General features: G+C 39.0%; 46 protein-coding genes (1 of these 46 only partly in view). 36 read left to right on the plus strand and 10 right to left on the minus strand.

All coding sequences use genetic code 11. The features are described from left to right. Nucleotide 1 precedes the first annotated feature (1 nt). The 26 genes from M2R48_RS05945 (at nt 2) to M2R48_RS06070 (ending at nt 35097) form a co-directional block, all read left to right on the plus strand. A complete protein-coding gene (locus M2R48_RS05945) occupies nt 2–655 on the plus strand; it encodes a 3-oxoacid CoA-transferase subunit B (protein WP_096733532.1) in 654 nt (217 codons plus the stop codon). A 134-nt stretch (nt 656–789) separates the two neighbouring features. Beyond that, entirely contained in the window at nt 790–1998 is a 1209-nt protein-coding gene (pcaF, locus tag M2R48_RS05950; protein ID WP_262085406.1) for a 3-oxoadipyl-CoA thiolase, read from the plus strand. An 8-nt stretch (nt 1999–2006) separates the two neighbouring features. Then, nucleotides 2007–3365, plus strand: coding sequence for a 3-carboxy-cis,cis-muconate cycloisomerase (gene pcaB / locus M2R48_RS05955; protein WP_262085407.1), 1359 nt, complete (start codon nt 2007–2009; stop codon nt 3363–3365). Between the two features lie 8 nt (nt 3366–3373). After that, nucleotides 3374–4153 carry a 3-oxoadipate enol-lactonase gene (pcaD, locus tag M2R48_RS05960; protein ID WP_262087454.1) on the plus strand — a complete coding sequence of 260 codons (780 nt, stop codon included), beginning with the start codon at nt 3374–3376 and terminating at the stop codon, nt 4151–4153. A 42-nt stretch (nt 4154–4195) separates the two neighbouring features. After that, nucleotides 4196–5548, plus strand: coding sequence for an MFS transporter (locus M2R48_RS05965; RefSeq protein WP_004819915.1), 1353 nt, complete (start codon nt 4196–4198; stop codon nt 5546–5548). Between the two features lie 44 nt (nt 5549–5592). Beyond that, nucleotides 5593–6006 (plus strand): 4-carboxymuconolactone decarboxylase, encoded by a 414-nt coding sequence (gene pcaC, locus M2R48_RS05970; RefSeq protein ID WP_004722141.1) that lies wholly within the window; start codon nt 5593–5595, stop codon nt 6004–6006. Between the two features lie 10 nt (nt 6007–6016). Then, a complete protein-coding gene (gene pcaH, locus M2R48_RS05975; protein WP_004722139.1) occupies nt 6017–6742 on the plus strand; it encodes a protocatechuate 3,4-dioxygenase subunit beta in 726 nt (241 codons plus the stop codon). 12 nt (nt 6743–6754) lie between these two features. Then, the gene (gene pcaG / locus M2R48_RS05980; protein ID WP_262085408.1) at nt 6755–7384 is read left to right on the plus strand and encodes a protocatechuate 3,4-dioxygenase subunit alpha; all 630 of its coding nucleotides are present in this window, start codon (nt 6755–6757) and stop codon (nt 7382–7384) included. A 264-nt stretch (nt 7385–7648) separates the two neighbouring features. After that, on the plus strand, nt 7649–8428 hold the full coding sequence (gene aroD, locus M2R48_RS05985; protein ID WP_410004176.1) for a type I 3-dehydroquinate dehydratase: 780 nt from the start codon (nt 7649–7651) through the stop codon (nt 8426–8428). 20 nt (nt 8429–8448) lie between these two features. Beyond that, complete coding sequence (locus tag M2R48_RS05990; RefSeq protein ID WP_410004156.1) at nt 8449–9909, plus strand: right-handed parallel beta-helix repeat-containing protein; 1461 nt, start codon at nt 8449–8451, stop codon at nt 9907–9909. Between the two features lie 17 nt (nt 9910–9926). Next, nucleotides 9927–11252 (plus strand): carbohydrate porin, encoded by a 1326-nt coding sequence (locus tag M2R48_RS05995; RefSeq protein ID WP_262085410.1) that lies wholly within the window; start codon nt 9927–9929, stop codon nt 11250–11252. Nucleotides 11253–11268: 16 nt separating this feature from the next. Next, nucleotides 11269–13692 (plus strand): glucose/quinate/shikimate family membrane-bound PQQ-dependent dehydrogenase, encoded by a 2424-nt coding sequence (locus M2R48_RS06000; RefSeq protein ID WP_262085411.1) that lies wholly within the window; start codon nt 11269–11271, stop codon nt 13690–13692. Nucleotides 13693–14502: 810 nt separating this feature from the next. Beyond that, nucleotides 14503–15081 (plus strand): fimbrial protein, encoded by a 579-nt coding sequence (locus M2R48_RS06005; RefSeq protein WP_262085412.1) that lies wholly within the window; start codon nt 14503–14505, stop codon nt 15079–15081. An 889-nt stretch (nt 15082–15970) separates the two neighbouring features. Then, a complete protein-coding gene (locus M2R48_RS06010; RefSeq protein ID WP_262085413.1) occupies nt 15971–17107 on the plus strand; it encodes a fimbrial protein in 1137 nt (378 codons plus the stop codon). 1366 nt (nt 17108–18473) lie between these two features. After that, a complete protein-coding gene (locus tag M2R48_RS06015) occupies nt 18474–19082 on the plus strand; it encodes a fimbrial protein (RefSeq protein WP_262085414.1) in 609 nt (202 codons plus the stop codon). A 33-nt stretch (nt 19083–19115) separates the two neighbouring features. Next, nucleotides 19116–19826, plus strand: a complete 711-nt coding sequence (locus tag M2R48_RS06020; protein WP_262085415.1) for a molecular chaperone — start codon at nt 19116–19118, stop codon at nt 19824–19826. Nucleotides 19827–19946: 120 nt separating this feature from the next. Next, nucleotides 19947–23141, plus strand: coding sequence for a fimbria/pilus outer membrane usher protein (locus tag M2R48_RS06025; RefSeq protein ID WP_262085416.1), 3195 nt, complete (start codon nt 19947–19949; stop codon nt 23139–23141). Between the two features lie 3 nt (nt 23142–23144). Further along, nucleotides 23145–24296: a fimbrial protein gene (locus tag M2R48_RS06030; RefSeq protein ID WP_262085417.1), complete on the plus strand. Its 1152-nt coding sequence runs from the start codon at nt 23145–23147 to the stop codon at nt 24294–24296. Nucleotides 24297–24395: 99 nt separating this feature from the next. Next, nucleotides 24396–25541: a fimbrial protein gene (locus tag M2R48_RS06035; protein ID WP_262085418.1), complete on the plus strand. Its 1146-nt coding sequence runs from the start codon at nt 24396–24398 to the stop codon at nt 25539–25541. 56 nt (nt 25542–25597) lie between these two features. Beyond that, nucleotides 25598–26764, plus strand: coding sequence for a fimbrial protein (locus M2R48_RS06040; RefSeq protein ID WP_262085419.1), 1167 nt, complete (start codon nt 25598–25600; stop codon nt 26762–26764). Between the two features lie 800 nt (nt 26765–27564). Continuing rightward, nucleotides 27565–27825, plus strand: a complete 261-nt coding sequence (locus M2R48_RS06045; RefSeq protein WP_262085420.1) for a helix-turn-helix transcriptional regulator — start codon at nt 27565–27567, stop codon at nt 27823–27825. Further along, nucleotides 27822–29054 (plus strand): type II toxin-antitoxin system HipA family toxin, encoded by a 1233-nt coding sequence (locus tag M2R48_RS06050; RefSeq protein ID WP_262085421.1) that lies wholly within the window; start codon nt 27822–27824, stop codon nt 29052–29054. The genes M2R48_RS06045 and M2R48_RS06050 overlap by 4 nt, the downstream gene beginning before the upstream one ends. 784 nt (nt 29055–29838) lie before the next feature. Continuing rightward, on the plus strand, nt 29839–30444 hold the full coding sequence (locus M2R48_RS06055) for a fimbrial protein (protein ID WP_262085422.1): 606 nt from the start codon (nt 29839–29841) through the stop codon (nt 30442–30444). A 33-nt stretch (nt 30445–30477) separates the two neighbouring features. Next, nucleotides 30478–31185: a molecular chaperone gene (locus tag M2R48_RS06060; protein WP_262085423.1), complete on the plus strand. Its 708-nt coding sequence runs from the start codon at nt 30478–30480 to the stop codon at nt 31183–31185. Between the two features lie 162 nt (nt 31186–31347). Next, nucleotides 31348–33942 carry a fimbria/pilus outer membrane usher protein gene (locus M2R48_RS06065; RefSeq protein WP_262085424.1) on the plus strand — a complete coding sequence of 865 codons (2595 nt, stop codon included), beginning with the start codon at nt 31348–31350 and terminating at the stop codon, nt 33940–33942. A 3-nt stretch (nt 33943–33945) separates the two neighbouring features. Next, nucleotides 33946–35097, plus strand: coding sequence for a fimbrial protein (locus M2R48_RS06070; RefSeq protein ID WP_262085425.1), 1152 nt, complete (start codon nt 33946–33948; stop codon nt 35095–35097). A gap of 380 nt (nt 35098–35477) precedes the next feature. On the opposite strand, the gene M2R48_RS06075 is transcribed toward M2R48_RS06070, so the two are convergent. The 7 genes from M2R48_RS06075 to M2R48_RS06105 all read right to left on the minus strand — a co-directional run bounded on the left by M2R48_RS06075 (nt 35478) and on the right by M2R48_RS06105 (nt 43176). Next, nucleotides 35478–35621, minus strand: coding sequence for a hypothetical protein (locus M2R48_RS06075; RefSeq protein ID WP_262085426.1), 144 nt, complete (start codon nt 35619–35621; stop codon nt 35478–35480). A 453-nt stretch (nt 35622–36074) separates the two neighbouring features. Beyond that, nucleotides 36075–36539: a Cu(I)-responsive transcriptional regulator gene (gene cueR, locus M2R48_RS06080; RefSeq protein WP_262085427.1), complete on the minus strand. Its 465-nt coding sequence runs from the start codon at nt 36537–36539 to the stop codon at nt 36075–36077. A 21-nt stretch (nt 36540–36560) separates the two neighbouring features. Beyond that, nucleotides 36561–39044 (minus strand): heavy metal translocating P-type ATPase, encoded by a 2484-nt coding sequence (locus M2R48_RS06085; protein WP_262085428.1) that lies wholly within the window; start codon nt 39042–39044, stop codon nt 36561–36563. A gap of 406 nt (nt 39045–39450) precedes the next feature. Then, complete coding sequence (locus M2R48_RS06090; RefSeq protein ID WP_262085429.1) at nt 39451–40329, minus strand: copper resistance D family protein; 879 nt, start codon at nt 40327–40329, stop codon at nt 39451–39453. A 143-nt stretch (nt 40330–40472) separates the two neighbouring features. Continuing rightward, a complete protein-coding gene (locus M2R48_RS06095) occupies nt 40473–40844 on the minus strand; it encodes a copper resistance protein CopC (protein ID WP_262085430.1) in 372 nt (123 codons plus the stop codon). A gap of 267 nt (nt 40845–41111) precedes the next feature. Further along, nucleotides 41112–42503 carry a heavy metal sensor histidine kinase gene (locus tag M2R48_RS06100; protein ID WP_262085431.1) on the minus strand — a complete coding sequence of 464 codons (1392 nt, stop codon included), beginning with the start codon at nt 42501–42503 and terminating at the stop codon, nt 41112–41114. Then, nucleotides 42493–43176: a heavy metal response regulator transcription factor gene (locus M2R48_RS06105; protein WP_004722117.1), complete on the minus strand. Its 684-nt coding sequence runs from the start codon at nt 43174–43176 to the stop codon at nt 42493–42495. The genes M2R48_RS06100 and M2R48_RS06105 overlap by 11 nt, the downstream gene beginning before the upstream one ends. Before the next feature lie 193 nt (nt 43177–43369). On the opposite strand from M2R48_RS06105, the gene M2R48_RS06110 reads away from it, so the two are divergent. Together M2R48_RS06110 and hfq are read left to right on the plus strand one after the other, a co-directional pair. Continuing rightward, nucleotides 43370–43654 (plus strand): hypothetical protein, encoded by a 285-nt coding sequence (locus M2R48_RS06110; protein WP_262085432.1) that lies wholly within the window; start codon nt 43370–43372, stop codon nt 43652–43654. A gap of 159 nt (nt 43655–43813) precedes the next feature. Further along, nucleotides 43814–44191, plus strand: coding sequence for an RNA chaperone Hfq (gene hfq / locus M2R48_RS06115; RefSeq protein WP_262085433.1), 378 nt, complete (start codon nt 43814–43816; stop codon nt 44189–44191). A gap of 693 nt (nt 44192–44884) precedes the next feature. On the opposite strand, the gene M2R48_RS06120 is transcribed toward hfq, so the two are convergent. Then, nucleotides 44885–45685, minus strand: a complete 801-nt coding sequence (locus M2R48_RS06120; RefSeq protein ID WP_056516247.1) for an undecaprenyl-diphosphate phosphatase — start codon at nt 45683–45685, stop codon at nt 44885–44887. Between the two features lie 306 nt (nt 45686–45991). Here M2R48_RS06120 and kdpA point away from each other — a divergent pair, with 306 nt between their 5' ends. The 5 genes from kdpA (at nt 45992) to M2R48_RS06145 (ending at nt 53977) form a co-directional block, all read left to right on the plus strand. Beyond that, nucleotides 45992–47716, plus strand: a complete 1725-nt coding sequence (kdpA, locus tag M2R48_RS06125) for a potassium-transporting ATPase subunit KdpA (protein WP_262085434.1) — start codon at nt 45992–45994, stop codon at nt 47714–47716. A 10-nt stretch (nt 47717–47726) separates the two neighbouring features. Beyond that, nucleotides 47727–49757 (plus strand): potassium-transporting ATPase subunit KdpB, encoded by a 2031-nt coding sequence (gene kdpB / locus M2R48_RS06130; RefSeq protein ID WP_262085436.1) that lies wholly within the window; start codon nt 47727–47729, stop codon nt 49755–49757. 20 nt (nt 49758–49777) lie between these two features. Beyond that, the gene (kdpC, locus tag M2R48_RS06135) at nt 49778–50383 is read left to right on the plus strand and encodes a potassium-transporting ATPase subunit KdpC (RefSeq protein WP_262085437.1); all 606 of its coding nucleotides are present in this window, start codon (nt 49778–49780) and stop codon (nt 50381–50383) included. Nucleotides 50384–50602: 219 nt separating this feature from the next. Then, entirely contained in the window at nt 50603–53242 is a 2640-nt protein-coding gene (locus tag M2R48_RS06140; protein WP_262085439.1) for a sensor histidine kinase, read from the plus strand. A gap of 27 nt (nt 53243–53269) precedes the next feature. After that, nucleotides 53270–53977: a response regulator gene (locus tag M2R48_RS06145; protein ID WP_034618127.1), complete on the plus strand. Its 708-nt coding sequence runs from the start codon at nt 53270–53272 to the stop codon at nt 53975–53977. Nucleotides 53978–54890: 913 nt separating this feature from the next. On the opposite strand, the gene M2R48_RS06150 is transcribed toward M2R48_RS06145, so the two are convergent. After that, nucleotides 54891–55061 (minus strand): hypothetical protein, encoded by a 171-nt coding sequence (locus M2R48_RS06150; protein ID WP_262085440.1) that lies wholly within the window; start codon nt 55059–55061, stop codon nt 54891–54893. Nucleotides 55062–55566: 505 nt separating this feature from the next. Between M2R48_RS06150 and M2R48_RS06155 the strand changes: the two genes are divergently transcribed. Together M2R48_RS06155 and M2R48_RS06160 are read left to right on the plus strand one after the other, a co-directional pair. Next, entirely contained in the window at nt 55567–55788 is a 222-nt protein-coding gene (locus M2R48_RS06155) for a hypothetical protein (RefSeq protein ID WP_004722098.1), read from the plus strand. Between the two features lie 365 nt (nt 55789–56153). Continuing rightward, nucleotides 56154–56306 (plus strand): hypothetical protein, encoded by a 153-nt coding sequence (locus M2R48_RS06160; RefSeq protein WP_004819938.1) that lies wholly within the window; start codon nt 56154–56156, stop codon nt 56304–56306. A 144-nt stretch (nt 56307–56450) separates the two neighbouring features. On the opposite strand, the gene M2R48_RS06165 is transcribed toward M2R48_RS06160, so the two are convergent. Next, nucleotides 56451–57428 (minus strand): alpha/beta hydrolase, encoded by a 978-nt coding sequence (locus M2R48_RS06165; RefSeq protein ID WP_262085441.1) that lies wholly within the window; start codon nt 57426–57428, stop codon nt 56451–56453. A gap of 97 nt (nt 57429–57525) precedes the next feature. Between M2R48_RS06165 and M2R48_RS06170 the strand changes: the two genes are divergently transcribed. Further along, a protein-coding gene (locus tag M2R48_RS06170; RefSeq protein ID WP_262085443.1) for a LysR family transcriptional regulator crosses the window boundary here: on the plus strand, nt 57526–57671 show its beginning. It continues 763 nt past the right edge of the window; only the first 146 of its 909 coding nucleotides appear in the window; its start codon is at nt 57526–57528; its stop codon lies off the right edge, out of view.

Below are 57671 nucleotides of genomic sequence, written 5' to 3' on the forward strand. Positions count from 1 at the left end.
AATGAGCTACCAAAAACTAAGCCGTGACCAAATTGCTGAACGTGTTGCCCAAGATATTCCAGATGGGGCTTATGTCAATTTAGGCATTGGTTTACCGACCAAGATTTCAAAATATCTGCCAACAGATAAAGATGTATTTCTACATTCTGAAAATGGTTTATTGGCTTTTGGTCCTCCACCCGCCAAAGGTGAAGAAGATCCTGAGCTGATTAATGCTGGCAAAGAATATGTCACCATGCTAACGGGTGGCTCGTTTTTCCATCATGGTGATTCTTTTGCCATGATGCGAGGTGGACATTTGGATATTGCTGTATTGGGTGCATTCCAAGTGGCAGCCAATGGCGATCTTGCCAATTGGCATACAGGTGCACCAGATGCGATTCCTGCGGTGGGTGGTGCAATGGATTTGGCTGTAGGGGCCAAGAAAGTCTTTATCACCACAGATCATGTGACCAAGCAAGGTGAACCTAAGATTGTTGAAGAACTGACTTATCCAGTAACAGGTAAGCATTGTGTTGATCGTATTTATACCGACTTATGCGTGATTGATGTGACTGCAGAAGGCTTAAAAGTGCTTGAAAAAGTTGCAGGTCTGAGCTTTGAAGAGTTACAGGCTTTGACGGGTGCTCAATTGATTGATGCGACACAGGGATAATAAATCCCTCCCTACCTCCCTTTAAGAAAGGGAGGGGTTCTTCATCTTTCATTAAGATAAGAGAGAAAGTATCTCTTTAAAAAGGTGAGAAGCACTGCTTCGCAAGGGGGGATTCAATATAAAAGGAAAGACACATGAAAAACGCTTACATCATAGATGCCATCCGTACCCCATTTGGTCGTTATGCCGGTGGTCTTGCGCCAGTCCGTGCAGATGACCTCGGTGCAATTCCAATTCAAGCATTGATACAACGTAATCCAACGGTAGATTGGCAGCAAGTCGATGATGTGATTTATGGCTGTGCCAATCAGGCTGGTGAAGACAATCGTAATGTTGGGCGTATGTCAGCTTTATTGGCGGGTGTGCCCTATCAAGTGCCAGCAACCACTGTGAACCGTCTATGTGGTTCATCACTGGATGCGATTGCCATGGCAGCTCGTGCCATTAAAGCCAATGAAGCAGATTTAATTATTGCTGGCGGTGTAGAAAGCATGAGCCGTGCGCCCTATGTGATGGGTAAGTCGGATAGTGCTTTTGGACGTAGTCAAAAGATTGAAGACACCACCATGGGCTGGCGCTTTATCAATCCAAAGCTCAAAGAATTGTATGGTGTGGACAGCATGCCACAAACTGCTGAAAACGTGGCAGAACAATTCGATATTAACCGTGCGGATCAAGATCAGTTTGCGCTGAATAGCCAACAACGTACTGCGGCAGCACAAGCTCAAGGCTTTTTCCAAAATGAGATTGTGCCTGTCACTATTCCACAGCGTAAAGGCGATGCTGTGCTTGTGGATACCGATGAACATCCACGTGCATCAACCACTTTATCTGCACTGACAAAACTTAAAGGTGTGGTCAAAGCTGAGGGTACGGTCACGGCGGGAAATGCGTCTGGGATTAATGATGGTGCAGCAGCCTTATTAATTGCTTCAGACGAAGCCGTAGAAAAATACCAATTAAAACCACGTGGCAAAATTATTGCAGCAACCACGGTGGGTGTTGAACCACGAATTATGGGCTTTGCACCAGCGCCTGCGATTAAGAAACTGCTTAAACAAGCTGATCTTAGTTTAGCGCAAATGGATGTGATTGAGCTGAATGAAGCTTTTGCAGCCCAAGCTTTGGCCGTAACCCGTGATTTAGGTTTGGCAGATGATGATGCACGTGTCAATCCTAATGGTGGTGCGATTGCCTTAGGTCATCCTTTGGGTGCATCAGGTGCCAGACTGGTGACCACAGCCTTAAATCAACTTGAACAAATCAAGGGTGAATATGCTCTATGTTCAATGTGTATTGGGGTGGGACAAGGTATCGCATTAATTATTCAACGTGTTGAGTGAGGTATCTGATGAGCCAGTTATACGCCAGCTTATTTTATCAGCCTGATGTCACAGCAATCTTTAGCGATCATGCCTTATTGGGTTATATGATCCAAGCCGAAGTGGCTTTGGCAAAAGCACAGGCGCAAGTGGGTGTGATTCCACCATCTGCAGCCAGCATTATTGAACAAGTTGGACAACAGGCCTTAGCAAAAATTGATTTTGAAGCATTGGCAACTGCCACAGCACTTGCGGGAAATATTGCGATTCCTTTCGTAAAGCAATTTACTGCGATAGTAAAACAACAGGATGAAGACACAGCGCGTTATGTGCATTGGGGCGCAACCAGCCAAGATATTATTGATACAGCCACGATTCTACAATGCCGTGATGCATTAGGGCTGATCGAAAAACAATTACAACAGGCTTATCAAGTTTCATTAGACCAAGCACAACAGTATCGTGCTCAAGTCATGATTGGTCGCACTTGGTTGCAACAAGCCTTACCAATTACTTTAGGGCATAAATTTGCACGTTGGGCTGCGGCATTTAAGCGTGATCTCGATCGTCTAGGCGAGATGAAAAGCCGCGTGCTTACTGCTCAACTTGGTGGGGCCGTGGGTTCATTAGCATCATTACAAGACCAAGGTTCAGCTGTGGTTAAAGCCTATGCTGCGGCATTGAATTTAACCTCTCCTGAGTGTACATGGCACGGTGAGCGTGACCGTATCGTTGAAATCGCTAGCGTACTTGCCCTGATCGTCGGCAATGTTGGCAAGATGGCAAAAGATTGGTCTTTGCTGATGCAAACTGAAATTGCTGAAGTCTTTGAACCCACTGCAAAAGGTCGTGGTGGCTCATCCACCATGCCACACAAACGTAATCCAGTTGCAGCCGCTTGCGTACTTGCAGCAGCCAACCGTGTGCCTGCATTAATGGCAAGTGTCTACCAAAACATGTTGCAAGAACATGAGCGTGCTTTAGGCACTTGGCATGCAGAATGGTTAGTGATTCCTGAAATTTTCCAGTTGTGCGCAGGCGCTTTAGAACGCACGACAGATGTGCTTGAACATATGCAAGTCGATCCAGAAGCCATGCAACGCAACCTTGAGTGTACTCAGGGCTTGATCATGGCAGAAGCGGCAATGATGGCATTGGCAGCTAAAATTGGACGTTTAAATGCACATCATTTGGTTGAGCAAGCTTGTCAGCAAGCCATCGCACAGCAGCAGCATTTAAAAACAGTATTGTCAGCAATGGCTGAAGTGAATGTCCATCTAAGTACACAGGCACTAGATGAGATTTTTAAACCAGCCGCTTACTTGGGCAATATTCAGGCACAAATTGATGCCGTACTACAAGCAGCACAAGGAGTGTCTAAATCATGAAAGCCAGTATGAAAATCAACAATCGTCAAGGTCATCAACTTGCTGTACAAGTTCAAGGCGTAAAAGATGCACCCGTGATTATGTTTTCTAACTCACTCGGAACAGATCATGGTATGTGGCAAGCACAAGTAGATACTTTGGCGCAACATTATCAAATCATTACTTATGATACCCGTGGGCATGGTGTAAGTGATGTGATTGCCAACAGCACGCTACAAAACTTTGCCGACGATGTGATTGATATCTTAGATACATTACATATTGAAAAAGCACATTTTTGTGGAATTTCAATGGGTGGCATCACTGCACTCACATTGGCAATTGAATACCCAGAACGCTTTTATAGCATCACCGTGGCGAACTCGGCCGCCAAAATTGGTACAGCTGAAGCATGGAATACCCGTGCCGATAGCGTAGAGCAAGATGGGTTGGCTGAAATTGTTAAAACTACACATACACGCTGGTTTAGTGGGCATTTTGATTATGCACATGATGTGCTTGCTCAAAAAACCATACAAAGTTTAGCGGTGACACCTGCACAAGGCTATGCCAATGCCTGTCGAGCTTTGGCAGATGCTGATGTTCGAGATCAGCTCAATCAAATTCAAATCCCAACTTTAATAATCGCAGGTCAATATGACCCTGTAACGACGGTTCAAGATGCAGAATTTATGCATCAATCCATTCCAACCAGTCAACTTGAAATCTTGGCAGCGTCTCATTTGTCCAATATTGAACAACCACAAGTGTTCAATCAGGCATTGTCTAAGTTTATTCAGAACATATAACCGTCTAGGGTTAGAAAGGAATTCGCCTACAAGGAGGCAACTATGGCACAGGAATTTGCTGCCCCAAAAAACAGTATGGATGCTCAGGCACTCATTAATGATGCACCGATCAGCAAGTATCAATGGATGATTGCAATCATTTGTTTTCTGATTGTATTTGTTGATGGAATCGATACGGCTGCAATGGGCTTTATTGCACCAGCTTTGGCACAGGATTGGGGGATTGATCGCTCTCAACTTGGACCTGTGATGAGTGCAGCACTGGGTGGAATGATCATTGGTGCATTGGTTTCAGGACCTACTGCGGATCGTTTTGGACGCAAGATTGTATTAACTATTTCAATGTTGATCTTTGGTGGCTTTACCTTGGCATCAGCTTATGCGCCAAACTTAGACAGTTTGGTTGTACTGCGCTTTTTAACCGGTATTGGCCTAGGCGCAGCAATGCCAAATGCCACCACATTGTTTTCAGAATACTGCCCGAATCGTGTTCGTTCACTGCTCGTGACTTGTATGTTTTGTGGCTATAACTTGGGTATGGCAACAGGCGGTTTTGTCAGTAGTTGGCTGATTCCTACCTTTGGATGGCACAGCTTATTTTTGCTCGGCGGTATTTCACCGTTGATCCTGATGCTATTGGTGATTGTACTGTTACCTGAGTCATATCGCTTCTTGATTGTTAAAGGTCGAGATGCTGCAAAAGTTCGCAAAATTCTAAGCCATATTGCACCTGAAAAAGTACAGCTTGCTGACAGCTTTTATATCCCAGAAGAACAGTCTGCTGTGGCACAAAAGAAAAATGTATTTGGCATGTTGTTTTCGCAAAAATTTGCCAAAGGCACAGTGTTGTTATGGTCAACCTACTTTATGGGCTTGGTGGTGATTTATCTACTGACCAGCTGGTTACCAACATTGATGCGTGAAACTGGCGCAACCATGGAACGCGCAGCATTTATTGGTGGTCTATTCCAGTTTGGTGGAGTGTTGAGTGCGTTATTTATTGGTTGGGCAATGGATCGTTTTAACCCGAACCGCATTATCTCAGCATTTTATTTTATCGCAGGCTTATTTGCTGTTGCTGTAGGTCAAAGCCTTAGCAACCCAACATTATTGGCCATTTTGGTGCTATGTGCTGGTGTCGCAATTAATGGTGCGCAATCTGCAATGCCAGCATTAAGTGCCCGTTTTTACCCAACTCAATGTCGTGCAACAGGTGTGGCATGGATGACAGGGATCGGTCGTTTTGGTGCAGTGTTTGGTGCTTGGATTGGTGCTGTTTTACTCGGCAATGATTGGTCTTTTACCGCAATTTTAAGCTTATTGATGATTCCTGCAACCGCTGCGGCTGTGGCAATTTTTGTTAAATCCTTAGTGGCGCATACCGATGCAAGCTAACTTTCTCAAGATCAGAAATAAGATCATAAAGAGGGACAATTTCCATGAATGATGAACAACGTTACCAACAAGGACTACAGGTCCGCACCGAAGTATTGGGTGAAAAACATGTCGGTCGTTCTTTAGAAAACTTGAATGACTTTAACCAAGATTTTCAAAACTTTATTAGTCGTTTTGCTTGGGGTGAGGTGTGGTCACGTGAAGGTTTACCACGGCATACCCGCAGTTTAGTCACCATTGCCATCTTATTGGCATTGGGACGAGAAGATGAACTCAGAATGCATCTACGTGCTTGCTTTAACAATGGTGTTACCAAGGACGAACTCAAAGAACTGATTTTACACAGCTCATTGTATGCAGGACTACCAGCCGCAAATGCAGCAATGCACATGGCTGAAGATGTTTTTAAAGAACTCGGAATAGAAGTGCAACCTGTCGCTGCACAACAACAGGATTAAGGAGATAGGCATGTTAAGTCATACATTGGGTGCATATCCACAACGGAATACAGAAGATCACCCGCCAGCATATACACCAGGCTATAAAACCAGTGTATTACGCTCGCCCAAAAATGCATTGATCTCAATTAATGAAACATTAACTGAAGTAACCTCACCGCATTTTTCACCTGAAATTTTTGGTGCAAAAGACAATGATTTGATTTTGAACTATGCCAAAGAAGGGCTCCCAGTCGGTGAGCGAATTATTGTGCATGGTTATGTACGTGACCAGTTTGGTCGCCCTGTAAAAAACGCCTTATTGGAAGTTTGGCAAGCCAACGCATCAGGTCGTTATCGCCATCCAAATGACAAATTTATTGGCGCAATGGATCCTAACTTTGGTGGCTGTGGTCGTACCTTAACTGATGAAAATGGTTTTTATATTTTCCGTACCATTAAACCGGGGCCATATCCTTGGCGTAACCGAATCAATGAATGGCGTCCAGCACATATCCATTTTTCACTGATTGCAGATGGTTGGGCACAACGTTTGATTTCACAGTTCTATTTTGAGGGCGATACCCTGATAGATACTTGCCCGATTTTAAAAACCATTCCATCTGAAGATCAGCGTCGTGCCTTGATCGCATTAGAAGATAAAAACAATTTCATTGAATCAGATAGTCGTTGTTACCGCTTTGATATTCATCTGCGTGGTCGTCGTGCGACTTATTTTGAAAATGATTTGACTTAAGGAACTCAGACAATGAATGCATGGAATTTTCAGGAAATTAAGGAAACCCCATCACAAACAGGTGGTCCTTATGTACATATCGGTTTATTGCCACAACAAGCCAATATTGAAGTATTTGAACATAGCTTCGATAACCAGTTGGTGAAGGAACACACCCAAGGCCAACGCATCCGTATTGAAGGTCAAGTGTTTGATGGACTGGGTTTACCATTAAGAGATGTATTGTTGGAAATCTGGCAAGCCGATGCCAATGGAGTTTATCCAAGTCAGGCCGATACCCAAGGCAAAACTGCTGATGCTCATTTTCAGGGCTGGGGGCGTACAGGCGCAAATTTTGAAACAGGTTTTTGGAGTTTTGACACCATTAAACCGGGGACTGTAGCAGGGCGTAAAGGCTCAACTCAAGCACCGCATATTGCAGTCGCACTATTTGCTCGTGGAATCAACATTGGTTTGCATACCCGTATTTATTTTGACGATGAAGTCGAAGCAAATACCAATGATCCTGTACTCAACAGTATTGAGTGGGCAGTCCGCCGCCAAACCCTGATTGCAAAACGCAGTGAAGTCGATGGTGAAATCGTATATCGCTTTGATATTCGCATTCAAGGTGAAGAGGAAACGGTATTTTTTGATATTTAACAATCCTCAAGATCTCTCTTTTTGAAAGAGAGGTCTTGCTTTGAAATCATCTAAGTCTTGAGATTCGCGATACTTCGCTCTTTTTAAAAGGTAAGGAACGATTGAAGTTCCGCAAGAGAGGGATTTGGAGGAATTAAGATCGATGAAAAGCACTTAAATGAAATCGCGATATACAAACGGATAATTTATTAAGGAAGATGAAAAATGAAACTACAAAAATTTGCAGCATTGATGCTTGCACTTAGCCCCATATTGCCCCTTCAAATGATACAGGCACAATCTGTTTCACAAAGTCCAGTTGAGCTCACAGAACTGGCAAAACTCCCAGTAAAAACCATTGTCCCGATTACAGCAAAAACCAAAGAACAAGCTTTAGCACAGGCAAAAATCATTGCCAATAATCCAGATGCAGATTTAGCCGAGTTCCGCATAGATCTGCTCAACTTTGCCAGTGACACTAAGCAAGTGATCGCTTTAGGACATGAGCTTAAACAGATTTTAGGGTCTAAACCCGTGATCGCCACCATTCGTACCCATAATGAAGGCGGGCAACTGACCATCAGCGATGCGGATTATGGCAAAACTTATCAAGCCTATTTACGCCAACCCTTTATGGACATGCTGGATGTGGAAATGTTCCGAGATCCGCAAGTGGTGAAAAACACCGTTAAATTGGCACATGAACAAAAAGTATTGATTGTGATGTCCAATCATGATTTTAAAAAGACCCCTGATGAAGCAGAAATCGTTCAACGCTTGCTTAAACAAGATCAGCTTGGCGCAGATATTCTTAAAATCGCAGTGATGCCACAAAGCAAACAAGATGTATTTACTTTGATGAATGCCACTTTAAAAGTCAGCCAGCAATCTAAAAAACCATTGCTCACCATGTCGATGGGGAAACTTGGGACGATTTCTCGAATTGCCACAGCCAATATGGGCGGCAGCTTTAGTTTCGGCATGATCGGTGAGGCTTCTGCGCCCGGTCAAATTGATGTGACCCAACTCAAACAGTTATTAAAAACCGTTCAACCAACACCATAAATTAAAAGGATTTTTTAGACATGAAAATGATTTCATTACGTTTAACGACATTGGCACTTGGCTTAGCGGTTTCTGGTTTGGCAATGGCGGAAAGCTATGTGGTAGACCGTTATCAAGATGATCATGAAAAAGGTTCACTACGCTGGGCGATTGAGCAAGCCAATAGCAAGCCGAGTGAAGCCAGTGAGATTTTGATTCAAGCAGTTGGGCAAGCGCCTTATGCCATTAAGGTCAACAGCCCACTGCCAGAAATTAAAGCACCAGTAAAAATCATCGGTACACAGTGGGCAAAAACAGGTGAGTTTATCGCGATTGATGGCTCAAATTATATCAAAGGTACAGGGGTTGAAGCTTGTCCGGGTGCGGTTGAAGGGCAATTCGGAACCAATGTTCGTACCACAACTTTGCCGGGAATTGTATTACGTGACATCAATGGGGTCAGCATTCAAGGGTTAGAGATTCGTCGTTTTTGTATTGGGATCTTGATGAACCGTGCCAGCAATAACCTGATCCAAAATAACCGTATTATGCACAACTATGGTGGTGCAGGGGTGATGTTGACAGGGGATGATGGCAAAGGTAATCCAACTGCGACAACGACCAATAACAACAAAGTGCTGAATAACTATTTCCAAGACAATGGTGATGGACTTGAGTTAACCCGTGGTGCTGCATTTAACTTGGTTGCCAATAACCACTTTATCTCAACCGCTGCAAATCCAGAACCATCGCAAGGCATTGAAATTTTATGGGGCAATGACAATGCAGTGATTGGTAACAAGTTTGAAAACTATTCAGATGGTTTACAGATCAACTGGGGCAAACGTAATTATATTGCCTATAACGAACTGACCAATAACTCCAACGGTTTTAACCTGACTGGTGATGGTAATATTTTTGACAGCAATAAAGTCCATGGTAACCGCATCGGTGTTGCGATTCGTTCAGAAAAGGATGCCAATGCGCGTATCACATTAACCAAAAATCAAATTTGGAATAATGGCAAAGACATTAAACGCTGTGAAGCGGGTGGAAGCTGTGTGCCAAATCAACGATTAGGCGCAATCATTTTTGATATCCCAGGATTAGAACATGCGCACTTTGTCGGTTCACGTGGTCATGGTGTAAAAATTGATCCAGCAAACTTACAAAAGACCTGCCAGCAACCCAATGAACAAGGCTGTAATCCACAACCAAATCAAAATATTCAAGCACCTAAATTGACCTTAGCAAAAGGTCAAATTGCGGTAGAAGTAAAAGGACAACCAAATCAACGTTATCAAGTTGAATTTTTTGGAAACTCACAAGCAAGCTCAAATGAAGCAGAGTTTTATTTAGGCTCAAGCACTGTTGCAACCAATGCCCAAGGCACAGCAAGCGTGACTTGGAAACCGACAATGAAAGTTGCATCGATCACGGCAAATATCACAGATCGTCTAGGTGCAACATCTGAACTTAGCTCAGCGGTAAAACTTAAATAAAAGTAAGGATGCTTAATATGAGTTCAAATGGATTATCGATCAAACTGAGTTGTTTAGCCGTTGCGCTGTGTATGGCTCAGAGTAGTTTTGCTGAGCAAGCTTGGTCACAAGATCGTCAATGGTTATTGGGCGATTGGAATGGACAACGCCAACAACTGGAAAAAGACGGCTATAAATTTACGGCCTCTATTATGAGCCAAGCTGCAACCAATTTAGATGGTGGCTATCACGACAACAACAGCTTTGAAAATGCAGCGCAATTGGCATTGGGTGCTAACTTTGATTTAAATAAAATCGCGGGCTGGAAAGACACTACAGCCAATATCTTAATCACCAAGCGTGATGGTAATGCTTTAACTTTAGAAAGCATTAAAGACCCACGTTCTGGTGCTTTGGGCAATTCACAAGAAATTTATGGACGAGGCAAAATCTGGCGCCTGACCCAAGCATGGGTCAAAAAAGGCTTTGCTGACAATACAGTTCAATTCAAGATTGGCCGTATGGGCATGTCGGATGACTTTAATGGTTCACAATGTGAGTTCCAAAACTTATTACTTTGTGGTGGGCAACTAGGCAAATCCATTGGTTCAATTTGGTACAACTTACCCGTAGGTTTATGGGGAACCAATGTGAAGTACCAATTTGCACCTGAGTGGACACTCGGTGTCGGTGTTTATGAAGTCAATCCTGACAACATTAAAACTGGCAAAAACGATGGTTTTAACTTGGATATGCGAAATGTTAAAGGTGCCACTATTCCAGTAGAACTGGCATGGCGCCCAAAACTAGCAGTATTTGATGGTTTAGCAGGCGAGTATAAAGTCGGCGCGCTGTACTCGACAGCAGAAGCCAATGATATTGCGATCGCAGGCAAAGTGCATGATAGCAAACATAGTTTTTGGCTCAATGCACAACAACAATTGAGTCAAAAAGACCAAGATCCTAAACGTGGTTTGTTCATAAGCTTTAATGCTGTGGTCAATGATAAAGCCACCACAGCAGTGCAAAGTACCCAACAACTTGCACTCTGGTACAAAGGGCCTTTTGACAGTCGTCCAAATGATTCAATCGGATTTGGTATTGCAAATTACATGGTCAATGATCGTTATAAAGATCGCCAAATTGCAACCAACAACAGCCGTGGCTATGACCAATACGATAGGTTCGCACCAGATTATGTGCCCGTGCAGCGCGATGAGCTCAATGTTGAACTGAACTATACCTACCAATGGTCACCTGCGGTCATGCTACGACCAAACCTACAATATATCCATCAGCCTGCGGGTGTAAAAGAAGTGGATGATGCATGGGTTGCTGGTTTGAGCATGCGTGTGAATTTCTAATCTAGGAGTATGACCTATGACTGAGTCTACAAGGACACATACCGTATTAAAAATATGGTGTTTTATATTAGCTTTGGCTTTACTTGTGACAGGGCTATTCTTTACCGTTGGCGGTGCTAAGCTGGTAACACTGGGAGGATCATGGTATTTCGTGATTTCTGGTGTATTCACATTGGCATCGGCGATATTTATTTTTAAGAAAAAAACGCTTGGTGTCTGGCTATTTAGTTTGGTTTTTGTGGGCACAATCATATGGTCATTGCTAGATGCAGGTTGGGAATTTTGGCCTTTATTTTCAAGACTGATGTTTCCAGCAGGTTTATTCGCTGCATTGATGTTTACTTTACCCGCGATTCGTCGTTACCAGTTTCAACCGAGTGCCAGCTTGCCAGCTTTTGGCTTAGGTGCACTCACCGTTTTAGGCATGCTGATTGGGCTTTATCAAATGTTCCAACCACATCCAACAGTTACAGCAACAGGTCAGGCATTGCCACTGGTTCCTGTTCAAACGGACATGAAACAAAGCAACTGGCAACATTATGGTCAGGATTCTGGCGGTAGTCGCTTTGCTGCCCTTGATCAAATCACCCGTGATAATGTCCATCAACTCAAAGAAGCATGGCGTTTTCGTACAGGTGATTTCACCACGGGTTCAGGCAATGGTGCAGAAGATCAAATGACCCCTTTACAGGTGGGCAACAAGATTTATTTATGTACACCACATAACAATATTTTTGCTTTAGAGGCTGACTCAGGTAAACAGCTTTGGAAAGCCGAAGTAAACTCTAAGTCGGATGCATGGGAACGTTGTCGTGGTGTGGCTTACTTCGATTCAACCCAAGCATTAACCCAACCGACTTTGGCAGGTTCAACACCAGTTCAGGCTGTCGCCAATAATACCGCTTGTTTACGCCGTGTGTATACCAATACACCAGATGGGCGCTTAATTGCGGTCAATGCTGATACGGGTGAGCGTTGTAAAGATTTTGGTGTCGATGGTACGGTTGACTTACTCAAAGGCTTGGGTGAGGGAACCACCGCACCACGCTTTGAAGTGACCTCTGCACCGACCATTGCGGGCACAGTGATTGTGGTGGGTAGCCGTATTGCCGACAACCTTGCTGCAGATATGCCGGGTGGGGTGATTCGTGCTTATGATGTGATCACAGGTCAATTGCGCTGGGCATTTGATCCACGTAATCCTGATCCAAACCATGTGTTAAAAGAAGGCGAAACTTATAAACGCAGTTCAGCAAACTCTTGGGCAGCAATGTCGTATGACCCAAAAATGAATACGGTATTTTTACCAATGGGTAGCTCATCTGTAGATGTTTGGGGAGGCAATCGTCAACCTCTGGATCATAAATACAACTCATCTGTCTTGGCTTTAGATGCAAGCACAGGTAAAGAAAAATGGGTCTATCAAACTGTTCACAATGATTTATGGGATTTTGATTTGCCGATGCAACCAAGCTTGGTTGATTTCCCTATGAGAAATGGCACCAATCAACCCGCTGTGGTGATTGGAACCAAATCGGGGCAATTCTTTGTATTGGATCGCTTAACAGGTAAACCATTGACCAAGGTAATTGAACAGCCCGTTAAACCTGCCGATATTCCGGGCGAACAATATAGCCCAACTCAACCTCGTTCTGTTGAAATGCCACAAATTGGTAATCAAACTTTGACTGAGTCGGATATGTGGGGCGCAACACCGTTTGACCAGCTTATGTGTCGTATCGGTTTTAAATCTATGCGTTATGAAGGCTTATATACTGCACCGGGTAAAGATAAATCGTTAAGCTTCCCTGGCTCTTTGGGTGGCATGAACTGGGGCAGTATTGCCTTTGATCCAAGCCATCAATATATGTTTGTCAACGACATGCGTTTAGGTTTATGGATTCAGTTGATCGAACAAACACCAGAAGATTTGGCAATTCAGGCAAATGGTGGTGAAAAGGTCAATACCGGTATGGGCGCTGTACCGATGAAAGGTACACCATATAAAGTCAATAAAGATCGCTTCTGGTCGAAGTTGAATATCCCATGTCAAAAACCGCCTTATGGCACGATGACTGCCATTGATATGAAAACTCGCCAGATCGCTTGGCAAGTACCAATGGGAACAGTCGAAGACACTGGCCCTATGGGGATAAAAATGGGATTAAAAGCACCGATTGGTATGCCGACCATTGGTGGTCCAATGGCAACCCAAGGTGGCTTAGTGTTCTTTGCTGCAACGCAAGATTACTACTTACGTGCTTTGGATTCATCTTCAGGTAAAGAGTTGTGGAAATCACGCTTACCTGTCGGTAGCCAAGGTACACCAATCAGCTATGTTTCACCTAAAACAGGTAAGCAATATGTGATGGTGACTGCGGGCGGTGCTCGACAATCTCCTGACCATGGTGACTATGTGATTGCCTATAGTCTGAAATAAGCTAGAACTTTTTAAAAAATGGAACTGCAATCGTTACCCGATTGCAGTTTTTTTATGGGTTTAAAATTGAATTGGCCGGGTTCCAATTAAGTCGCTTTGCTTTTTACATCATTGAATCACACAAGGGCTTTCTAGCGTGTGGCGACATGAATGTCGATATTGAACGAGAGTATAAGATGTATCTCTCGCTTAACAAAAGGTATTGCAGCGCAGATACTTTAATAATAAAAATGAAATTTTACGCAGTATATAATAAATATTTGAATGCTTTCTCATTTTAGAATAAATTGATAAATAATAGCCAATTTATTCTAAAATAAAAATATACTTTTTAATTGGATATATTTTTAAATTGATTTAATAAATAAATTATTTATATATTTAAATTACATTTTTGTTATTTTAAACCCTTGGATTTCATATAAGATATTGAGTTTTATTTATATTTGTATAGGTAATATGTTGTTGTGATAAAAAGTTAATCAATACATATTGTGGTGCTGATATATTCTAAATGATTAATACCTTTAAATTATAAAATTTTAAATATGTGATGAATATCACAAGTTATTAAATGAGTGAATTTAATGTTGTTGTTATTACGATGATGAATAGATGACTTTCATCTAAAAATGATTGTATCGAGTGAATTATATCGTTATTGGAGTTCCTTCTCCCTTTGGGAAAAGGCTAGGATGAGGGGGCTTATATGATGTTGATTGATAGTTTTAAAAAGACTGGTGAAATAAGCCGAAGCTAAACATCACTGTGATATTGCAGCATTTATTAAAGTTTTATGAGGTCTGTCAAATGAAGAGACTAATTTTATTCGCACCAAATGTTTTAACTTTAAGTTTAGTATGTTCAAACCTATTTGCTGAAGATGGAACATTGACCATCAAAGGAAGTATCGTCGATGAAACATGTACATTACAGCTGAATATGCTTAGTGCAAGTGATGTTAAAGCGCTAAGTGCTAGGTTAAAGACGGTACCTAACAGTCAAATATATAGCTCAATGGGGGTGACATTTCTATTAACGGATACTACAGGAACCGCAGTTTGTGATGTTGCAAAAACCAAAGCGTTTAAGGGCATACATTTGAGCCCAAACGTGGCCGTGGACTTAGATACAAGGGATACGACTTTATTGGTAAGCAATACCCTAGCAGAGATTTCTACAAAAAGTCCTGTTTTTATTCAAGTGTTAACTGACAAAAACAAGAAAGTTGATTTTTCTGCGCCTTGGGAAACTCAGGCAAAAAGTGCCATTGATTCAAATTTTGACGCAGCAAAGGTGTATTACACCATGCAATATTTTTCAAATAAAGGTGCGATAGATGCTCAAAGTGTGACAACACTTATAAATTATACTTTGCATTATAATTAACCAAATATAAATCAAACTTTTCATTTTATGCTAAGGCCGTGTGCACCTTTTCTATATTGAATCCTGCGAGATGTGCTATCGCATGGCGGCAGTGATGTCGCTGTTTTGTGAATAAATTATTTAAAATAAAACAAGGGGCTGTACTAGATCAGCAATGGAAAACTTCCTCCTTTGCAAAGCTGAGAAGTATTAACTTCGCAACGGGAAGGATTTATATATCTAAGTAAGAGCAAATTACATAAGCAAAAATAAAGCACGGCTTTGTTTGCAGCGCAAAGTTTGGCATCCCCTACGAAAAACAAGGCAACGCCTACGCAAATTAAATTAAACCTTTCACTGTAATATGTAGCTATGTAAGGCCCTTTTCATCACATTTAATCACACAGTTTTTTTCTATCGTATGGTGACATAAATATCACTATTGATCAAAGTGTAGATATCTCTCTGATTACCTAATTGAATTAAATTAAAATTTTCACTGTAAAATAAAGTAATGCAATATTCATTCACTTTTATAAAATTCTATAAATTTAGGGTAGCTTTTATTAAAACAAAATGATCAATTTAATTGAAATGATAAATCAAAATAATAACTATGTGTTTTTATTTTATGTTAATCAATTTGTTGTATTTATAATGTTTTATTTGTGCATAAATATAATAAATTCTAATGAAAAAAAATCAATAATAAAATGTGACGTATCTATCAGTGTAGTAAAAATATTATTTCTCATGAAGTTTTTAAACTGTGATAATTCCGCAACAAAACAGCATTCAAATAAAGCGTAATTTAAATTACATCTATTGAGATGTTGTTTGTTGCAAAAATGATTGAATAGCAGAAATCATTGCGAACTTAAATATGATCGGATCTGGAGCATAATAAATCATGAATAAATTTCTGTGGTTGTCTGTTCCACTCATATTTTCATTTTTACAGACTGTTTTTGCGGCATGTACTCAGCCAGCAACAGCAATTTTCCAAGATACAACCGGTACGATTACTAATTTTAGCCATCAGCAGACATTTTTAGCTTCAGTAGCAAAACCGATGCTGATCAGTTGTAACCCAACGGTTCGGGTCAATAGCTATTTTAATGCAGCATTCAGTAATACAGATTTAACCGGAAGTAGCCCATTTGGTGTTGTGCCAACAGTTATAATCATGGGTTCTACCGCAGACTCAGCAATATTGAATGATGCTAAAATCTGGTTGGCGGATAATTTTAAAATCTCTTTTAATCTTGGTGATAGCAATAAAGGAAGACCTGCAAAAAGTATTTTAAATTTAAATACTAACTATAATATTTTGCCTGAAACAGCGAGAGGAGCGGTTGTAAATAATAGCGCAGGCGAACCATTCTTTAATGGTGCGGGTTTAGGGAGGCCACTAGCAGAAGCTTATATAGATAAGCTAACAATAAGTTTTCCCAATTCTGTTAAACCTTCCGCTGAAATTATCGCTGCTTTAAATGGTGCAATCATTCGTATTCATTTAGGCACTTATCACTATAAATATGCAACTCATTATAATTTATCAGCAAATGTTGAAGTTGCAGGTTCCTTGGAATTATATCAAGATTTAACCCTCAACTTTAATTTTCAGACCTGTACTGTGGCAAATCAAATTGTCAATTTGGCAACCGTTCCTATCAGTATTTTAAACAGTCAGCAAACTGCCAGTGAACAGAATTTTACTGTCAATATCAATTGTACGGTGGCAATGCCGAGTAAAGTGCTATTGGCAACGATTACCGACAGTTATACGCCGACTAATATCAATAGCGATGGTATTTTAAAAAATCTTCCAAGTTTGGAAAATCGCAGTAATGTGGATGTCCAGTTAAGAGATGAGAGTGATGCTCCTTTGGCAATTGGTCGTCAACGTTCTTTTTACTCGATTCCAGCGGGCTCCACCTTAACCAGATTTGTTAAAGCATTAAAAGCGAGATATTTCCGTTCAGCGCCAACAGCGTCACCGGGTTTTGTACAAACTCAAGCGACTGTAATGTTAGATTATCAATAGGGTGTACACTCAATTTGTGCGATCCAACAGTGATCTGCTTTTGCTTTTCATAAAACCACACATTGTTTAATTACCGCATAGCGACAAGGATGTCGCCCATTGCGTGTGTGAGTGTGGGGGATAGGATGGTACCCCTCGCCAAACATGAGCAAGAATAAAACACTTGAGCAAGAATAAAGCACTGCTTTATTTGTAGCGCAAGGATGTGATAGCGCAAGGATGTGATAGCGCAAGGTTTGTCATCCCCTACGAAAAGTAAGACATCGCCTACGCAAACTAAATTTAAACTTCTCACAGTAAGCTGGGGCAGTGCAAGCTGCTATAGTGATAAGAATTGATTTTATGGAATGCAATGAGATGAGCATGTAGTTAGATGATGAATCCTTATGCTCAACAGCATGATTAAAATAATAAAATTAAACCATATTTACTTTTTACATCATTGAGTTATATACGGCGTATCTATCGCATAGCAAATTGCTGCGCGGGTAGACCTATCCCTCAATATACCATTCTTGTTAAAATTTTATTTTGACGATTTAAAATAAAAATAGCGCCCATATTAATAAAAAGTCTCAATTTATTATTAAAATGATACTTAGTTCATGATATTTATCAATTTATATAATTCAATTTTTATACCAATGAGAGAATTTTATCTCAATTTGTGCAAATTAAGCCATCAGTAACAGTATTAATTTAAAGGTATTTTTAAAAAAATATAATACTTTAGATAGGTTTTATACTTTTTAAAATTATTCGAAATATTTAATTATTAAGCTTGATTAAGTTGGAAATTGAAGAGATATCTTGCATGGAATAAAGAGGAAATATGTATGAATTGTATAAATTACATTTTTGTAATATTTCTTGATTATGTTTTGTATAGTTTTTTGAATACTAATTGATATCATTAGGTTTTATTTGGTTTTTTTTATGGATTTTATTTAAAATTAATTCAGATTATTTTGGTCGGATTAAATATATTATTAAAAACAAATTTATTATTTTTTTTATTCACTTTTTTATGTGATCTAAACGGTGTTTAAAACTTATGTTTTTATCATTTTTTGTTTTTATAGTATTGAATTTAATCATTAATTTTTTAACATTACTATATGTAATTAAACCATATGATAAAAAGTTAACTAAAAAATATTGTGGCAACGGTGTATTTTTGTCACGATGTATTTTTATTTTAAACTATTGTTGATTTGGAGATGAAGAAACAAAGCTTAAAATAAAGAGTGGTTAAATTTAAAAGTTTTTGGTGTTATTAATTTGTGTGAACATTTCTCTAAACAGTAATGTGATAAAAATAATAACGCTAGCGTATTATTTATTAAAATTTCATGAGGTTTATCGAATGAAGAAGCTAACTTTACCAATATTGAGTGCTTTGGCATTAGGTTTAGCAAGTTCAAGTGTATTTGCTGCAGATGGAAAAATTACCATTAATGGTGTTGTAACTGACGAAACCTGTACCTTAACAGGTGAAAGTGCTGGGTCAGCGGGTGCTAAAGATCTAATTTTGACCTTGGACACTGTGCCTAAATCAGCTTTTACTGCTCCAAATGCAGTCGCAGCGAAAAAAAGCTTTAGCATACAGTTAAAAAATGCAGCAGGGACTGGCGGTTGTGATGCTGCAACAAACAAAAGTCTGAAAGGTTTGTATTTGAGTCCACTTGCAGCGGATAATTTGGATGCAACGAATAAAACATTATTGGTCAATAAAGCAGAAAATCCTGCAACTGTTACTAATCCTGCCTTTGTTCAAATTTTAACAGATACTGATGTAGCTGTTGATCTTGCTGCAGCATGGGGAACTCAGGCGAAAAGTGCAGTCACTGGACTTGCAGCAGATGGTACTGGTATCGCAACCATGAGCTATAAAGCACAGTATTTCTCGAAGACTGGAACTGTGGATGCGCAAAGTGTTTCTGCGAGCGTCAACTACACACTGCAATATAACTAATCTTATAGCTCGGCTTACTCAAGGGGAAAAATAATGCGTTACTTGAAAAGTGTTGTATTTATTTATTTGATGATGTCATTTGCCTATGCAGGTGTATCACTGGATGGTACTCGCATCATTTTCCCTGCCAAGTCTAAAAGTGTCAATGTACAGCTCAGGAATGCCTATGACAGTCCTGCGCTGGTACAAGCATGGATCGATACGGGTGATGCAGAAAAGATTCCTAAAGCGAATGAAGTTCCTTTTGTACTCAATCCATCTTTAACTAGAGTTGAACCTCGAAAAGGGCAGATTATTCGTATCATTCCTTTGGATACCTCTAAATTACCGCAGGATCGTGAATCTATTTTTTGGTTCAATATGATGGATATTCCACCAGAAGATCCGACATTAAAAGATAAAAATTATTTATCGTTTACCGTAAGAACACGGATCAAACTATTTTACCGACCAAGTCAGTTGGCTATGGCTCCACTTTTGGCACAACAAAGCGTGCAGTTTAAATATAACCAAGGCACAGAGGCAATACAGATCAATAATCCAACGCCTTATTACCTGACCGTGGTTCAAGTTCAAAGTGGTAAAAAGCAAGCATTTAGCTCGGCTGAAGATGCCATTATGCTGGCACCTTTTACCAGTGCGAGTCTAAAAGATTTTAAAATTGACGGTTCGACTAAAAAAATTGTTTATGAAGTGCTCAATGATTTAGGTACATCGCAAACACACGAAACAACAATACAGTAAATTTATTTTTAAAAATCTTGTTTTTGCTAATTTTATTAAAGCTTGAAAATAGCTTTGACGTTCTATTGCCTTTTTACAGGGGGCTAGCAATAAAACAGTGGTGATAAATGGGTTATTACGATGCTGAATTTTAAAAGATCTAAACTCTTTTTAATGCTGATGTCTGCAGTTGCTGTACAGACCTCAGCAAAGGAAGTGCAGCTTGTTGAAACTGATATAAATGATGATGGTTATTTGATTACGGAACAGAATCTTCCATTATTTGTACAAGACAAAACCAATCTTATTACACAGAATAATCGTTATTTATTTACACAAGACAATAGCAATCTGCTTGCACAGGACAATCGTCGTTTCTTTGCACAAGACAATAGTAGACAGAACAGTCGTGTTTTAATCAAAGATGATGACCTCGTTATACAGAGTAGTCGATCCTTCACTGCACAAGACTATAACAATCTTCTTGCACAGAATAATCAAAATTTCTTTGTAGCAGACAATAGCGATCTTGTTGTACGGAGTAGTCGTCCTTTAGTTAAGCTAGATAATCGCGATATTATTGTACGAGACAGGCGTTCTACAATTACACAAGATGACAATGCTCTTGTTGTACAAGGCAGCCGACCTTTATTAGCACAAATCAATCATGATCTTATTGAACCAGAGCAACGTGATTTAATGACGTTAGACAACGCTCATCTTCTTGTACAGGACAATCGTCGTGTAATTGCTAAAGACAACAGTCATCTTCTTGTACAAAACAGTCACCGTTTAGTTGCCCAAGGCAATAGTGATCTTGTTGAACCAGAGCAACGTGATTTAATCACATCAGATGATGACCATCTCATCGCCCAAGACAATAGTCAACTAATTGCGCAAAACAACAGTGAACTCACTGCACGTAATAGCGACTTTACCACCTTTAATGCGGCTTCTTTATTTGGGGGGCAAACCAACGTTGACTTAAGTGGTTTTACCTCACGGAATTTTATTTCACCAGGTCATTATTTGGTGCAATTGTCGGTGAACAGTAATGATCTATCAAATGATATCACAGTGCAATTTGACCATTTGGATGGTCAGAGATCGGCAGTGTTATGTTTAGATGCTGCGCTACTGGATCGTTTGGACTTAAAACCAGAAATCCGAGAGGCTTTGCCAAACAAACCCTGTTTGACTATGAAAGAGCTAGATCCAGATGCGTATTACGATTTTGATTTCGCAGAACTAAAACTGGCTTTATCCATTCCCCAAGCTTTGCGCGTGGAACGTCCTGAAGGTTATATCGATCCCAAATTATTTAGTAATGGTGTTAACTCTGGTTTTATTGGTTATGCATTTAACTACAATCGCGATGAAGATCGAGAAAGTAAATACTTAGGACTCAACGGTGGTTTAAATGTTGCGGGTTGGTATTACCGTCATGCGGGTGCTTTTGAATCAAAAGACTCTGGGTTGGGGCAATATTATTCAGATCAAAATGTGATCTACCGTGATATTACCCCAATGAATTCGCGCTTGAGTTTGGGACAATTTAATACCACGACTTATCGTCTGGATAATTTACCGATTGTTGGCGCACAAATCAGTTCTGACCAAGACATGTTGCCATGGTCGTATCGTCAATATGCGCCAGTGATTGAAAATTTCGCCTATACCAATGCCGTGGTGAGAGTTTATCAAAATGCACAAAAGATCTATGAACGTACAGTGCCACGCGGCGCTTTTAAAATTAATGACTTAAATACGGGTAATGGTGATTTAACCGTCGAAATCACTGAAACGGGTGGCGAAAAAAGAACATTTATTGTGCCTTTTCAAAGTAATCAGGACTTAATTCGCCAAGGACGTTATAACTATAGTGTGGCAGGTGGTCGCTATCGGACCCGTAACGAAACCACGAACGATAAATTATTTCAAGGCAGTTTTAACTATGGTTTAACCAATCAAATGACTCTAGGCGCTGGTCTAAATGTCAGTGATGGTTATAGTAGTGCTTTGGGGATGCTGGCTTTAAATACCCCAATTGGTGGTGTGACCAGTACCATCGAGTTTACCGACTCAGACTTATTTGGAAAAAAATATAAAGGTGAGAAATACGGCTTAAATTATCGCTATGCATGGGTGCCTAAAAACTTCTATCTCTATGCAGATTATGCCAAATATAATCGTGATTACATGAGTATTTCTTCTCATTTATATCAACGCAATAGGACCGTACTTACTGAAAGTGAAAATGATAACTTCTTATATAACTATAATTTAAAAGACAGTATTGGCGTAAGTCTTTCTAAATCATTGGCGGATACTCGATTTGGAAATGTAAATTTAAGCGCACGTAAAAACACCTATTGGAATGACAGTGAAGACTATTATCAATATAGCCTAAGCTACGCAAATAGCTGGAAAAAGGTTAGTTATAACATTGGTTTTAACCGGACTGATTATACCAATCGTGAGCGTGAACGTGGTGATAGTGCTTATTTTTCTATCTCGGTTCCATTGGATTGGCGTAAGCAGAAGAAGATGTATGCAAATGCCAGTGTGCAGTTAAACGAGCAGAATCAATTTACTACGAATGCCAGTATGTCAGGTACAGCAGGCGCCAATAATCAGATGAACTTTGGTTTGGGTGTTTCAGATAGCCAAAACAACACCAGATTCAATGGTAATTTTAATTACTTGTTGCCGATGGTCAACATGGGCTCAACGGTTTCAGTAGATTCGAGTAGTAGCCAGTATTCATTGTCAGCTCAGGGCGCTGTGGTTGGACATCGCTATGGGTTTACCCCAGTTAATAGTTTGCCAGAAACCTATACCATTATTCATGCAGAAAATGGTGCAGGGGCCAATGTATCCAATGCATGGGGGGTAAAAGTGGATCGCTTTGGCAATGCGATTTATCCATTTAACTCCGCCTATAGCAAAAATACCATCAGCTTAGATCCAAAAGATCTTCCAGCAAACGTGACTTTAGAATCCAACCAGACGGATGTGATCCCACGAAAGTACAGTTCGCAGTTGGCTGAGTTTAAAGCCAATAAAACCAGCAATTTATTATTACGTATTCATGCCACACAACAACAAAATATACCAATGGGTAGTCAGTTTAAAGACAGTGACAATCAAGTGATCGGGATTTTTGGTGCAGGCAATCAAGTGATTGTCAATCAAGAACTTCCACTGATGAAAGTCAGTACTGTGACATGGGGCGGCAATCAAAATGAAAGCTGTCAAATCGCACCGATTGCTAAACAACAGTTACAGCGTAAAACCACTGGAAACTTTAATATTATTGATGTGGAGTGTAAATAAATCATGAAAAAATCGGTTTGGATTCTTAGCTTATCTACTTTTGCAATGGGGTCACAGGTTTTTGCAGCGGATGTAAATTGCCCGCTTACACCCATATCTGATTTTGAGCGGGCTTCTGCAACGATTAGTAATTTTAATTTTACCCAGACAATTACAAACACAACGAATGTCGGCGGGCTGACTAGTTGCGATGACCAAATGGCTGCAAGGAGTAATTTTAAGGTAACCGATGGAAGTAGTAATTTAACTGGATCAGGTTCAGGCAGTTACCCCTTTGGTGTAGACGCTAAGGTTGAGATTAACAATTCAACGGCCAGTAGCGAAGCACAAAATTTAGCAAAAATCTGGTTAAGTGAAAATTTAAAAATCTCATTTAATTTAAGAGATGATGCGAGAACTACACCAGTAGCAGTAAAAGCATTAAACACAGATTATAATGTACATCCAGAGACCTCACAGCCAGGTCGAGTAACAATTAATGGTGAGGAATATCTTAAAGCAGGCAATGGATTACGTAATGCACGGTTTACTGTGCCCAATACTGGGGTTGCACTGATCAATAAAACCACACCATCGAATAGTGTTATCGATGCTTTAAGCGGTGCGACTGTTCGTATCCACCTTGGGACATTAACCTATAAATACATTAATTATCCAGTGGTCAGCGGTACGGCTGATCCAAATGTTGCAACGACAGAGCTGTATTTAAATTTAAAGCTTAACTTTAGCCCGCTGACTTGTACCATGTCCAATCAAACCGTAAATTTGGCAACAGTTCCCGCAAGTATTTTAAATAGCAGTCAAACTGCCAATCAGCAAAATTTTAATATCAGTTTCAGCTGTATTCGAACAATGCCAAATAAAGAATTACGCGCGACGATTACTGACAGCTATACCCCAGACAATATCAACAGCAATGGTATTTTAAAAAACCAACCGACTTTAGCCAACAAAAGTAATGTCGATGTGCAGTTAATGGATGACACCAATAAGCCATTAACCATCGGTACTCAAAGTTCATTTTATAAAGTCCCTGCGGGTTCAAATGCAACAACATTTTCCAAAACTTTAAAAGCCAGATATTACCGTTCAGAAGCAGTAGCCAAGCCGGGCTATGTACAAGCTCAGGCGACTGTATTTTTTGATTATCAATAGTAGGGTTGATCAAGAGCTTAGATGATCCATAAATAAATGATGCATAAATGGGCAGATAAATAGCCATTTAAATAAGGTTGTTGAGAGGTGTACGAAGTTATGAATAAACATCTTTGGTTTACTGTCCTATTTCTATATTCAGAGCTTGTTTTTGCCGCAAATGTAGATTGTCCACTTGAGTCTATATCCAATGCTGAGCGAACTTCCGCAACGATTAATAGTTTTAGTGATACTCAAATGATAGCAGATAAGACTCGCGTCGGTAGGCTTGGACCTTGCGATAACCAAATGATTGCACGAAGTAATTTTAAGGTGGGTTCTAGCAAAACCAATTTAACTACAACAGGTTCGGGTTCTTTTCCTTGGGGGGTCAATACAAACATAACGATTAATAATTCGGGTTCTGGTAGCGCGGCACAAAATTTGGCCAAAATCTGGTTAAGTGAAAATCTAAAAATTTCTTTTGAGATGAGTGATGATGTTAGTACATCGGTTGCCAAGATTACAGAATTAAATAAGGATTATAATATTCATCCAAATACTTCACAGTCTGGTCGAGTAACAGTAAATGGTGAGGAGTATCTTAAAGCAGGCAATGGATTACGTAATGCAGGTTTTGCTATTCCAAACTTTGGCTTCTCACTCATCAATAAAACTGCTCCCTCAAGCAGTATTATAGATGCTTTAAATGGTGCAACTGTTCGTATACATTTGGGAACATTAACCTATAAGTATGATAGTTATCGGTTTGAGTCTCCGACAGGAATTCCTAAGATTGACTCTACAGAAGTTTATTTAAATTTAAAGTTAAGCTTTATTCGTCCCACTTGTACCATGTCCAATCAAACTGTCAATTTGGCACCTGCTTCTACCAGTATATTAAACATGGATCAAACCGCCAACCAACAGAGTTTTAATATTAGTTTCGACTGTAGCGTCGCTATGTCAGGGAATACTGTGCTGGCAAGAGTGACGGATAGCTATACGCCAAATAATAACAACAGCAATGGTATTTTAAAAAACCAACCGAGCTTAGCCAACAAAAGTAATGTAGATGTGCAGTTACTCGATGAAGCTGATCAACCATTGGCTATTGGCATACAAAGCTCTTTTTATAATGTGCCTGCAGACTCAACAGCAACCAGCTTTATTAAAATATTAAAGGCAAGATATTACCGTTCAGAAACAACAGCCAAGCCGGGTTATGTACACACTCAGGCAACAGTGTTTTTAGATTATCAATAAACTGGCAGATTTTATCTAGTGTTTTAAATTGAGCCAGTAGAGGGAGTAAATAAATCATGAATAAGTCAGCTTGGTTTTTTGCGCTATCTGGTTCTGTTGTATTTAATTATGCACAGGCTTCACACGTCACGGTCACATGTCCGCTTCCGCCTATGTTTAATGCCGAGCGAACTTCCGCAAGGATAAATAATTTTAGTTATAGCCAAATGATGCCAGATAAAGTTTCTGTAGGTAAACTTGGACGCTGTGATGACCAGATGGCTGCACGGAGTAATTTTAAGGTAGCCTCTGGAAAAACCAATTTAACTGCAACTGGCTCAGGCTCATTCCCATTTGGTGTGGATCGCAATATTGTGATTAACAACTCGAGTGAGGGTACTGCAGCACAAAATTTGGCTAAAGTCTGGTTAAGTGAGAATCTAAAAATTTCTTTTGATATGAGTGATGATGTCAGTACCTCGGTTGTCTCGATTAAAGAATTAAATAAAGATTATAATGTTCATCCCAATACCTCGCAGGGAGGGCAGGAAGCAAGAGTCACGATTAATGGTGAGGAGTATCTCAAGGCGAGCGTTGGATTGCGTAATGCAGGTTTTAGTGTCCCAAACTTTGGTTTCTCTCTGATCAATAGCACTATTCCCTCAAGCCGTATTATCGACACATTAAACGGGGCAACGGTTCGAATATATCTTGGGACAATGACCTATAAATACGATAATTATGCTTCAGCACCTATCACAGGTAATCCTAAGAGTGCATCGACTGACGTTTATTTAAACCTAAAATTAGCCTTTACTCGCCCTACGTGTACCATGGACAATAAAAGTGTGAACTTAGCAGCATTGCCTACTGGTATATTAAATAGTGGTCAAACGGGCGGTGAACAAGATTTTAATCTCACCATCAACTGCACTACATCTATGCCTGGCAACATATTGTTGGCAAGAGTGACAGACAGCTTTACAGAAGAAAATAGCAACAGCAATGGTGTTCTAAAAAATCTCCGCAGCTTAGCCAACAAAAGTAATGTCGATGTACAGTTAATTGATGAGAGTAATACTCCAATCGCGATTGGTATACAACGTTCTTTTTACAATGTTCCTGCAAGTTCAACCGCAACTAAATTTATTAAGGCTTTGAAAGCACGATATTTTCGTTCAGCACTTAGGGCCACAGTAGGTTATGTACGGGCTCAGGCAACGGTGTACTTGGATTATCAGTAGTGAGGTGATAAATAGCTGGATGATGAAGTGTTATACCCAACAAAAAGTAATGCTATTTAGTTTTGATTTTTAAATCATTAAATTTTACATGAGGAAATTTATCAATCTAAAAATCTTTGTCGTGTAAAATTATAAAGATTTACTACCATCTAGGTAGCTTAGAAAGCAATAGCGATCCATTTTTTATATTTCCATACGTCCACAGCCGCATAGGTAGCTTAGAAATGTTTTCTTTTGCTTGGATCATTACAGTTCACTGCCAAATAGGCAGCTTAGAAATATTTCTTTTTACTTTTAACATCATTGAATCCTAAAAGGTGTAGCTATCGTATGGCGACAGGGATGTTGCCGTTTGGCGGGGGTATAGGATGTACCCCTCGCCAGACATGAGCAAGAATAAAGCACTGCTTTATTTGTAGCGCAAGGATGTGATAGCGCAAGGTTTGGCATCCCCCTGCTGAAAGTAAAGTATCGCCTACGCAAATTAAATTTAAACTTTCGATGTAAGGTGAGGCAGTGTAGATTCTACAAAAATACAAATTAAACCATAAACCCAATTCATTTTAGTAATGAAAAACTCCCTCCTTTTAAAGGTGAGAAGTCTTAACTTCGCAAGGGAGAGGATTAAAAATCTTAAACTAAATTGGTATGACTTACACAAATTAATTTAAACTTTTCACTGTAAGATGGGGCATTGCTAACCCTATATGATAGGCTAGCTCATTTTTATTATCTATATAGCTAACATTATCCATTTAGTATATGATATTAGCCATATAGCTAATTTACTGGTAAACACTATGGCAAGTAGAGTAGAAATTGGTAAAAAAGTGAGCATAGCGCGGAAAACGCTAGGCTATACACAACAAAAACTGTCCGAATTAACACGAATAAATAAAACGACAATTTCTGAGATTGAGAATGGCCGTTTTACTGGATCTTTTGATATATTCGAACGTGTTTTGGCTGCTGTTAACCTACAGTTTGAAGTCACGCCAAAGAAACATACTCTACCTGACTGGGATGAAATTGAAGCAATGTTTTCTGAGGATGATAAATGAATACTCATCCATATTTACCCAGTAAAATTAATACGATTCATATTTGTATAGATCAAATTGAGTTAGGTGTCTTGACCTATGGGTCCATACACAACTATCAGCCAACACAAGAAAAACAGCATGTGTCACTTACCATGACCAAGAAAGGTATGGAAGGCTATTCATCTGGTTCGCTACATCCAGTATTTTCCCAAAATTTACCTGAAGGTTTTAATCGCCGATTTATTGCTGAAAAACTGGCACGATATGCCAAAGTTAATGATATGTATTTATTGGCTTTACAAGGGGATCAAGGTATAGGAATGCTCTCTTATAAAAGCGAGCTAAATTTACCCGAAGCTGAATCTTTAAGCCTAGCTGAAATTTTGTTTTATAACAGCAAAGAACCACTTTTTCCACAATTATTAGAGAAATATTATCTTAGAAATTCATTGGCAGGTATGCAACCTAAAGTCAGTATACCGAATGCAGCGACCATCCAGACAGATAGAACAGTTCAGCAAAAAGATTTAATTGTAAAGTCCTACGATTCAGAGTTTCCATTACTGACAGTAAATGAATTTGTTTGTATGAACGCTGCCCACTATTGTGGACTTGAACCGCCAAAAACGTATCTATCTGAAAATTTAGAAACTTACGTAGTCGAGCGTTTTGATAAAAGTAATGATGGCACAAGGCTTGGGTATGAAGACTTCACTACTTTAATGAAGAGGTCCAATGATCCTGATGCAAAATATATAGGAAGCTATGAAGCTTTGTTAAAAGCAACATATCTCTATACAAACAATCCAAGCGAAGTAGAGAAAATGTATAGATATATTGTTTTTAACTGTTTAATTGGTAATGGTGATGCACATCTTAAGAACTTTGCACTGCAATATTCGCCTGATATGCAGAATATTTTTGTTTCACCACCATTTGATATTACGCATACACTCATTTATCAAACGATTGATAATAAAATGGCACTTAAGCTTGATGGTAGCAAGGAATTTCCGAGCATATCAGACTTGATTAAGTTGGCTGAGAGTAATCAATTTAAGATTAGAAATCCGAAAGAAATTATAGAAAGTCTAAGTGACAATATTACTGACTATCTTAAATCTTCAAATGAGGTTCAGCTACTTCATGGCTTACGTCAATCTATAGAATGTTCAATATCCCATATCATGACTTCAAAGCTTTTGGGCAAAAATTATCGCCACGACAAAAAGAAAAAATTTGAATAGATAACTGTCAATCATCAAACTGGTATTTCAAAACGCACACTTGAAACATGGGAGCAAGGCAAACCTAATAATCATATTCAACTGCCGCATAGGCAGCTTGGAAAATCACAGTAGCTGTACCATGCCGCAATAAGACCGATATAGATAAGCAACCACCATACAAATTTATTATATAACGTGATTTTTACATTACAATTTTTACAGCTTTCCCGTAGGTTTAACCACATACCTTATTTTATCTAAGTTATAAAATTGAGATATTCTTCTCAGTATAAAAAATGACTTTTTTGAAACTTTATCATCTAGACAATCGTATATTTAGATTACCAATAATTTGAATATTTAATCATTTTATCTGTGTATTTTAAGTGTATTGGGCTTGATATCGCGAGTTTTTATTAGAAGTGAGCTTTTTTCTAAATAAAACGGTGAGTTTGGTTGAAATGATAAATAAAAAATAATATTGATAGTTTGTTTATAAGTGAAAAATAAGTATTTGTTTTTAATGGATTAAAAAATATTAATGATTTTAAGTCATGAATTTCAATGAGAAAAAATCAATCAACAAGTGTGACTTATGCATCATTATATGCCGAGTGTAGTTTGTTAGTTTTATTTTAAACTGTGGGTAGCTCCTCAATAAAAAACAGCGCTTAAAATAAAAAGTAACTCTATTTACATATGTTTAGTCTTATTAATTTACATGAATATTGTTTTAAACAGTAATTCTATAAAAGTAATAACGCTAGCATATTCATTATTAAAAACTTGATGAGGTCATGAAATGAAGAAGCTAACTTTATCAGCACTGAGTGCTGTAACTTTAAGTTTGGCATGCGCAAGTGTGTTTGCCGCAGATGGAACAATCACAATTAACGGTGTGGTGACTGACGAAACCTGTACTTTAACAGGAACAGGCCCTGGGGCTTCTGGTTCTAAAAATCTTATTCTGACTCTGGATACTGTGCCTAAGTCAACTTTTACTGCTGCAAATAAAGTCGCAGCGAAAAAAAGCTTTAGCTTAGAGTTAAAAAATGCGGGCGGTACAGCAGGCTGTGACGCAGCAACCAATAAAGCACTCAAAGGTTTGTACTTAAGTGCAATTGCGGCAGCTGATTTAGATACAACGGATAAAACTTTATTGGTCAATAAAGCACCCGGTGCTTCAACTGTAAATCCTGCATTTATTCAAGTTTTAACAGATACAGATACAACAGTTGATCTTGCTGCACCGTGGGGAACTCAGGCGAAAAGTGCGGTGACTGGAGTTGCAGCAGATGGTACAGGCATCGCAACCATGACGTATAAAGCACAGTATGCGACAAAGTCTGGAACAGTAGATGCGCAAAATGTCTCTGCGGTTGTTAACTACACATTGCAATATAACTAATCTTATAGCTTGGCTTACTCAAGGGGAAAAATAATGCGTTACCTGAAAATTGCGGTATTCATGTACTTGATGATGTCATTTGCCTATGCAGGTGTCTCAATCGATGGTACTCGCATTATTTTCCCCGCCAAGTCTAAAAGTGTCAATGTACAGCTCAGGAATGCCTATGACACGCCTGCGCTGGTACAAGTGTGGATTGATACGGGTGATTCAGAAAAGATTCCCAAAGCGGATGAGGTGCCTTTTGTACTTAACCCTCCTTTAACCCGAGTGGAAGCAAAAAAAGGTCAGATTATTCGAATTATTCCTTTGGATACCTCTAAATTACCGCAGGATCGTGAGTCTATTTTTTGGTTCAATATGATGGATATTCCACCAGAAGATCCAACCTTAAAAGATAAAAACTATTTATCGTTTACGGTAAGAACACGACTCAAACTCTTTTATCGACCTCAGTTAGCCATGACGTCATATTCGGCACAGCAAGGCTTACAGTTTAAATATGATCCAGCGACTCAAACAGTACAAATGAATAACCCGACCCCTTACTACCAAACCGTGATACAGGTTTCAAGTGGTAAAAATCAGGCATTGAGTTCGGCTGAAAATGCTGTGATGTTAGCGCCGTTTAGCAGTGAAAGTCTGAAGGATTTTAAAATTGATGGTTCATCTAAAAAAATTACATATGAAGTCCTAAATGATTTAGGTACGGCGCAAACACACGAAACAACAATACAGTAAAATTATTTCTAAAATATTGTTTTTACTGTTTTTATTGAAAGCTATTAAAAGTTATTGAAGGTTATTCAAAGCGATTAAAAAATTGTAAAAATAACTTAGAAGCTTTGTCGCCTTTTTTACAGGGGCTCGCAATAAAACAGTGGTGATAAACGGGTTATTACGATGCTGAATTTTAAAAGATCAAAACTTTTTTTAATGCTGATGTCTGCAGTTGTTGTGCAAACTTCAGCCGAGGAAGTGCAGTTAATTCAACCTGATGCGAGTGAGGTGGGGCATCTCATTGCACAGGACAACAGTCAACTGGTTGCGAAGAACAATGCCCAGAGCAACAGTGAGCTCACAGCACGTAATAATGACATTACCACATTTAATGCAGCTTCTTTGTTTGGTGGTCAAACCAACGTCGACTTGAGTGGTTTTACCTCACGCAACTTTATTGCGCCGGGTCAATATTTGGTTCAATTGTCAGTCAACAATAGCGAAGCATCGAATGATGTCACTGTAAAATTTGACCATTTGGATGGTCAGAAATCCGCAGTATTATGTTTGGATGCATCACTACTGGATCGTTTAGATTTAAAACCAGAAGTTCGCAGCACTTTGCCAAACAAACCCTGTTTAACCATGAAAGAGTTAGATCCTGATGCATATTATGATTTTGATCTTGCAGAGTTAAAACTGGCCTTGTCTGTTCCTCAAGCTTTACGCATGGACCGCCCAGAAGGCTATATCAACCCGAATCTATTTAGCAATGGTGTGAATTCTGGCTTTATCGGTTATGCGTTTAACTATAACCGTGATGAAGACCGAGAAAGTAAATACTTAGGACTCAACGGGGGCTTAAATGTTGCAGGTTGGTACTATCGTCATGCAGGTTCTTTTGAGTCAAAAGATTCAGGCCTAGGCAAATATTACTCAGATCAAAATGTGATCTACCGTGATATTACTCCTATGCATTCACGCTTGAGTTTGGGACAATTTAATACCACGACGTATCGTCTGGATAACTTATCCATTGTTGGTGCGCAAATCAGTTCTGATCAAGACATGTTGCCATGGTCTTACCGTCAGTATGCACCTGTGATTGAAAACTTTGCCTATACCAATGCTGTGGTGCGGGTATACCAAAATGCGCAAAAGATTTATGAACGCACAGTGCCTCGTGGTGCTTTTAAAATTAATGATCTAAATGCGGGTAATGGTGATTTAACGGTTGAAATCACCGAAACTGGCGGCGAAAAAAGAACATTTATCGTGCCTTTGCAAAGTAATCAAGACTTGGTTCGTCAAGGACGTTATAACTACAGTGTGGCGGGCGGTAAGTACCGTACCCGAACTGAAACCACCGATGATAAATTATTTCAAGGTAGTTTTAACTATGGTTTGACCAATTACATGACCATCGGCGCAGGTCTCAATGTCAGTGATGGTTATAACAGTGGTTTGGGACTGTTGGCTTTCAATACCCCGATCGGTGGTGTGACCAGTACCATTGAGTATACTGACTCAGACTTATTTGGAAAAAATTATAAGGGTGGAAAATACGCCTTAAACTATCGCTATGCATGGATTCCGCAAAGCTTCTATTTTTATGCAGATTATGCCAAGTACGATCGTGAATATATGAGTATTTCTTCTCATTTATATCAACGTAACCGAGATGTACTGACTGAAAGTGAACATGATAACTTTTTATATAACTATAATTTAAAACAAAATTTGGGCTTTAGTGTTTCTAAATCATTTAGTGATACTCGATTTGGCAATCTAAACCTCAGTGCACGTAAAAATAACTATTGGGATGATGCTCAGGACTATTATCAATATAACCTAAGTTACGGAAATAGATGGAAAAGGATTAGCTATAATCTTGGTTTTAACCGGACTGATTATACCAATGCTGAACGTGAACGTGGCGATAGTGTCTATTTTTCAGTATCGGTTCCATTGGATTGGCGCAATCAGAAGATGTATGCAAATGCCAGTGTGCAACGTAACGAACAGGATCAATTTACCTCGAATGCCAGTGTCACAGGTACGGCTGGTGCAAATAATGAAATCAATTTTGGTGTAGGTGTTTCAGATACCGAAAACAACACTATGTTTAATGCCAATATAAATTATCTGTTACCGATGGTGAATTTAGGTTCAACAGTTTCAGTGGACTCAAATAATACCCAATATTCATTGTCAGCGCAGGGTGCAATCGTTGGGCATCGTCACGGGATTACCCCTGTAAATAGTTTGCCAGAAACTTACACGATTATTCATGCGGAAAATGGTGCTGGAGCCAATGTATCCAATGCGTGGGGGGTAAAAGTGGATCGATTTGGTAATGCGATTTACCCATTTAACTCAGCTTATACCAAAAATACTATCACGCTAGATCCAAAGGATCTTCCAGCCAATGTAACCTTGGAGTCCAATCAGACTGACGTGATTCCACGTAAGTACAGTTCGCAGTTGGCGGAGTTTAAAGCCAATAAAACCAGTAATTTGTTATTGCGCATTCATGCAACAGCGCAACCAAACTTACCAATGGGCAGTCAGTTTAAAGATAGTGACAATCAAGTGATCGGAATCCTTGGTGCAGGCAATCAAGTGATTGTAAATCAGGAAACTCCACTCATGAAAGTGAGTCGTGTGACATGGGGCAGCAATCAGAGTGAAAGTTGTCAGATCGCACCGATTGCTAAACAGCAGTTGCAACGTAAAACTACTGGAAACTTTAATATTATTGATGTGGAGTGTAAATAAATCATGAATAAACTTGTTTGGCTCTCTGCTCCACTAATTTTATCTTTTTCTCAATCTGTATTTGCGACCACAGTAACATGTACTTTTTCTTCAATCATCAATTTTGATCGAGCTTCTGCAACGATTAATAATTTTAATTATACGCAAACAGTGACCAATACAGCCAATGTCGGCGGGTTGACTAATTGTAGTGAGGTAATGGCTGCACGTGGTGATTTTAGGGTGACTGCTGGCAATACCAATTTAACTGCAACAGGTTCAGGTAGCTACCCATTTGGTGTTGACACAAATATTGTGCTGAACGGTTCGACGGCCACCGTTGCGATACAAAATTTGGCGAAGACATGGTTAAGTGAAAATTTAAAACTTTCTTTTAATTTAAGAGACGATATCAACACGACACCCGTCGCAGTGACAGAGTTAAATAAAGATTATAATGTTCTTCCGAATACTTCTCAGCCAGGTAGGGTAACGATTAATGGTGAGGAGTATCTTCGGGCTACTTCTGGATTAGTAAATGCACGTTTTAGTGTTCCCCATACTGGAATTGCGTTGATCAATCAGACCACACCTTCTAGTGATATTATTGCTGCTTTGAATGGTGCAACGATTCGCATACATTTGGGAACTACGACTTTTAAATTCGATAATTATTTTACAAAACCACCAACAAATAATCCGAAAGTTGTAGTAGGGGAACTGTATTTAAATTTAAAATTAAGTTTTAGTCGCCCGACTTGTACCATGTCTAATCAAACTGTCAATTTGGCAAGTGTATCAACCAGTACATTAAATAATAATCAAAGTGCCAATGAACAAAATTTTAATGTCAGCATTGATTGCACGACATCTATGCCAAGTAAAGTACTTTTGGCGACACTAAAAGACAGTTATACCGCAGGCAATATTAACAGCAATGGCGTGTTAAAAAATCGTCCGAGTTTGGCGAACCGAAGTAATGTGGATATACAGTTAACCAATGAAAGTGATACACCATTGGCAATCGGTACACAGGCTTCTTTTTACAGCGTACCTGCGGGTTCAACTACAACTAATTTTATTAAAGCATTAAAAGCCAGATATTTCCGTTCAGCAGCAACCGTGACCCCAGGTTATGTACAAACTCAGGCTACTGTAACTTTAGATTATCAATAGGATCTACTAATACCAATCAACATTCTTCACCTCATATAAATTAATCTAGCAATGGGAAACTGCTTCCTTTTTTAAAGGTGAGGCAGTTCAAATCTTACTTTTAACATCATTGTAAAAGCTCCCTCATCCTAGCCTTCTCCCAGTGGGAGAAGGGACTTTCAATACTCATTTGAGAAATTGAACAAGACCATTTTTGGGTTTATGAAAGCAATATTGCATACATAAATGAATTCAAACTTTTCACTATAAGATGGGACAGTGCAAACCTCAATACAGCACCTTGTGCTTAAACAAAGATACGGTTTCATAAGTTATGTTTAAAGCCAAAGTTCAGTATAAAAGCTCCCTCATCCTAGCCTTCTCCCAGCGGGCATAGGTATCTACACATCTTTTTGTAGAGACTCTAATGCAATTTCAGCAATCAGCTTAAGGTCATCAACCGAATGTTCAGATAATAATTGTAGTGTATTCAGTAATATTGACAGACCAGCCAAAATTGCAGGAGCACAAGCAAGTGGATTCATATTAAGTTTTACAAGACGTCCGTAGCGTTTAACTAATCGGTTATCTAAGTGTGGAATGTTAAATTGGAGAGCATGCTCTCCAATTTAACTTAAATAGATTTAATTGTGTAGATACCTATGCCCAGCGGGAGAAGGAACTTCCAATATCAATATAATTTACGCTTTAAGATCATTTTTTGATTTATGTAAGATCTAGAACTTACATGAAATAATTAAAACTTCTCAATTTAAGTTAAAGCTGTGCAAGTACCTTTTCATCATTGAATCCTATATGGTGTGGCTATCGTATGGCGACATGGCTATTGACGTTGGGGCGATGGAGTGACGTGAAACTTAATTAATTTGAGTAATGGAAAGCTCCCTCCTTTGACAAAGGTGAGAAGTATTACTTTGCAGGGGGGGAGGATTTTAAATCCTAAACTGATCAGCAGAGGATTTAAAAAGCTTTAAATCTTATTTAACTTTTTGCTGCGCAAGTGGAGAAACAGAGAGAGAATCATTTTGATGGTAGCTCTCTTGAAGTTGAATATCTTGCTTTTGCAAACCCTCAAGAATTGGGCAATTTGGTCTATGGTCACCAGCACAACAATTGATGAGGTTTTGCAGAGTATTGGTCATCTTCTGCAATTCAGTAATACGGATTTCCAATTTTTCGATATGCGAGAGCGCGAGTTGCTTTACATCTGCACTGTGTCGATTTTTATTGTTCCATAAATCCAGAAGATCTGCGATTTCTGCAACCGAGAAGCCGAGCGACCTTGAGCTTCGAATAAACTTAAGCCGTTCAGCATCTTGGTCGGAATAAGAACGATAGCCTGCATTACTTCGACCCACGGCTGGAATCAGACCAATTTGCTCATAATAACGAATCATTTTGGCAGATATTCCAACAGTTTGAGACAGTTTTCCAATATTCATGGCGATTCTCTCTACAAGCTTCTACTCGAAAGTAGAAGCGGGTTGAAAACGACGTAAACGTAAGGCATTGGCCAACACGAATACACTAGATAAAGCCATTGCACCTGCTGCAAAGATTGGCGAAAGCAGGATTCCATAAGCAGGATAGAGTAGCCCAGCGGCAACTGGAATGAGCAGGGTATTGTATGCAAATGCCCAAAACAAATTCTGATGAATATTGCCAATAGTGGCTTTAGATAATGCTATGGCATTGGCAACACCTTGCAAGTTCCCAGACATTAATACAACATCTGCCGACTCAATCGCAACATCCGTACCTGTACCAATCGCAAGACCAACATCCGCTTCAGCTAAAGCGGGTGCATCATTGATTCCATCACCGACAAATGCAATATTGCCATATTTTGCTTTTAAGGTTTGTACTGCTGTTACTTTTCCTTCAGGTAGAACTTCTGCAATCACTTCGTCAATACCGAGTTGGCGAGCAATCGCTTGTGCAGTTCGGGCATTATCACCTGTGACCATCGCAACTTTAAGACCGAGTTGATGCAAGGCTTTAATGGCACTTGGCGTGGTTGCTTTAATCGGATCTGCAACCGCGATGATTGCTGCCAACTTGCCCTGAATTGCCACATAGAGTGGAGACTTACCCTCATCACCTAAACGTTGTGCCGCATTTGCAAAGGGTGAAATATCAATATTGAGCTGTAGCATATAGCGGTCTGCTCCAATATGAATGTCGCCATTTTCATCTATATCTGCATAGACGCCCATACCTGTCACAGAATCAAATTGATTCACTTTGGGTAAGGTTAGGTTTTCTTTGATTGCTGCATCTACGATGGCTTTTGCAATCGGATGCTCAGAACGAGATTCAACGGCTGCCACCATACTTAAAACATGATCACGCTGAAAAAATTCAGTAACTTCAAAATCTGTAAGTACAGGATGGCCTTCAGTTAATGTACCGGTTTTATCTACAGCAACAACTTTGGCATCTTTAAGTAGTTGTAATGCTTCACCCTTACGGAACAATACGCCGAGTTCAGCACCACGACCTGTGCCCACCATAATTGAGGTTGGGGTTGCTAAACCCATCGCACAAGGACAAGCAATAATCAGCACAGCAACGGCATTGACTAAAGCGAAAGTTAAAGCAGGGGATGGGCCGAAAATCAACCAAATCAAGAAAGTCAGTACAGCAGCAGCCATCACAGCAGGTACAAACCATAAGGTGATTTTATCAACCACAGCTTGAATCGGCATTTTCGAGCCTTGTGCCTGCTCAACCAAACGAATGATTTGTGCAAGCATGGTTTCGCCACCTACAGCGACAGCTTTAAAACTGAATGTTCCATTTTGATTGATGGTACCACCGACCACATCGCTGTCTATTTTTTTCTCGACAGGGATCGGTTCACCAGTAATCATTGACTCATCAACAAAGCTTTTACCTTCAACGACTTTTCCATCAACAGGAACTCGTTCACCGGGTTTGACAATGATAAAGTCACCCACGACAACTTGGTCGATCGGAATATCGATGATTTGATGATCACGAGAAACATGTGCCACTTTGGCTTGTAGACTAACTAAGCGCTGAATGGCTTCAGAAGTACGTCCTTTGGCTTTTGCTTCAAGAAAACGGCCAAGTAAAATTAAGGCAACGATAACGGCCGCGGCTTCATAGTAAACATTGACTGTTCCAGCCGGTAAGATGCTGGGCATAAATGTCGCGACGATGGAAAATAGATAGGCTGCTAAGGTACCTACAGCAACTAGCGAGTTCATATCTGGTGCTAAACGCAATAAAGCAGGTAAACCGTGTATATAGAATCTTCGCCCTGGAATCAGCAAAACCAGTGTGGTCAGAATAAACTGTAAATACCAGCTATTTTGTATACCGATGGTCTGAGCAATCAGGTGGTGCATACCTGGAATAAGGTGCGATCCCATTTCTAAAATAAAAACAGGTAACGCAAAAATAGTGGCAAGTATAAGGTCTCGTTTTAGTTCAGCACGTTCTTGATCTTTTTTTTCTAGGTGTTCTGTTTGATCTGGAATAGCAGTTTGAATTTCTTTGGCATCGTAACCCGCTTTATCAATCGCTGCGATTAAAACCGCAACATCGGCAGTGCCAGTGATCGTTGCACGTTCAGTTGCAAGATTGACATTTGCCTCTTTGACACCGGGAACGGCTTTAAGCGCTTTTTCAACACGACTGACACATGAGGCACAGGTCATTCCATCAATTGATAATTCTGTGGCTGCATCAGCGACTTCATATCCAGCATGTTCAACTGCTTTAATCAATGCCTCACGGTCGATAGGAGTGCCAGATGTGATCTCAGCACGTTCAGTGGCTAAGTTTACAGATGCATTAGTTACACCATTGACTTTTTTAAGCGCTGTTTCTATTCGACTAACACAACTTGCACAGCTCATACCTTTGATTTGTAAACTCATTTTCAAATCAGAAACAGGATCATGTGATCTATTTTTCATAAGTCATACCTATAAGTCTTATTCCATGATCTAAATCCTAAACTTTGACATAATGTTAAGGTCAAGTAAAACAATTCAAGTTTTTATAACACCTTGTTGTCAATATAAATTTAGTTTGTGAACATAGACCAATAAAATATTTTTTGACTTATGGTTTGCGGATCTCCTTTATTTTTAATCCTAGTTCATTATTGCTGATATATAAGGCTTCTTTTATCAATCATTTTTAAAAGCATCAATCAACATAAAAGCGCCCTCATCCTAGCCTTCTCCCAGAGGGAGAAGGGACTTTCAATACCCATATCATTCATTCAACATGATCATTTTTTATCTAGGTAAGAACAAAGCATTGTTTTGTTTATAGCGTAAGATAATGCTCTCAATTCAGTGACTCATATCCGTATTTTTAATCAATCCCAACCACTGTTGTGATGTAGCTGGTAGTAAGTAGAATCAACAATCCCAGATACATTTCAAATAAAATGGCACAACTTAAATATTGCGCAAATAACGGTTCTTCAAGTCGGGGAGTCAGGAACCATTTATTGAAAGCAGCAAGTAATAAAATACATCCTACAAAGAGCAATTTGAGGCTAAAGCCGTGACCATACGAGGTATAGATTAAAGTATTTAAATCTTTAAATAATAATACTGCAATCGTGATACCACAGAGGATTAAGATTCCGACTACATAAGCTGCAATTCGTCCAAATGCTTCCATGAGTTTTCTTAACGATCGGCCACTGATTTTATGACTCATTTTCCATAATGGATAGAGTGAACCCATCCATAAGGACAGAAAGAAAATATGAATGCTGAGTATAATTTGAGCAAAAAAAGGTAAATTGGTGACATGTCCGACTTGTGAAAAGCTATAAAGAATCGGGACCAGTAATATGCCAAATAGCATTTTTTCAAAGTTAGTGATATGAGTGGTTTCTTTGGCTAACTTGATCGTTAAAAGCAGTAAAATCAAAGCAAAGCTGATGATCCTGACAATGTGTATTTGTCCAGTGGCAGTATTTAAAAGGATGCTGATATAGGTTTGATCAAAAATGCCGAAAAGACCCGTATTGGCGAAGCTACCAACCAAAATAAAAAAGCCTAAAGTACTTGCAAGCAGACCTAGTCCTGCACCTAACCGGATGTACTTAAGCAGTGTGGGTTTGATGCTGGTATAACGCCAGAGTAAAAAATAACAAAAAGCACCACCAATCATAAATGCAGTACTTAAATATAAGCTAACTTTTATCAGCCAAGTTGACCAGATCCAGAATTCGGACATTATCGTTTTTCCTTTATTCGAGCCTGTTGACAATTCGCCTTTGTTTACGACGATGGAGGTCATTTATAAGCTGTCAGCACACCCGAACAACATTTCAGTCAATTTTTGAAATATTGTTCATCAATCTTTAATTTCTTTGGTTTTTATTTAATCGTGAAGCTATATTCATTGTTCATGTTATGACCATCCTTGCCCATAGTCGTCCAAACAACGAAATATTTACCTTTTTTTAGAGCAGGAACAGGGACACTAAATATTTTTTTTAGATCATGATTCACTTTATAGTTAAGTGGAATATTGCTTCGTTGTGCATCGAGTAACTTAATATTCATTAGCATGACTTCTCCACTAAAATTAAGCACTAAACTTTTAGGTGCTGCTGTAATGGATGCATTCATTGCTGGTGTACTGCTGGTTAAATCAACATGAGCCAAAGCATTGGTTGCTGTAATGAGTATCACTACACCAAAAAGAGCATTACGTAGTTTGATCATATAATTTTGGGAGGATTTCATTGAATTTTCCTTTTACTGTTGGGTTGAGCCCTTGATTATTGAAGAGGATGATATACATTAGAATGACTTTAAGATTACACTTTTGTTATTTAGAAAATCTAAACAATTGTAAATGTTAAAATATTCTTGAATTAAAATGAATATGCATTAGTCGGAAAGTTTTTAAGATTTTTTAATCGTAGATTTAGACTTTAACGCTCAAGCATCTGTATTTTTATCAGCTACTTGAGCGTTATATTTTTTATTGATCATACTTTTGCTATGGGATTATGTTGGAAGGTATTCATTTTTAAAAATAATGGTGAAGATCACTAAACCATCTCGTGATTCTGCTTGAATGGTTGCACCATGTAGCGTCAAGATAGACTTAGTGATTGCCAGCCCTAAACCTGTACCATCTTCAACACGTTGTCTGGAAGCATCTGTTCGATAGAAACGGTCAAACAACCTCGACAATTGTTCAGGGGATAAGGTAGGCCCCTCATTTTCAATTGAAAAACTGGTGTGTTCTACTGTTTGTTGGCATTTAATTTGAATGACAGAATTCGGCTTACCGTATTTAATCGCATTGGAGATTAAATTACTCAACGCGCGGCGGAGCATAGCCATATTTGCATTGACTTTTCCTGTACCGACGAGGTGAAACGTCATATGTTTTTCAGCTGCTAAAGCATCATAAAACTCAAACAAGGTATTGAATTCTTCATATAAATGAATGGTTTGTATGTTCTTAAGGTTAAGCCCATTTTCTGCTTTCGCTAAAAACAGCATATCTGATACGATTCTTGCCAGATGTTCAAACTCTTCTAAGTTTGAAAATAATACCTCTTTATAGGCATCGATGTCGCGGCTACGGGATAAACATACTTGTGTTTGCGTCATTAAATTGTTGATGGGTGTACGAATTTCATGGGCAAGATCTGAAGAAAAGTCGGAAAGTTTTTCTAAAGCTGACTCTAAACGATCAAGCATTTCATTAAAGGCGATGGTCAGTGATTTTAGTTCAGTTGGGGTATTTTCAACTTCTAAACGTGTAGACAAATTTTGTGCTGAAATACTTTCTGCAACTTTGGCTATTTTTTTGATTGGGCGCAATCCTCGCCAAACCGCAAACCATCCTAAAAACATTAAACACAATGCGCCAATTAAGCAAATATAAAATAGTTGGCGTTTAAATTCATGTAAAAAGAGCATATGCTCAGAAGTATCAATCGCAACAATAATTTGGGTAGATTGAGCCTCTTCATCGTCTTCAAAAATGTTTTGATAGACGAGCCCACGATAACTTTTATCTTGGACTTTCCATCTTATCCATTGATTCAGATCTGGGTTGGCAATAACTTGCGGCGCAATGGCTATTTGCGCGGAATTAAATACAATTTGATTCAATGGTCTTTCAACTTGCACAATCAGATTATCATGTCCGATCAGTGAATCTTTTAACGCAACATTAAGTTCAGGTGTGTTGGTTTGATTTTGTTTTAATAGATTTTGTATAAGCTGAATTTTTCCCTCAAGTAATACTCGATCCTCACTTTCAAAGTGCTGTGATACCCCGAGATGTATCACGAAGCCCATGATGATTAAAATTGTTACTGTAGAGAGTGAAAAAATAATGGCGATTCGAAAACTGATCGCATTGAACAGCTTACGCCTCATCTTCTACCTCTAAAACGTACCCCATTCCTCGAATATTCTGAATCAGTTTAGGTGTAAAGTTACTGTCAATTTTATTTCTTAAACGTTTAATCGCAACTTCGACGACATTGGTGTCACTGTCAAAGTTCATATCCCAAACTTGAGAGGCGATCAATGCTCGTGGCAAAATTTCTCCACGTCTACGCATAAATAATTCCATCAAAGCAAATTCTTTTGCAGTCAGGTCGATACGTTGTCCCTCACGCGTTACACGCCGTTTTCTGATATCGAGTTCAAGATTGGCAATACTAATTAAGTTACTGTCTTCTCGTTGCTGACCTCGACGAAGTAAACTTTTTATTCTTGCAAGAAGTTCAGCAAAAGCGAAAGGTTTTACTAAATAATCATCGGCACCTAATTCTAAGCCTTTTACGCGGTCTTCAATTTGATCTCGTGCGGTTAAGAATAAAATAGGCATGGTTTTTCCGTTCTTACGAACAGCTTCTATAATATGCCAACCATCTACCCCCGGTAACATGACGTCTAATATGATCACATCATAATCTTCAGAAAGTGCGTATTGTTTACCTGTGAGTCCATCTGTAACCCAGTCAGTAATATAACCTGCTTCAGATAGACCTTGTTTAAGGTAGTCACCGGTTTTTTGCTCATCTTCTACCAATAATATTCTCATATTCGATTCCTAGAATACCCTCTAAAAATATAATAGCGTGATAAAGCTAAAGAAAGGTATAGATTACATAAATGTCATTTTCAAGTCATCTTAATGTTCAATAGATCACTTTATTGTACAACTAAACAATCTCAAGCTTGGAGAGGTACAAATGCGAGCGATTTTACAGCGCAGTTTAATAAAAGTGATCTGTATGGGTACGCTAATAATTGCTAATCAATCTTGGGCAGAAGCTTCCAAAACACCGAATAAAACTGATCCTCAAGCAGCAGTAGCAATGCAATGCTCTATAAAGCCTTGTAATGTGCAGCATGAAGCCAAAAAAACCAACAATGAATCTGCAAAACAAGCACATGTAGATTCATTGGAGATGGCACAAAAAGCACAATCGAGTGGGGTCGATATGGCACATGTGGTGATGAAAATGGATCATTCAAAAATGATAAAGCCTGCTACCTCTGTGACACCAAGTAAGTAACACAATAAAGATTTACTTTGAAATTCAAAGCTTAGGGGGGTAGATGGCAGCGTTGATCCATCTATTCTGGAACGAAAGTAAAATTCGTAGGATGCGTCTAATTATAAATTTTATTTAAGAACGATATTTTTTAGTATTTGAAAGTTTTGGGAGATTAATATGTCTAAAATTCAAACCTTACAAGATCCATTGTTAAATTCTCTTCGAAAAAAACATATTCCAGTTTTTATTTTTCTGACCAATGGGATTAAATTACAGGGACATATTGAATCATTTGACTCATACGTTGTGCTATTAAGGAACAGTGTAGGTCAAATGCAAATTATCTATAAACATTCAATTTCTACAGTTTTGCCTACACGTCACCCACGTTCAAATATCAAAGGTTCTCTTGCAAGATTTGATCAGCAAAGTTATAACAACACCTATGATGATAGTGGTCAATATGGTTTGAATAACCAAAATGATTTTGGTTATCAAGTTGGCCCTAATGATGAAATACAATTTGACGATATTCCCGAAGATGAAAGTATCTAAAAACTAGGTCGTTATAGGTTCAGTCAAAAATATGCAGAATTTAGTGGTTTTAGCTCAGTGATCCTTTGTCTATATAGACAGTATGAGGATTTTAGTCTGGTTTTTCAGTCTTTAACATTTCCTGTTAAATATTAGGCTTCTTTATATAAGGCCTTTTAAAATCCATAGAGCAAGATGAAATCGCCCTCATCTTATAGTCAAACCACTTAATTATTCATACAAGTGATTTATATCAAATCACTGATCATAAATGAAGCTCATGTTTTTGTATGAATTTTTAGAAACTATTGATTATTCCTTCGGTTTTTGTACTTTTGAATCCTAGATGGTTATCCTATCGTGGGGCGACAGGGATGTCACCGTTAGGCGGGGGTACAGGACGTACCCCTCGCCTAGCAGAAGATTTTTGTCACTTTTCATCTCTGAAAAGTGAGGCATCGCCTACGCAAAGCTATTTAAACTTTGAACGTAATGTGTGGCATTGCAAGCTTTTTTATAATCAAATAATTTAATTTTCTATGTAATTAATTTAATTGAAAAATATTGATTAAGAGAAATTATATTCTTGTTTTTGAGTTTTTTGATAGGTTGACTATATTTAAGAGATAAAAAAAGACCCACAAGATAAGTGGGTCAATACGATAAAACGAACAAAGAGCAAACTTAAAATTTATTTTCCATCAATTCACATGATTATAAAAACACAAACAGTAAAATTATACCCAATACCACGCGGTACCAAGCAAACACTCTCAATGTATGTTTTTCAACAAATTTTACCAAAGCTTTGACCACCAATAGCGCAGCAATAAATGCAGCCACAAAACCCACTGAAATATTAATCAGGTTATCTGAGGTCAAAACATCTGCATTTCGAATTAAATCATAAGTTGCTGCGCCTAACATGGTTGGCATTGCAAGGAAAAAAGAGAATTCGGTTGCCGCTTTACGAGATAAACCAGACAACATCCCGCCAATAATGGTGGCGCCTGAACGTGATGTTCCTGGAATCATGGCAAGACATTGGGCAAATCCAACCAGAATAGCCTGCTTTAAGGTAATGTCAGTTGCCTCAATGGTTTTAGGTTCAAACTTTCTGGCTTCTACTGCAAAAATAATGAAACCTCCGATGATTAAAGCAAAAGCCACAACCAAAGGACTAAACAGCACTTGTTTAATAAAATCTACTGCTAAGACACCGATCACCACCGCAGGAATAAATGCAACTAAAACATTAATCGCAAAGCGTCTTGCTGCAACATCGCCTGAGAAAAAGCCGCGAATTAATTCGATGATTTTTTGTCGATACAGCCAACATACGGCCAAGATTGCACCCAATTGGATCACCACTTCAAATACACGTCCCGAATCTGAGTGAAAATCAATGAGATGGCCAAATAAGATCAAATGTCCTGTACTTGAAATGGGTAAAAATTCAGTTAAACCTTCGATTAACCCCAAAAACAATGCTTTAAGCAGTTCAAAATTTTCCATAAATAAAATAAACAAGCGTTCTAAAATTTGAACCTTTGTAATGTATTTAACGCTGTTTATAAATCAAAAAAGACAAAATTTTACGAAATTTTTACGCGGCTGATCTGACTGTAAATAGAGAGTTTACGGGATATTTTCGGATACTGAGTTGTGGAATATCCCAGCGTTTAGGATGAAAAAGATGAGTGCTAAATATATAGCGCATCAACAAGTACAGCATCCAAAATTATGCGTACTTCAAAAACATATAAATCATTGCAATATCGACATTTTTAATTTGAGCCAATCAAGTTGGGGGGGGATGTCATGTTAGAGTTTATCTTAGTCTTGGTGATTGTGGTGCTTTTGGCTTTTCCTTTAGGGAAGTATCTTGCCTGTATTATGCAAAACCGAGAGATGAAAATTGATCCAATTTTTAACTGGATTGAAAAACCGATTTATCGTGTTTTGGGTACACATCCTGATCAAGGGATGAATGCAAAAACCTATTCACTCAGCTTTGTCGCGAGTTGTATCGTCATCGGATTGGTCACTTGGTTGTTGTTTATGTGCCAAGCAAGTTTGCCACTCAATCCAAATAATGCACCGAATATGTCATGGGATTTAGCCCTGCATACTATGATTTCATTTCTGACCAATACCAACCAACAGCATTATTCAGGTCAAGTGCAACTGTCATATTTATCACAGATGGTTGGTATTGTTGGATTGCAAATCATTACGCCAATGATGGGCTTGGCAATGGTGGTCGCAACCGTCCGTGCGTTGTTTTATCCGCAATCGAATGCTTTGTCAGAAGCAGACCAAAACCTAAGCTTTCAAAATAAAGTTGAAAAAATCAATGTAGGCAACTATTGGGCCGATGTGATTCGTCCAACCTTTCGGTTTTTAATTCCGTTATGCATGATTTGGTCATTATTACTCAATAGCCAAGGTGTGCCATCAACCTTTCAAGGTGGCCCCGAAGTTCAGGTCGTTGACCAAACTGCTGAATTAAAAACTCAAAAAATTCCACTCGGTCCTGTTGCACCCATGGTTGCGATTAAGCAATTGGGTAGTAATGGTGGGGGGTGGTATGGACCTAACAGTAGTGTGCCATTGGAAAATCCAACACCATTTTCAAATTTCTTAGAAATGATCGCGATTCTACTTATCCCTGTCGCAGTGATTTTTATGTTGGGTTTTTTAACTAAACGCGCAAAATTTGCTGGTTTTGTTTTTGGCTCAATGTTGCTGATGTCAATTGTTTCAGCTACGGCAGCAATTTGGTCTGAAAGTCTGTCATCTACAGCGATGCAAATTTATGCCATGGAAGGAAAGGAAGTGCGTTTTGGTGAGGCATCTTCTGCACTTTGGGCCGCCATAACCACACAGGTCAACAATGGTTCCGTCAATATGATGCATGATTCCGCATCACCATTAACCGGCTTGGTGGCGCTGGCGAATATGCTGATTAACGCGATTTGGGGCGGGATTGGCTGTGGCTTACAACAATTTATGATCTATTTGTTTTTGGCTGTATTTATTGCAGGTCTGATGACAGGGCGTACACCTGAATTATTTGGCCGCAAAATCGAAGCAGGGGAAATCAAATTACTTGCTGTGGTGATTTTGATTCAGCCCATTACGATTCTCGGTTTAAGCTCAATCGCTTTGTTTTTCCCAGAACTTACAGGCAATAGCAATCCGCAATACCATGCTATTTCGCAAGTGTTGTATGAGTATGTTTCGGCCTTTGCCAATAATGGTTCTGGTTTCGAAGGTTTAGCAGACAATACCGTGTGGTGGAACGTGAGCTGTGTGATTGCTTTATTGCTTGGACGTTTTCCAACATTGATCATTCCTTTAATGATTGCTGCTCGTTTAGCTGCAAAGCGTCAAGCTCCTGAAAGCAGTGGTAGTTTAAAAGTGGAAACACCAACCTTTGCTTTCACCCTGATTGCCATTGTGGTGATGTTGACCTTATTACAATTTATGCCAGTCCTTGTTTTAGGACCGATCGCTGATCAGTTGTTATTGGTACAAGGCTAGGGTGAATAACATGAATCATTCAAAACAATCTACTCAAAATAAATCATCAACTTTATTCCAAGGTGAAGCTTGGAAAAATGCCTTGATTAAGTTGTTACCACAACATGCGATTAAAAATCCAGTGATGGCGATCGTATGGCTGGGTACCATCATCACATTGGTCAGTACTTTAACGGGCCAAGCCGATACTGTATTTGGTTTAGCGGTGACCTTGATTTTATTTATCACCGTATTATTTGCCAATTATGCTGAAGCCATTGCCGAAGCTAAAGGTCGAGGTCAAGCCTCCTCCTTAAGACAAGCACGTCAAAACTTAACCGCACGTCGACTCAGTTCGAAGGATGACTTAGAGGGTGTGCAAGTCGCTGCAACTTTATTAAAAATGAATGATCTGATTGAAGTCCGTGCAGGGGAACTTATTCCTGCGGATGGTGAGATTATTTATGGTTTTGCGACCATTAATGAAGCTGCGGTAACAGGTGAGTCAGCGCCAGTTTTACGTGAAGCAGGTACCGATAAATCGGGTGTGATTGGGGGAACGAAGGTTTTAACGGATCGTATCGTGGTACAGGTGACGGCCGAAGCGGGTAATAGCTTTCTTGACCGAATGATTGCTTTGGTTGAGGGCTCCAATCGTCAAAAAACACCAAACGAAATCGCACTAGGGATTTTACTGACTGTGATGACCGTGACCTTTATCGCAGTGGTGGTGAGTTTACCTTTTATTGGGCATTTCTTAAAAATTGAAATTAACCCGATTTTATTGGTGGCATTGTTGGTGTGTTTGATTCCAACCACCATTGGTGGCTTGTTGCCTGCAATTGGTATTGCGGGGATGAATCGGGCATTAAAAGCCAATGTGATTGCCAAATCAGGTAAAGCCGTCGAAGTGGCGGGTGATGTGGATGTATTGTTACTCGATAAAACAGGAACCATCACCTATGGTGATCGTCAGGCAACAGCATTTTTCCCACTGACTGGGGTGACTGAGTCGGAACTGCGTCAAGCTGCGATTTTGACTTCACTCGCAGATCCAACACCAGAGGGTAAATCCATTGTGGTTTTGGCAAAAGAGCTAGGTGAACATATTGTTGAACCTGAACAGGCCGAGTTTATTGCCTTTAATGCCGCAACGCGAATCTCAGGTGTAAATTTATTCAATGGTCAGCAAATCCGTAAAGGGGCAGTAGATGCGATTGTTAAATTCGCTTCACAGAATCTTGAACATCATAGTGAGCTTAAAACGCGGGTAGAACAAGTTGCTTCAAAAGGTGCAACGCCGTTAGTGGTGGCAAAAGATCAAAATATTTTGGGAGTGATTGAACTTTCAGATGTGATTAAACAAGGCATCAAGGAAAAATTTGCTCGCTTACGTGAAATGGGTATAAAAACTGTCATGGTCACAGGTGATAACCCACTGACTGCTGCTGCCATAGCTGCTGAAGCAGGTGTTGATGACTACATCGCTGAAGCGAAACCTGAAGATAAGTTAAATTGTATTCGTCTAGAACAGAATAAAGGTCATTTGGTTGCCATGGTTGGCGATGGAACCAATGATGCACCTGCTTTGGCACAAGCAGATATTGGTTTGGCAATGAACTCAGGGACACAGGCTGCAAAAGAAGCGGGCAATATGGTGGACTTGGATTCAGATCCAACCAAATTATTGTCTGTCGTTGAGATTGGTAAACAGCAGTTAATTACCCGTGGTGCATTGACCACTTTTTCATTGGCCAATGACGTTTCCAAATACTTTGCAATTTTACCTGCTTTATTTGTCGCAGCCATTCCACAAATGCAAGCTTTAAATGTGATGCGCTTGGGAAGTTCAGAAAGTGCAATTCTCTCAGCATTGATTTTCAATGCCATCATTATTCCATTATTGATTCCAATTGCTTTACATGGGGTGAAGTTTAAGCCTTCAACATCAACGCAATTGTTACGTCGAAATATGCTGATCTACGGTGTAGGTGGTGTGTTGTTGCCGTTTATTGCGATCAAGCTGATTGATCTGATGATCAACCCTTTATTGGCGCTTTAGAAATTTTGAGGATGATTAAAATGAATACTGAAAATAATCGATTGGTTGAGTCATCATTCGTTGGACTAACACGAGCGTCGCTTGGATTAACCATTGTCGCATTGGGTCTCTGTGGCTTTGTCTACAGTGCTGCGGCAACAGGGCTAGGACAAGTTTTTTTTGATCAACAGGCCAATGGCAGTTTGATCGTAGAAAATGACCGAGTTGTCGGTTCTAAACTGGTTGCACAGCCTTTTGTACAAGCGCAATATTTCCATCCACGACCTTCTGCTGCCAATTATGATCCAATGGCCATGGCGGGAAGTAATATGGCACGAACCAATCCTGATTTACATAAAGCAGTAGAGGAGCGTTTAAACAAAATTGCGATACAGGATCACATTGAAAAAAACGCAATTCCTGCGGATTTGGTCACGGCTTCAGGCAGCGGAATTGATCCTGAAATCAGTGTGCAATCTGCAATGATTCAAGTAAAACGCATTGCCAAAGCAAGACATTTGCCAGAACAGGATGTGCTAAGGTTGCTGCAAGAAAATAGTATACAACCTACATTTGGAATTTTAGGGCAAGCCAGAGTCAATGTACTTGAATTAAATTTGGCTTTGGATCAAATTGGAACTCAATAAGTTGATGTAATTGATTCTCTCTGATTGTTGAAAAGCGGGCATTATTGGGATTTTATTTTGGTATAAATTTACAATATTTCCTCTTTTCGATTGTAGATGATTCAAGCTGAATCAAACGACGGTTTTTTCTGTGTTTCTTTGTTGGCCTGTGTTTTTTGCTGTATTGAATGGTCGCAAAGAAACACCACAGTGATGTAATTTTTAAACAAGCAGACGGCGATGAGCGATTATAGAAATAATAAAGCAGATGTTTTACTGCAACACACTCAGCGTTATCAATCTGGGCGCCTCACTATATTTTTAGGTGCTGCACCTGGTGTGGGGAAGACTTTTGCAATGTTAGTGCGTGCACATGAACTGGCCTTGCAAGGGATCAATATTGTGATTGGCTATGTTGAAACCCATGGTCGCATTGAAACTGAAAACCTCATCTCAGGTTTGGTGATTATTCCAAGAAAGACGATTGAGTATCAAGGGCATTCGCTTGAAGAAATGGATCTTGATGCTGTGCTGGCAAGCAAACCCAGTATTGTTTTAGTGGATGAATTTGCGCATAGCAATATGCCAAATAGTCGTCATGAAAAACGCTGGCAAGATATTAATGAATTGTTGGATGCGGGTATTGATGTATTTACCACGATGAATATTCAGCATCTCGAAAGTTTAAATGATGTGGTCTATCAAATTACGGGTATTCGGGTGACTGAAACTGTACCTGATCGGGTCTTTGAGCGGATCCGTGATATTCGATTAATTGATTTACCAGTCAATGAATTACTTGAACGTTTAAATCAGGGTAAAGTGTATGTACCTGAGCAAGCTGAACAGGCATTACAACGATTCTTCAACAGTTCAAATCTGACCGCATTACGTGAATTGGCAATGCAAACGGTTGCCAGTCATGTCGATACCGATGTTCGAGAAAATTTTGCTATACAAGGACTTGCCCCCATTCCTTTAAAAAATCATATTTTAATTATGATTGAGGGCAATGGGCAGGCAGAGGCTTTGGTCCGCGCAGGTTGTCGTATTGCCGAAAATCGGCAGGCAAATTGGACGGTGGTGGTCTTTTCTAAAGATTCAAAAATAACCGAAAAACAAGACAATTTATCCAGTCGAGAAATTGAGCGCGCTTTAAACCTCACCCGTCAATTGGGCGGAATGACGGAAATCCTTTATGGTCAACAACATGCAAAAACGTTGTTTGACTATGTGATGGATCGTGGGATTTCAACCTTGGTGTTGACACAATCGCATCGTAAAGCCTTGGTATGGGGTGTAAATTTTGTTGATCAATTACTTAAGTACCAGCCAAGTTTTGAATTGAGTATCGTCCCCATTCTTGCAGAACATCGTCAGCAATCTTTTTTTCAAGACACGCATTCATTTCTAAATCTTAGAGAAATATTATTCGTTATATCGACCACGGTGGTCAGTATTGTGATTGCCAGCTTAGGTGAAAAGTATTTAGGAATCGAAGAGCTTTCGGTAATTTTTATCACCGCAGTGGTTTTTGTGGCATCTAAGACACGGATGCTGGCTGCGGTATTTTCGGCACTGTTGTTCTTTTTGGCTTATAACTTTTTCTTTATTTCACCCAAATTCACTTTGCAAATTTCTGCACATCAAGGCGTGATAACCGTGGTTGCCTTTTTAGGCGCAGCGTTGATTTCAAGCCGTTTGGCATCAAGACTGAGAGAACAAGTAACAGCTTTAAAGGCTGCCAATAGCTATAACAGTATTATGCAGGATTTAGGTCAAAAGCTGTCTATCGCAATTGATTTAAAGCAAGTGCAGGAGATTGCAGAAAACAGTTTAAGTAAAAACTTAAATGCCGAAATCTGGTTTTATTTCCCAGAATCGTCAACGTCATCACTTGAGGTGATTAACAGTAAAGAAAAAATTTCAGCAGATTGGACATTTAAGAACCATCAACCATCGGGACGGTTTACTCAAACCTTGACTGAAAATGATTGGTGGTTTTTACCATTATTGGCATCTAAGCAGTGTTTTGGTGTGGTCGGGGTTAAGTTTCTTAAAAATGTATCGGTTTTAAATACTGAACAAAAGCAACTGACTGAAACCATGATTGAATATATTGCTCAAGCAATTTCTCGAACCCAACTTACTAAAGCACTGGAAATCGCCAATGTCAGTTCAGAAACCGAGAGATTACGTTCGGCCTTGTTATCCTCCGTTTCTCATGATTTACGTTCACCTTTAGCTTCTATGATTGGAGCAGCTGATACTTTGAGCAATTATCGGCATTCTATGGATGAACAAGATCAAGACAGTTTGTTGGAGGCGATTCATTTAGAAGGCGAACGACTGGATCGCTATATTCAGAATTTATTGGATATGACGCGTTTAGGCCATGAAGGTTTAAGTCTTAAACGAGATTGGATTGGTGTCGATGAGTTGATTGGTTCAGCGGTACGCCGTTTAAAACGTTATATGCCGCAAAGTCTTGTTGAGGTTGATTTACCTGAGCAAACTTTGAGCCTATTTGTGCATGCAGCTTTGATCGAACAAGCGATTTTTAATGTATTGGAAAATGCAGCCAAGTTTTCTCCAGAAAATAAAGCGGTAACGATTAAAGTTTTACAACTCAATGAAAATGAACTTGAAATCTCAATTAGCGATCAAGGTTTAGGCATTCCAGAAGATGAGCGAGAGCGAATTTTTGATATGTTCTATACTATGGAACGTGGTGATCGCGGGCAGTATGGTACGGGATTGGGCTTAACCATTGTTAAAGCCATTATTGGTGCACATATGGGTAAAATTTCGGCATCATCAGCCAAGAATAATCAAGGCACCTGCATCCGTATGCAATTGCCGATTCAGCAGATTGGATAAGCGCACATATTGATTTTAGGAAATAGCATGCCAGAACATAATGTATCGACAAGTTCCATGACCAATGTATTGATTATTGATGACGAAACTCAAATTCGTAAGTTTCTTGATATTGCGCTTAGAGCACAAGGGTATAAAACCCTACTGGCTGAAAATGGTCAAAAGGGCTTAGAGCTTTTGGCTTTGCAAGGTGCTGATTTAATTATTTTAGATTTAGGGCTACCTGATTTAGATGGTTTAGAAGTTTTGTCTGAGTTGCGAGCGTGGTCACATGTCCCTGTGATTGTTTTGTCGGTTCGTTCCAATGAAGAAGAAAAAGTTAAACTACTGGACGCTGGCGCCAATGATTATGTGACGAAACCTTTTAGTGTTCAGGAGCTTATGGCGCGGATCCGTGTATTGCTCAGACAATTTCAAAATATTGCTGTAGAGTCCGCTTTTTTTGATGATGGATTTTTAAAAATTGATTTTGCCCAAAGACAGGTGTTTCTTAACCAACAACTGATTTCATTGACACGTAAGGAATATCAATTGCTGACTTTATTGGCGCAACATAAAGGGCAGTTGATTACTCAGCCACAAATTCTCAGTGATTTATGGGGACCTACTCATCAGGAAGATACCCATTATTTAAGAATTTTAGTGGCCAAATTGCGTGGAAAACTGAATGATAATGCAGTACAACCCAAATATATTGTGACTGAACCAGGCGTGGGCTTACGCTTTGTAGGCTAAGCATGGCTAAATCTTTTTTGAGATCATTGGTCTCTTACTGTATTTACAGTAGATGGTTAAAATTAAACTAAACGATTCTTTGTAAAGTGCAGAGTAAGGGGCTTTTTATAGTCAACCTGTCAAAAAACTCAGACACAATAATATAATTATCCTTAATCAATATTTTTAATTAAATTAATAGTATATAAAAGTTATTTGATTAAAAAGTTAGCAATGCCACACTTTACATTTAAAGTTTAAATACCTTTGCGTAGGCGATACCTTACTTTTGAAAGATCAAAAGTAACAAAAATCTTTCGTTTAACAGGGCTCTTGCGCTGCAAACAAAGCAGTGCTTTATTTTTGCTCATATACCCCCGCCCAACGGCGACATCCATGTCGCCCCACGGTAGGATACCCATCTATGATTCAAAAGCACAAAAAACGAAATACTGACAATAAATATAGTTTATTTATTAAATCAAACAATTAACTGATTTATTCAGACTTGAACGAGCACCTGTGTTTTAAGTTTCACTAAGAATTTTGGTCTTATATGGATAAGACTTTATGATTTGAATTTAGAATTGTGAGAATTGAATAAATAAAGCGTAATCAAATATATTTTATCCGCTTTCATCTGTTGATCTGTGTTAACTTAGCTTTGATCGAATCCGTAAGCGAAACGGAAGTGTTTAGGTTGTTACAGGAATTGCGTATTCCCTCTAAATAGATTTAAAACCTAAGCAGTTAACGCTGAGCATGAGATCGCAGCATGCCGATCTAAAAAGCCCGCACTATTGTGGGCTTTTTTACATCATTAAAAACTGAGTATTTTAGTAGATAACATCTAAATTTATATGACACACAATAAAAAACTTACCAAGTAGCGGTAAGTTTTTTTAGATAAAGCTGTATAAATCAAACTTTAATATTATTTAGCTTTATTTTCTTCAGCTGGTTTAACTTCATTATTGTCCTGATTTGGATTCGGCGGTGTCACACCAGGAGTTGCTTGTGGCGCATCTTTAGCAGGAGTTTGCTCAGCATTTTTAGTATCAGAATTTGCTTGAGTTGAATTTTGCGAAAAACTTTTAAATGACATTATAATCTTCTTAACTGTGAAGTGAGTCTGGATAATAGCCTTTTAATCCACTTACACTAAGGTAGTTGTGAGAGCCATATGTGGAGATATGTTGGCTAAACTGAGTTTATATCGACAAAATATATTTATAAAAATATCAAATATTTGTATGGTGTTTTTTTAAATGATGATATAGGAAATCTTTAAATCTAGGCCTGTACATAAACATCACAAAGCCATTATATAAAGAAGAACTTTTAATTTAAAATAATCAAATGTTATTTAAGTTGCATAATCTACTGAATGAGCGTATTATGAAAAATACTAAAGCAGATGTGCTTAATATATAAGCAAGACTTGAAGGTTGGCTTCAACTCTGACTTCTGCAATATCAAGCTGATGTAAATATCAAAAGTTTAAATTAAGGTTAGATGCCTTCTTATCGTTAGTTCCAAAAATATATCTGTTGGTCTTAATAGTTAAATACTTCTCTGTTTGCAAAAGCTCAAAACAATTGAGTGAAAAAATGAATATTTTAAATGGCTGGACAATAGCCTCTGCAGTAAATGGCGATGAAATTCGCGTAAAGATCGTTCCTTTAAAAAGACAACAAAGCAACCGTACTGGTATGAGTTGGGTCGAAGTAGGGAAAAAGATTGAATTAGAATCTGGTGACGATCGTCAATTTAATATTGATGGTTCATCTTTCTATCTTAATCAAAATCAACTTTATCGTATTGCGATATAAATCGTAATCAATGTTTTAGAAAAGCTCATCGTAAGATGGGCTTTTTATATGGGTGAACGAATATAAAAGGTATCGAAAGTTAAAGAATGATTTCTGATCTGTGTTGATTGATCAATACTCGATAATTTAAAATGATTAAATGGAATTAAAATCTCATAATAAAAACTTACCATGTGACTGTTTGGTTAAATAGCGAAATAGATTAAATCAGCCATAAGACTGAAATTTCGATGATTTATCTGAATCTTTGAAATCAAATGTAATAAAGTTTCACATAAACTTGCATAACTCACATATCGAAATACTTTATTAGAAATTTGATGTTATTCCTAATAGACGTTATTCAATTCAGTATGAGGTATATCATGTTAAAGACCGTAGCATTATTAGGGACTGGGATCGCAATTGCTTGCTACTATCAGTCACATAAAAATAATCCTCAGAAAACCAAGGGTAAAAATTTAGCCAAAACCAAAGATGATGATCATAAAGAGTCCTCAGCAGAAGCAGTACATTAAATTTTAATGAAAAACCACCGATTCGGTGGTTTTTTAATATGGGTATGGCAATCGTAAAACTTAATCATGCTCAACTGATTGTCGATACAGTGATAAAAGCTCTTTAAAGGACTTTTATAATATTAAACGATAGCGTATTCGATCTTAATTTTGATGTTGATAAAACCAATCTGCCGCATGTGCAACTGTTCTATCTACAATATCGGGTTGCTCATAATACTGGAAATGGTTGGTTCCATTTTCCCAGATAAGCTTTTTATCTGATGTTGGAATTGAATCGAAATGACGACGAGCCGCTGCTGGATTCATACAGGTATCTGAATGAATGATAAGCGCGGGTTTCTTTAGTTTTGCAACGCCAGCTACAGTTGAATAAGAAAAATGATCAAGATCACTCATAATTGCGTAGCGATTCTCCCAGTTTTTTAGCGTCCATGCTCCATACCAACTCCATATAATTGGACCAGGTAAGCCTGCATTTGAGCCTTTGACGCGATCACCGAGGTCTGGCGATACGAGTGGCTGATAGATTACTTCACCTGTTGCTTCGTAAAGAATTTTGGCATCCTGTGCTTTCTTTAAACGGATCGCTAATAAGGCTTCTAATTCTTTGATCGTTGGGGCAGATTCAAGATCAAATGGATTTTCTGTCACACCTGCCGCAAGCATAAATAAATCAGTTTCTCTATCTCGATAATATCCAGTAACAGAAACAACGGCTTTGACACGCTTTTCATAAGACGCGATATCCAGCATTTCAGGTCCACCTTGGCAAACCCCTAATAGAAATATTTTATCGGTATCGACATCGTTACGGGTAAAGATGTAATCAATTGCAGCAATGACATCTTCATTTTTCATTTTTGGATTTTCAAGGCGACGTGGCATGCCTTGGCTCTCACCAACAGTTCTTGGATCAAATGCGAGGGTGATAAAGCCTTCATCTGCTAAACGTGTTGCATACTGAGTGGGTGCCTGTTCTTTTTGAAAAGAATATGGCCCAAGAATAATAACAGCGGGGAGTTTTCCATTGGTATTTGGCTTATATAAATCGCCAACCACTGCATCACCATGTGAATTAAATGTTATTTTTTCTACAGCATAGTTACCATGTTTGGGCATTGTAATTTTCCTTATCGTCATTAATTTTGAGTACCCATTCAGCCTATATAAATATATTATTGAGAACAATCTCATAAAACTTTATAGAATAGTGAAAATGGCTCATCAATTGAAAAGCGGTGAACTCTTTGCTTTAACAATTTTTTTATCTGTGGCCTCTCATCGAAACTTCCGTGCAGCTTCGGTTGAGTTAAACGTCACACCTTCAGCAATTAGTCATGCCATAAAAGGTTTGGAAAGCCG

Origin of the sequence: Acinetobacter sp. I-MWF (assembly GCF_025433935.1) — a bacterium.
GTDB lineage: Bacteria > Pseudomonadota > Gammaproteobacteria > Pseudomonadales > Moraxellaceae > Acinetobacter > Acinetobacter guillouiae.

Excerpts from the sequence above, each read along its gene's own strand:
- M2R48_RS05945 (WP_096733532.1), top strand. The coding sequence starts at position 2 with ATGAGCTACCAAAAACTAAGCCGTGACCAAATTGCTGAACGTGTTGCC.
- pcaF (WP_262085406.1), top strand. The coding sequence starts at position 790 with ATGAAAAACGCTTACATCATAGATGCCATCCGTACCCCATTTGGTCGT.
- pcaB (WP_262085407.1), top strand. The coding sequence starts at position 2,007 with ATGAGCCAGTTATACGCCAGCTTATTTTATCAGCCTGATGTCACAGCA.
- pcaD (WP_262087454.1), top strand. The coding sequence starts at position 3,374 with ATGAAAATCAACAATCGTCAAGGTCATCAACTTGCTGTACAAGTTCAA.
- M2R48_RS05965 (WP_004819915.1), top strand. The coding sequence starts at position 4,196 with ATGGCACAGGAATTTGCTGCCCCAAAAAACAGTATGGATGCTCAGGCA.
- pcaC (WP_004722141.1), top strand. The coding sequence starts at position 5,593 with ATGAATGATGAACAACGTTACCAACAAGGACTACAGGTCCGCACCGAA.
- pcaH (WP_004722139.1), top strand. The coding sequence starts at position 6,017 with ATGTTAAGTCATACATTGGGTGCATATCCACAACGGAATACAGAAGAT.
- pcaG (WP_262085408.1), top strand. The coding sequence starts at position 6,755 with ATGAATGCATGGAATTTTCAGGAAATTAAGGAAACCCCATCACAAACA.
- aroD (WP_410004176.1), top strand. The coding sequence starts at position 7,649 with ATGATACAGGCACAATCTGTTTCACAAAGTCCAGTTGAGCTCACAGAA.
- M2R48_RS05990 (WP_410004156.1), top strand. The coding sequence starts at position 8,449 with ATGAAAATGATTTCATTACGTTTAACGACATTGGCACTTGGCTTAGCG.
- M2R48_RS05995 (WP_262085410.1), top strand. The coding sequence starts at position 9,927 with ATGAGTTCAAATGGATTATCGATCAAACTGAGTTGTTTAGCCGTTGCG.
- M2R48_RS06000 (WP_262085411.1), top strand. The coding sequence starts at position 11,269 with ATGACTGAGTCTACAAGGACACATACCGTATTAAAAATATGGTGTTTT.
- M2R48_RS06005 (WP_262085412.1), top strand. The coding sequence starts at position 14,503 with ATGAAGAGACTAATTTTATTCGCACCAAATGTTTTAACTTTAAGTTTA.
- M2R48_RS06010 (WP_262085413.1), top strand. The coding sequence starts at position 15,971 with ATGAATAAATTTCTGTGGTTGTCTGTTCCACTCATATTTTCATTTTTA.
- M2R48_RS06015 (WP_262085414.1), top strand. The coding sequence starts at position 18,474 with ATGAAGAAGCTAACTTTACCAATATTGAGTGCTTTGGCATTAGGTTTA.
- M2R48_RS06020 (WP_262085415.1), top strand. The coding sequence starts at position 19,116 with ATGCGTTACTTGAAAAGTGTTGTATTTATTTATTTGATGATGTCATTT.
- M2R48_RS06025 (WP_262085416.1), top strand. The coding sequence starts at position 19,947 with ATGCTGAATTTTAAAAGATCTAAACTCTTTTTAATGCTGATGTCTGCA.
- M2R48_RS06030 (WP_262085417.1), top strand. The coding sequence starts at position 23,145 with ATGAAAAAATCGGTTTGGATTCTTAGCTTATCTACTTTTGCAATGGGG.
- M2R48_RS06035 (WP_262085418.1), top strand. The coding sequence starts at position 24,396 with ATGAATAAACATCTTTGGTTTACTGTCCTATTTCTATATTCAGAGCTT.
- M2R48_RS06040 (WP_262085419.1), top strand. The coding sequence starts at position 25,598 with ATGAATAAGTCAGCTTGGTTTTTTGCGCTATCTGGTTCTGTTGTATTT.
- M2R48_RS06045 (WP_262085420.1), top strand. The coding sequence starts at position 27,565 with ATGGCAAGTAGAGTAGAAATTGGTAAAAAAGTGAGCATAGCGCGGAAA.
- M2R48_RS06050 (WP_262085421.1), top strand. The coding sequence starts at position 27,822 with ATGAATACTCATCCATATTTACCCAGTAAAATTAATACGATTCATATT.
- M2R48_RS06055 (WP_262085422.1), top strand. The coding sequence starts at position 29,839 with ATGAAGAAGCTAACTTTATCAGCACTGAGTGCTGTAACTTTAAGTTTG.
- M2R48_RS06060 (WP_262085423.1), top strand. The coding sequence starts at position 30,478 with ATGCGTTACCTGAAAATTGCGGTATTCATGTACTTGATGATGTCATTT.
- M2R48_RS06065 (WP_262085424.1), top strand. The coding sequence starts at position 31,348 with ATGCTGAATTTTAAAAGATCAAAACTTTTTTTAATGCTGATGTCTGCA.
- M2R48_RS06070 (WP_262085425.1), top strand. The coding sequence starts at position 33,946 with ATGAATAAACTTGTTTGGCTCTCTGCTCCACTAATTTTATCTTTTTCT.
- M2R48_RS06075 (WP_262085426.1), bottom strand. The coding sequence starts at position 35,621 with ATGAATCCACTTGCTTGTGCTCCTGCAATTTTGGCTGGTCTGTCAATA.
- cueR (WP_262085427.1), bottom strand. The coding sequence starts at position 36,539 with ATGAATATTGGAAAACTGTCTCAAACTGTTGGAATATCTGCCAAAATG.
- M2R48_RS06085 (WP_262085428.1), bottom strand. The coding sequence starts at position 39,044 with ATGAAAAATAGATCACATGATCCTGTTTCTGATTTGAAAATGAGTTTA.
- M2R48_RS06090 (WP_262085429.1), bottom strand. The coding sequence starts at position 40,329 with ATGTCCGAATTCTGGATCTGGTCAACTTGGCTGATAAAAGTTAGCTTA.
- M2R48_RS06095 (WP_262085430.1), bottom strand. The coding sequence starts at position 40,844 with ATGAAATCCTCCCAAAATTATATGATCAAACTACGTAATGCTCTTTTT.
- M2R48_RS06100 (WP_262085431.1), bottom strand. The coding sequence starts at position 42,503 with ATGAGGCGTAAGCTGTTCAATGCGATCAGTTTTCGAATCGCCATTATT.
- M2R48_RS06105 (WP_004722117.1), bottom strand. The coding sequence starts at position 43,176 with ATGAGAATATTATTGGTAGAAGATGAGCAAAAAACCGGTGACTACCTT.
- M2R48_RS06110 (WP_262085432.1), top strand. The coding sequence starts at position 43,370 with ATGGGTACGCTAATAATTGCTAATCAATCTTGGGCAGAAGCTTCCAAA.
- hfq (WP_262085433.1), top strand. The coding sequence starts at position 43,814 with ATGTCTAAAATTCAAACCTTACAAGATCCATTGTTAAATTCTCTTCGA.
- M2R48_RS06120 (WP_056516247.1), bottom strand. The coding sequence starts at position 45,685 with ATGGAAAATTTTGAACTGCTTAAAGCATTGTTTTTGGGGTTAATCGAA.
- kdpA (WP_262085434.1), top strand. The coding sequence starts at position 45,992 with ATGTTAGAGTTTATCTTAGTCTTGGTGATTGTGGTGCTTTTGGCTTTT.
- kdpB (WP_262085436.1), top strand. The coding sequence starts at position 47,727 with ATGAATCATTCAAAACAATCTACTCAAAATAAATCATCAACTTTATTC.
- kdpC (WP_262085437.1), top strand. The coding sequence starts at position 49,778 with ATGAATACTGAAAATAATCGATTGGTTGAGTCATCATTCGTTGGACTA.
- M2R48_RS06140 (WP_262085439.1), top strand. The coding sequence starts at position 50,603 with ATGAGCGATTATAGAAATAATAAAGCAGATGTTTTACTGCAACACACT.
- M2R48_RS06145 (WP_034618127.1), top strand. The coding sequence starts at position 53,270 with ATGCCAGAACATAATGTATCGACAAGTTCCATGACCAATGTATTGATT.
- M2R48_RS06150 (WP_262085440.1), bottom strand. The coding sequence starts at position 55,061 with ATGTCATTTAAAAGTTTTTCGCAAAATTCAACTCAAGCAAATTCTGAT.
- M2R48_RS06155 (WP_004722098.1), top strand. The coding sequence starts at position 55,567 with ATGAATATTTTAAATGGCTGGACAATAGCCTCTGCAGTAAATGGCGAT.
- M2R48_RS06160 (WP_004819938.1), top strand. The coding sequence starts at position 56,154 with ATGTTAAAGACCGTAGCATTATTAGGGACTGGGATCGCAATTGCTTGC.
- M2R48_RS06165 (WP_262085441.1), bottom strand. The coding sequence starts at position 57,428 with ATGCCCAAACATGGTAACTATGCTGTAGAAAAAATAACATTTAATTCA.